47 protein-coding genes (2 of these 47 cut by a window edge) are annotated in these 57,671 nt (G+C 46.7%); 35 read left to right on the top strand and 12 right to left on the bottom strand.

Translation table 11 applies throughout. The features are described from left to right. The 12 genes from ACYQ2M_RS10415 to fliW all read left to right on the top strand — a co-directional run. Nucleotides 1–240: the 3' portion of an EscU/YscU/HrcU family type III secretion system export apparatus switch protein gene (locus tag ACYQ2M_RS10415; protein WP_459916274.1), read on the top strand. 39 nt of this gene lie to the left of the window's left edge; 240 of the gene's 279 nt are visible here — the last part of the coding sequence; the start codon falls outside the window, past its left edge; its stop codon occupies nucleotides 238–240. 678 nt (nucleotides 241–918) lie between these two features. Next, complete coding sequence (flgF, locus tag ACYQ2M_RS10420; RefSeq protein WP_459916275.1) at nucleotides 919–1,611, top strand: flagellar basal-body rod protein FlgF; 693 nt, start codon at nucleotides 919–921, stop codon at nucleotides 1,609–1,611. A gap of 12 nt (nucleotides 1,612–1,623) precedes the next feature. Further along, the gene (flgG, locus tag ACYQ2M_RS10425) at nucleotides 1,624–2,406 is read left to right on the top strand and encodes a flagellar basal-body rod protein FlgG (RefSeq protein WP_459916276.1); all 783 of its coding nucleotides are present in this window, start codon (nucleotides 1,624–1,626) and stop codon (nucleotides 2,404–2,406) included. Between the two features lie 5 nt (nucleotides 2,407–2,411). Then, nucleotides 2,412–3,167, top strand: a complete 756-nt coding sequence (gene flgA, locus ACYQ2M_RS10430) for a flagellar basal body P-ring formation chaperone FlgA (protein WP_459916277.1) — start codon at nucleotides 2,412–2,414, stop codon at nucleotides 3,165–3,167. 16 nt (nucleotides 3,168–3,183) lie between these two features. Continuing rightward, nucleotides 3,184–3,900 (top strand): flagellar basal body L-ring protein FlgH, encoded by a 717-nt coding sequence (locus ACYQ2M_RS10435; RefSeq protein ID WP_459916278.1) that lies wholly within the window; start codon nucleotides 3,184–3,186, stop codon nucleotides 3,898–3,900. Between the two features lie 37 nt (nucleotides 3,901–3,937). Next, the gene (locus ACYQ2M_RS10440; protein ID WP_459916279.1) at nucleotides 3,938–5,050 is read left to right on the top strand and encodes a flagellar basal body P-ring protein FlgI; all 1,113 of its coding nucleotides are present in this window, start codon (nucleotides 3,938–3,940) and stop codon (nucleotides 5,048–5,050) included. Between the two features lie 12 nt (nucleotides 5,051–5,062). Then, complete coding sequence (locus ACYQ2M_RS10445; protein WP_459916280.1) at nucleotides 5,063–5,341, top strand: rod-binding protein; 279 nt, start codon at nucleotides 5,063–5,065, stop codon at nucleotides 5,339–5,341. Nucleotides 5,342–5,523: 182 nt separating this feature from the next. After that, entirely contained in the window at nucleotides 5,524–6,006 is a 483-nt protein-coding gene (gene flgN, locus ACYQ2M_RS10450; RefSeq protein ID WP_459916281.1) for a flagellar export chaperone FlgN, read from the top strand. Between the two features lie 2 nt (nucleotides 6,007–6,008). After that, nucleotides 6,009–7,727, top strand: coding sequence for a flagellar hook-associated protein FlgK (gene flgK, locus ACYQ2M_RS10455; RefSeq protein WP_459916282.1), 1,719 nt, complete (start codon nucleotides 6,009–6,011; stop codon nucleotides 7,725–7,727). A gap of 34 nt (nucleotides 7,728–7,761) precedes the next feature. Continuing rightward, complete coding sequence (gene flgL / locus ACYQ2M_RS10460) at nucleotides 7,762–8,688, top strand: flagellar hook-associated protein FlgL (protein ID WP_459916283.1); 927 nt, start codon at nucleotides 7,762–7,764, stop codon at nucleotides 8,686–8,688. A 108-nt stretch (nucleotides 8,689–8,796) separates the two neighbouring features. Continuing rightward, the gene (csrA, locus tag ACYQ2M_RS10465) at nucleotides 8,797–9,048 is read left to right on the top strand and encodes a carbon storage regulator CsrA (protein WP_459916284.1); all 252 of its coding nucleotides are present in this window, start codon (nucleotides 8,797–8,799) and stop codon (nucleotides 9,046–9,048) included. Further along, a complete protein-coding gene (gene fliW, locus ACYQ2M_RS10470) occupies nucleotides 9,045–9,518 on the top strand; it encodes a flagellar assembly protein FliW (protein WP_459916285.1) in 474 nt (157 codons plus the stop codon). Before csrA ends, fliW begins: the two co-directional genes overlap by 4 nt. A 76-nt stretch (nucleotides 9,519–9,594) precedes the next feature. Here the strand turns inward: fliW and flgM are convergent, their stop codons facing one another. The 4 genes from flgM to ACYQ2M_RS10490 form a co-directional block, all read right to left on the bottom strand. Further along, entirely contained in the window at nucleotides 9,595–9,921 is a 327-nt protein-coding gene (gene flgM, locus ACYQ2M_RS10475) for a flagellar biosynthesis anti-sigma factor FlgM (RefSeq protein ID WP_459916286.1), read from the bottom strand. A gap of 109 nt (nucleotides 9,922–10,030) precedes the next feature. Next, nucleotides 10,031–10,444 carry a DVU0524 family FlgM-associated protein gene (locus ACYQ2M_RS10480; RefSeq protein ID WP_459916287.1) on the bottom strand — a complete coding sequence of 138 codons (414 nt, stop codon included), beginning with the start codon at nucleotides 10,442–10,444 and terminating at the stop codon, nucleotides 10,031–10,033. 235 nt (nucleotides 10,445–10,679) lie between these two features. Continuing rightward, complete coding sequence (locus ACYQ2M_RS10485; protein WP_459916288.1) at nucleotides 10,680–11,597, bottom strand: MBL fold metallo-hydrolase; 918 nt, start codon at nucleotides 11,595–11,597, stop codon at nucleotides 10,680–10,682. A 100-nt stretch (nucleotides 11,598–11,697) separates the two neighbouring features. Beyond that, complete coding sequence (locus ACYQ2M_RS10490; protein ID WP_459916289.1) at nucleotides 11,698–12,600, bottom strand: HDOD domain-containing protein; 903 nt, start codon at nucleotides 12,598–12,600, stop codon at nucleotides 11,698–11,700. Nucleotides 12,601–13,469: 869 nt separating this feature from the next. Between ACYQ2M_RS10490 and ACYQ2M_RS10495 the strand changes: the two genes are divergently transcribed. Then, nucleotides 13,470–14,840, top strand: a complete 1,371-nt coding sequence (locus ACYQ2M_RS10495; RefSeq protein ID WP_459916290.1) for a GGDEF domain-containing protein — start codon at nucleotides 13,470–13,472, stop codon at nucleotides 14,838–14,840. 10 nt (nucleotides 14,841–14,850) lie between these two features. Then, complete coding sequence (locus tag ACYQ2M_RS10500; RefSeq protein WP_459916291.1) at nucleotides 14,851–15,336, top strand: J domain-containing protein; 486 nt, start codon at nucleotides 14,851–14,853, stop codon at nucleotides 15,334–15,336. 134 nt (nucleotides 15,337–15,470) lie between these two features. Here ACYQ2M_RS10500 and ACYQ2M_RS10505 read toward each other — a convergent pair whose 3' ends face one another. Then, entirely contained in the window at nucleotides 15,471–16,130 is a 660-nt protein-coding gene (locus ACYQ2M_RS10505) for a GGDEF domain-containing protein (protein WP_459916292.1), read from the bottom strand. A 490-nt stretch (nucleotides 16,131–16,620) separates the two neighbouring features. On the opposite strand from ACYQ2M_RS10505, the gene ACYQ2M_RS10510 reads away from it, so the two are divergent. The 9 genes from ACYQ2M_RS10510 (at nucleotide 16,621) to ACYQ2M_RS10550 (ending at nucleotide 30,709) form a co-directional block, all read left to right on the top strand. Then, nucleotides 16,621–17,790 carry a YkgJ family cysteine cluster protein gene (locus tag ACYQ2M_RS10510; RefSeq protein ID WP_459916293.1) on the top strand — a complete coding sequence of 390 codons (1,170 nt, stop codon included), beginning with the start codon at nucleotides 16,621–16,623 and terminating at the stop codon, nucleotides 17,788–17,790. 131 nt (nucleotides 17,791–17,921) lie between these two features. Next, complete coding sequence (locus tag ACYQ2M_RS10515; RefSeq protein WP_459916294.1) at nucleotides 17,922–18,245, top strand: carboxymuconolactone decarboxylase family protein; 324 nt, start codon at nucleotides 17,922–17,924, stop codon at nucleotides 18,243–18,245. 50 nt (nucleotides 18,246–18,295) lie between these two features. After that, on the top strand, nucleotides 18,296–19,660 hold the full coding sequence (locus tag ACYQ2M_RS10520) for an aspartate kinase (RefSeq protein ID WP_459916295.1): 1,365 nt from the start codon (nucleotides 18,296–18,298) through the stop codon (nucleotides 19,658–19,660). An 81-nt stretch (nucleotides 19,661–19,741) separates the two neighbouring features. After that, nucleotides 19,742–22,333 (top strand): cache domain-containing protein, encoded by a 2,592-nt coding sequence (locus ACYQ2M_RS10525; protein ID WP_459916296.1) that lies wholly within the window; start codon nucleotides 19,742–19,744, stop codon nucleotides 22,331–22,333. Between the two features lie 42 nt (nucleotides 22,334–22,375). Then, nucleotides 22,376–23,035 (top strand): response regulator, encoded by a 660-nt coding sequence (locus tag ACYQ2M_RS10530; protein ID WP_459916297.1) that lies wholly within the window; start codon nucleotides 22,376–22,378, stop codon nucleotides 23,033–23,035. Between the two features lie 431 nt (nucleotides 23,036–23,466). Then, nucleotides 23,467–25,131 carry a fatty acid--CoA ligase gene (locus tag ACYQ2M_RS10535; RefSeq protein WP_459916298.1) on the top strand — a complete coding sequence of 555 codons (1,665 nt, stop codon included), beginning with the start codon at nucleotides 23,467–23,469 and terminating at the stop codon, nucleotides 25,129–25,131. 713 nt (nucleotides 25,132–25,844) lie between these two features. Then, a complete protein-coding gene (locus tag ACYQ2M_RS10540) occupies nucleotides 25,845–26,555 on the top strand; it encodes a hypothetical protein (RefSeq protein ID WP_459916299.1) in 711 nt (236 codons plus the stop codon). 221 nt (nucleotides 26,556–26,776) lie between these two features. Continuing rightward, nucleotides 26,777–28,606 carry a sigma-54 interaction domain-containing protein gene (locus ACYQ2M_RS10545; RefSeq protein WP_459916300.1) on the top strand — a complete coding sequence of 610 codons (1,830 nt, stop codon included), beginning with the start codon at nucleotides 26,777–26,779 and terminating at the stop codon, nucleotides 28,604–28,606. A gap of 702 nt (nucleotides 28,607–29,308) precedes the next feature. Next, entirely contained in the window at nucleotides 29,309–30,709 is a 1,401-nt protein-coding gene (locus ACYQ2M_RS10550; protein ID WP_459916301.1) for an acetyl-CoA hydrolase/transferase family protein, read from the top strand. A 247-nt stretch (nucleotides 30,710–30,956) separates the two neighbouring features. Here ACYQ2M_RS10550 and ACYQ2M_RS10555 read toward each other — a convergent pair whose 3' ends face one another. The 3 genes from ACYQ2M_RS10555 to ACYQ2M_RS10565 all read right to left on the bottom strand — a co-directional run bounded on the left by ACYQ2M_RS10555 (nucleotide 30,957) and on the right by ACYQ2M_RS10565 (nucleotide 35,455). Then, nucleotides 30,957–32,759: an acyl-CoA dehydrogenase gene (locus ACYQ2M_RS10555; RefSeq protein ID WP_459916302.1), complete on the bottom strand. Its 1,803-nt coding sequence runs from the start codon at nucleotides 32,757–32,759 to the stop codon at nucleotides 30,957–30,959. Nucleotides 32,760–33,147: 388 nt separating this feature from the next. Continuing rightward, complete coding sequence (locus ACYQ2M_RS10560) at nucleotides 33,148–34,398, bottom strand: thiolase family protein (RefSeq protein WP_459916303.1); 1,251 nt, start codon at nucleotides 34,396–34,398, stop codon at nucleotides 33,148–33,150. Between the two features lie 199 nt (nucleotides 34,399–34,597). Beyond that, nucleotides 34,598–35,455, bottom strand: a complete 858-nt coding sequence (locus tag ACYQ2M_RS10565) for a 3-hydroxybutyryl-CoA dehydrogenase (protein ID WP_459916304.1) — start codon at nucleotides 35,453–35,455, stop codon at nucleotides 34,598–34,600. A gap of 223 nt (nucleotides 35,456–35,678) precedes the next feature. Between ACYQ2M_RS10565 and ACYQ2M_RS10570 the strand changes: the two genes are divergently transcribed. Together ACYQ2M_RS10570 and ACYQ2M_RS10575 are read left to right on the top strand one after the other, a co-directional pair. Next, nucleotides 35,679–37,232: a sigma 54-interacting transcriptional regulator gene (locus tag ACYQ2M_RS10570; protein ID WP_459916305.1), complete on the top strand. Its 1,554-nt coding sequence runs from the start codon at nucleotides 35,679–35,681 to the stop codon at nucleotides 37,230–37,232. A gap of 155 nt (nucleotides 37,233–37,387) precedes the next feature. After that, nucleotides 37,388–37,684 carry a hypothetical protein gene (locus tag ACYQ2M_RS10575; protein ID WP_459916306.1) on the top strand — a complete coding sequence of 99 codons (297 nt, stop codon included), beginning with the start codon at nucleotides 37,388–37,390 and terminating at the stop codon, nucleotides 37,682–37,684. On the opposite strand, the gene ACYQ2M_RS10580 is transcribed toward ACYQ2M_RS10575, so the two are convergent. The 3 genes from ACYQ2M_RS10580 to ACYQ2M_RS10590 form a co-directional block, all read right to left on the bottom strand. After that, nucleotides 37,656–38,171: a universal stress protein gene (locus ACYQ2M_RS10580; RefSeq protein WP_459916307.1), complete on the bottom strand. Its 516-nt coding sequence runs from the start codon at nucleotides 38,169–38,171 to the stop codon at nucleotides 37,656–37,658. The genes ACYQ2M_RS10575 and ACYQ2M_RS10580 overlap by 29 nt on opposite strands. Nucleotides 38,172–38,293: 122 nt before the next feature. Further along, on the bottom strand, nucleotides 38,294–39,007 hold the full coding sequence (locus ACYQ2M_RS10585; RefSeq protein ID WP_459916308.1) for a rhomboid family intramembrane serine protease: 714 nt from the start codon (nucleotides 39,005–39,007) through the stop codon (nucleotides 38,294–38,296). A 28-nt stretch (nucleotides 39,008–39,035) separates the two neighbouring features. Further along, nucleotides 39,036–39,566, bottom strand: coding sequence for a hypothetical protein (locus ACYQ2M_RS10590; protein WP_459916309.1), 531 nt, complete (start codon nucleotides 39,564–39,566; stop codon nucleotides 39,036–39,038). A gap of 312 nt (nucleotides 39,567–39,878) precedes the next feature. On the opposite strand from ACYQ2M_RS10590, the gene ACYQ2M_RS10595 reads away from it, so the two are divergent. The 7 genes from ACYQ2M_RS10595 to ACYQ2M_RS10625 all read left to right on the top strand — a co-directional run bounded on the left by ACYQ2M_RS10595 (nucleotide 39,879) and on the right by ACYQ2M_RS10625 (nucleotide 50,231). Then, complete coding sequence (locus tag ACYQ2M_RS10595; RefSeq protein WP_459916310.1) at nucleotides 39,879–40,109, top strand: MoaD/ThiS family protein; 231 nt, start codon at nucleotides 39,879–39,881, stop codon at nucleotides 40,107–40,109. Nucleotides 40,110–40,119: 10 nt separating this feature from the next. Beyond that, nucleotides 40,120–40,818, top strand: coding sequence for a HesA/MoeB/ThiF family protein (locus ACYQ2M_RS10600; protein WP_459916311.1), 699 nt, complete (start codon nucleotides 40,120–40,122; stop codon nucleotides 40,816–40,818). Between the two features lie 275 nt (nucleotides 40,819–41,093). Further along, nucleotides 41,094–41,849 carry an SIR2 family NAD-dependent protein deacylase gene (locus ACYQ2M_RS10605; protein WP_459916312.1) on the top strand — a complete coding sequence of 252 codons (756 nt, stop codon included), beginning with the start codon at nucleotides 41,094–41,096 and terminating at the stop codon, nucleotides 41,847–41,849. Nucleotides 41,850–41,904: 55 nt separating this feature from the next. After that, nucleotides 41,905–42,243: a histidine triad nucleotide-binding protein gene (locus ACYQ2M_RS10610; protein WP_459916313.1), complete on the top strand. Its 339-nt coding sequence runs from the start codon at nucleotides 41,905–41,907 to the stop codon at nucleotides 42,241–42,243. A 100-nt stretch (nucleotides 42,244–42,343) separates the two neighbouring features. After that, complete coding sequence (locus ACYQ2M_RS10615) at nucleotides 42,344–46,654, top strand: amylo-alpha-1,6-glucosidase (protein WP_459916314.1); 4,311 nt, start codon at nucleotides 42,344–42,346, stop codon at nucleotides 46,652–46,654. 72 nt (nucleotides 46,655–46,726) lie between these two features. Then, the gene (locus ACYQ2M_RS10620; protein ID WP_459916315.1) at nucleotides 46,727–48,229 is read left to right on the top strand and encodes a glycogen synthase; all 1,503 of its coding nucleotides are present in this window, start codon (nucleotides 46,727–46,729) and stop codon (nucleotides 48,227–48,229) included. After that, on the top strand, nucleotides 48,195–50,231 hold the full coding sequence (locus ACYQ2M_RS10625; RefSeq protein ID WP_459916316.1) for an alpha amylase C-terminal domain-containing protein: 2,037 nt from the start codon (nucleotides 48,195–48,197) through the stop codon (nucleotides 50,229–50,231). The genes ACYQ2M_RS10620 and ACYQ2M_RS10625 overlap by 35 nt, the downstream gene beginning before the upstream one ends. A gap of 172 nt (nucleotides 50,232–50,403) precedes the next feature. On the opposite strand, the gene ACYQ2M_RS10630 is transcribed toward ACYQ2M_RS10625, so the two are convergent. Beyond that, entirely contained in the window at nucleotides 50,404–50,562 is a 159-nt protein-coding gene (locus tag ACYQ2M_RS10630) for a hypothetical protein (protein WP_459916317.1), read from the bottom strand. A 374-nt stretch (nucleotides 50,563–50,936) separates the two neighbouring features. On the opposite strand from ACYQ2M_RS10630, the gene ACYQ2M_RS10635 reads away from it, so the two are divergent. The 3 genes from ACYQ2M_RS10635 to recC all read left to right on the top strand — a co-directional run. Continuing rightward, nucleotides 50,937–52,079 carry a MalY/PatB family protein gene (locus ACYQ2M_RS10635; RefSeq protein ID WP_459916318.1) on the top strand — a complete coding sequence of 381 codons (1,143 nt, stop codon included), beginning with the start codon at nucleotides 50,937–50,939 and terminating at the stop codon, nucleotides 52,077–52,079. Between the two features lie 434 nt (nucleotides 52,080–52,513). Beyond that, the gene (locus ACYQ2M_RS10640) at nucleotides 52,514–54,859 is read left to right on the top strand and encodes a GAF domain-containing protein (RefSeq protein WP_459916319.1); all 2,346 of its coding nucleotides are present in this window, start codon (nucleotides 52,514–52,516) and stop codon (nucleotides 54,857–54,859) included. 1 nt (nucleotide 54,860) lies between these two features. Beyond that, nucleotides 54,861–57,671, top strand: partial view of an exodeoxyribonuclease V subunit gamma gene (recC, locus tag ACYQ2M_RS10645; RefSeq protein WP_459916320.1) — the 5' portion only. The gene runs 882 nt beyond the window's last position; the window shows 2,811 of its 3,693 coding nt (coding positions 1–2,811); the start codon lies at nucleotides 54,861–54,863; the stop codon falls past the right edge of the window.

Consider the following 57,671-nt stretch of genomic DNA (forward strand, 5'->3'; position numbering starts at 1 on the left):
ACCTATGATGCCGGAAAGGAAAAGGCCCCCAGAGTTGTGGCCACCGGCAGGGGAGACATGGCGGAAAAAATTATCAAGCTTGCCCGGAGGCACAGAATTCATATCCATAACGATCCAGATCTGCTTGAGATGTTATCTCAGTTGGACCTGAACAAGGAAATCCCGCCTTCTCTGTATGAAGTTGTGGCAGAATTGTTGGCATTTATTTATTTGCTGAATTCAGAAGAGTCAAAAAAATGACATGCCTCTCCTTTGAATCCGTCAATATTGCATTTTATGGAAGGCTTGCCCATTATGAGTCCTGTTAGATGTTTTCAATGCCGATATTATTATGTAACATGGGATAAACGCCATCCATATGGCTGTCGTAAGATGGGCTTTAAGAGCCCTCAACTGCCAAGTTTAGTGGTGCGCAGAAGTACCGGAAGAGAATGCCTTTCGTTTACACCCAAGCGTTTTCCCTCTGCTTCATCAAGCCCTACCTGACTTCTCCCCGGATTGGGCAAGGGTGCGATCAAGCGCCATCTCAATTATCAAATCCAACTTGTCTTCCATGTGGGATAAATATTTACCTGGCAATTTTTTCCGCCTGCTCCATCCTCAATATAACGAAAATGCCATAATTCCTGATTCCGAGGGTTGTCCTGTCTGGAATAAAACCATCTGCAGTCCTTTTGTCTTGGTAGTTTTAAAGCGTTGAAATCGCGGGGCAGGTTTCGTTAAACAGGTTGTGTTTCTTACTTTTTTTAAGAAACTTCAGCCTTCTTTAAAAAATGGGCACTAATATTGCATATAAATAAAATGGCTTCCACAGTATAAACGTATGGGAAACAACAAGAGATTTACTGTGAACACATCGCGGGATCAATCACTCAAGGGGAATTTCCATGGGGATGCCGTTTTAATAAGGAGGACGCTTTGATATCAGGATTATTCACCACCATTGACAGCGCTTTGGTTCAAAAAACCAGATTTGATGCAATTTCCAATAACCTTGCCAATGTAAACACCAATGGATTTAAGAAAGATGATGGCTCGTTTCAATCCTCATCCTTTGCCATGAGTTTAGCTCAAAGATCAACCACTGATTTTAGCAGGGGAAATATCGTTCAGACAGGAAATCCACTGGATGTGGCACTGGATGGTTTTGGCTTTTTTAAAATTCAAACAGATAAGGGGGAGCGGTATACCCAAAATGGTGCCTTTACTCTGAACTCCCAGGGATATTTGGTTACAGACAAGGGGGAACGGGTGATGGGTAAAAACGGCCCCCTGGAGCTTAGGGGGGGCGAAGTGCGTATTTCCAGCGAAGGTGAGGTGTCTGTAAATGGCCAGGCGATTGATCAATTGGCGGTGGTGGACTTTAATCGTCTCCAGGATCTTGTAAAAGAAGCTAATTCCACATATTCCAATACCGGAGCCCCTGATAACCTCATTGAGCCTGAAAATATTCAGGTGAAACAGGGGTTTCTGGAAAAGTCCAATGTTAATCCCACCGAAGAAATGGTTAAAATGATGGAAATGTTCAGGATTTATGAATCCACCCAGGGGCTTATTCAGAACATGGGAGAAATGACGGATAAAATGCTCTCTGGATTTGGGCTGGAGTAAGGAGGAAATTGTATGATACGAGGAATGTGGTCCGCAGCAACTGGAATGGCTGCCCAACAGACAACCATTGATGTTATTTCCAATAACCTTGCCAATGTCAATACCACCAGCTTTAAAAAAAGTCGTGCTGAGTTCCAGGATTTGATGTACCAGACCTTGAACCAGGGCGGGGCCGAAACCGCTGGGGGTGATCAGATCCCCACGGGGATTCAGGTGGGCATGGGAACAGAGACCCTAGGGGTTCAAAAAATGTTCATGCAGGGGGATTTTGAACAGACAAAAAACGAGCTGGACATTGCCATTGAAGGCCAGGGATTTTTCAAGGTGATGAGTAATGATCAGGAACGCTATACCAGGGCCGGAAATTTTAAGATGGACAGTGAGGGCAATATTGTCACCCCCAACGGAGACAAACTCCAACCAGAGATGACGGTGCCAGCGGACACCTTATCTGTGACCATTGACAAGTATGGCCAGGTCACCGCCTTTGATCCCACCGGCACCGGGGTGGTTCTGGGTGAAATAGAGATATATGGTTTTGCCAATTCTGCAGGACTGTCAAGCCTGGGGCACAATCTGTACATGAGTACCGATGCATCGGGGGAGGCAATTTTCGCAACACCGGGATCAGAGGGAATGGGGACCATTCTCCAGGGATTTGTTGAAAAATCGAATGTGGATGTTGTGGAGGAGATGGTGAACATGATCATGGCCCAGCGTGCGTATGAGATGAACAGTAAATCTATTCAGACAGCCGACAGCATGCTGCAGGCGGCCAATAACCTTAAAAGGTAAGTGATATGTCTAAAACACACTGCATAAAGAATTTTATGGCGCTGGTGCTGCTTATCTTTTGGGGTGTTCAAGGTGTTAAGGCAGCATCCATCCATAAAACAGATAATAATGAAAACAAATATCAAACAATTGATAGCGCCAGATTTAGAGAAGCCTTTGACCAGTTTGTCTTTCAGCAGTCAGGCCGTGCTCCCACCGATGTTATAATTTCTAAATTCAAGGTACTGCATAATGAGCCGGTGCCCCGGGGAAAAGTCCAGATTCAGATAATTCAGAAGGGACACAATGAACTGGTTGAGTATGTTCGATTAAAAGCGGTGGTCACGGTTAATGGTTCCTTGGAAAACAAAGTGGAGTTGTGTGGATGGCTGGATGTTTTTGAAACGGTTGTGTGTGCATCCAGAAGTCTTAAGCGTGGAACCGTTATCAAGGCAAAAGACATTTATCTGGAGCGAAGAAATATCTCAAGTATGATGGATGATGTGCTGGTTGACATGAGCCAGGTGGTGGGGCTTATGACAAAGCATAATATTAAAGACAATGACACCCTGAAACGATGGGTATTAAAGCAATCCCCCGTTGTCCAGCGGGGTGATATGGTCACCATTCTGGTTCAGTCTGGAGGATTACGGGTGACGGTCCCCGGTAAGGTTCTTGATGACGGGTTTAAGGGGCAGACAGTCAGTGTTCTGAATACCATGAGCAGTAAAAAAATCATTGCACGAGTCATTGATAATTTGATGGTTCAGGTGGACATCTAAAAGGGCAGGGATAAAAATGAATTTTTTAAAGCTGGCCGGATTTCTGTTATTGGGAATACTGGCTTTGACAGGGTGCGCGACGGTGCCGCTTTCGCCCGCAGATGTCACCGAGGTAAAAAAGGTTACGATGCCGGAATTTTCAAAAACGCTTTACGCTCCAAGAGCAGAAGGTTCCCTGTGGTCGGAAGCCACCGGCATTGAACTGTACCTTGACAAAAAGGCAAGAAAGGTGGGGGATATTGTTGTGGTTCGGATTGTGGAAGATCCCGAAGCAAGTCTAAATGCCACCACTAGCACCAGTAAATCCTCCGGCATCAATGCCAAGCTCAAGCTGTTGGGATATATGGAGTCCCTGGCAGCCAAAAATCCGTATTTGCCCCAGAATCCGGGAAGTGATGATCTTATCAATGCCACCCTGGCATCGGACTTTGAAGGTTCCGGTACCAGTGGCCGGGATGGACACATCAAAGCCTATGTTTCTGCAGTGGTGGTACAGGTGCTTCCCAATGGGAACTTGGTCATCAATGGGAAAAGAGAAGTCAAGGTCAACCATGAAGCCCAGTACATTGTGTTCTCTGGACTGGTCAGGCCTGAAGATATCAGCACCAACAACGAGGTTGCCTCAACCTATGTCGCAAATGCCCAGATTTATTATTCCGGAGTAGGTGCCGTTGCCGATAAACAGAAACCCGGATGGCTGGGGAAGGTGGTGGATAATGTTTGGCCCTTTTAGGTATTTGTGGCTTGTGGTGGGTATGATTTTGTTTATAATGCCTTCTTTTGCAATGTCTGCACGGATAAAAGATGTTGTTTCCATCCAGGGAGTTCGATCCAATCAGTTGTTTGGATACGGCCTTGTCATCGGGCTTAATGGAAGCGGGGATAAGAGCGGTACCGAATTTACCCTTCAGGGGCTTGCCAATATGCTTGAACATACGGGTATTCGGGTCAATGCTTCGGACATAAAGGTGAAAAATGTTGCCGCAGTTATTGTCAGTGCCACCCTTCCAGCCTTTGCCAGAATTGGTAAAAAAATTGATGTTACCATCTCTTCCATTGGTGACGCCAAAAGTCTGGTGGGAGGGACCCTTTTGCTCACACCTTTGAAGGGCATTGATAATAAGGTTTATGCATTGGCCCAGGGCCCCCTTTCCGTGGGTGGATATATTGTGGGGGGTGCAGCCGGTGGTGGTGTCCAGAAAAATCATCCTACGGTGGGCAGAATTTCCGGGGGGGCAACCGTGGAAAAGGAAATTCCGCTGTCCCTGTCATCCAGACAATCCCTGGTTATGATTTTAAATGAACCGGATTTTAATACTGCATCAGCCATTTCCCGGGTAATTAATGCCAACTATGGAGAAGGCAGCACCACAGCTATTGATTCCGGTACCCTGGAGTTTAAAGTACCCGAAGCATTTCGCAATCGGGTGGTGGATTTGATTGCCCAAATGGGAACCCTGGAAGTTGCAACGGATGGAACGGCAAAAATTGTTGTCAATGAGCGCACTGGAACTGTGGTGATCGGGGAAAATGTACGGATTTCCAAAGTGGCCGTGGCCCATGGCAACCTGAGTATTCAGATCAAAGAAAGCCAGACAGTGTCTCAACCTGCTCCCTTTGCACCTTCGGGCAGGGGGGCTCCTGCCTCACAGATGGATGGCGGGGTGGTAGTTTCCCCCGGTGGAAGCACTGTGGTGACTCCAGACAGTGATGTAAACGTGACAGAGGAAGACAATAAACTGATGATGGTTCAAGGGGGCAGCACCATTGATGAGTTGGTCAAGGCCCTCAATGCCATCGGGATTACCCCCAGAGACCTGATTACTGTTTTACAGGCCATGAAGGCGGCGGGCGCACTTCAGGCAGAATTGGAAATCATTTAGAGGATCAAAGCCATGATAATAGAAATCCCACAGACAAGCTCAACGCCAATGGCCCCCCAGCAGACCAATGATTCACAACGCCTTAAAAAAGCCTGCAGTGATTTTGAATCTATTTTTATCAATCAGATGCTCAAGGCCTCTGATACCGGCATTTCTGGAGAGGGTGGTTTTTTGAATGGCAATGATGGAAAAATCATTAAATCCATGTTCAATGAGAAACTGGCCGGTACCATGTCATCTGGTGGGGGAATTGGTCTGGGTGAAATACTCTTTGAAAAGTTGAAGGCATAGGGCTTGACCACAAGATCGGTAGCTCTTCACAATTGCAGGTTTAATGGGGGCAGCACCCTCATCCTGAACCCATTTCCATATACAGAAATGAAGACTGGGTAAAATACTGCAGAAATAGATAAAGTTATGTCACGTGACGTCGATAATACATAAAGGGGCAATGGATTTTTATGGAAGAGGCAATGGTTCAATCCATCGAAAAAATGCTTGAAAAGAAAATGTCACTTTACCATGACCTGCATCACTGTTTTAATGAAGAGCGTTGTGCCCTTATCAACGTGGATGTGACGGCTTTATGGAATATCTCAAGTAAAAAAGATGCCTTGTGCCTGGAGATCTCTCACCTGAGACAAAAAATTATCACTGTTGCTGCCCCTTTGATTCATCTTGAACCCTTTGATTTAAAATTATTGTCCAGCATTCTTCCAAGGGAAACTCTCGGGGCCTTTAACAAGACTGTACAACGCATTGACAGTTTAAAAAAAGATATTGAGGGGTTAAGGCGGCATAACATGATTTTTATGAACGATTCCCTTCAATTTCTTGATGACATGATGGCCATCATCTCAAGGGGCGGCAGGAGGTCCAACGCCCCCATGATATACAATCGTCGCTGCAGCATTAATAAGGGAAAATCAACCCATATTTTGAGCCAGGAGGTCTGATCATGTCCGGTCTGGGGTCTATATTTAATATTGCAGGTTCTGCCTTATCCGTTCATAAACACGGTATTGAGGTAACCTCTAATAACATTGCCAATGTTGATACCCCCGGTTACAGTAGACAGACAGCCTTACTTCAGGCATCCAACCCGGAAAAAAGTAATAACCTGATTCTGGGCCGCGGGGTTGAAATTGATGCGGTGACCAGTGCCAGCGATCGTTTTCTTGAAGGGAGGCTGCAGGAGCAGAGCACCTCACTTTCCTTTTATCAGGAACAGGATACATATGTCTCAAACATTGAGCAGATTTTAAGCCCGGATTCCGACGCGGATGTGTCTTCTCTGCTGTCAACTTTCTGGAATTCATGGCAGGAGGTGGCAAACAATCCCTCCGGCACTTCGGAACGTATTGTACTTTCCGATAACAGCGCATTGTTAGCAGAGGCTTTTAATAGACTGGATTCAGAAATGCAGGCTCTGGTGAAGGACGTAAATGACTCCCTTGCGGTGGGGGTTGAAGCGGTCAATGTGCTTTCCCAGGACATTGCCGGACTTAATGAGCAGATCATGGAGGCGGAAGCAGGGGGGAATGCCGCCCATACTCTGAGGGATATGCGCAATTCCAAGGTGAGTGAGCTGTCTGAATACATGAACATTTCCTCCTTTGAAACCCAGGAGGGCAATCTTACCGTAATGGCTGGTAACGGCATTGATATTGTGCGGGACAACAGCAGTTTTGACATGGAAATCAGCGATGGTAAGGTGTTGGTTTCGGGCGCCGGAGGCAATAAGTGGGACATCACTCAAAGCACAGACAGTGGAAAAATCGGTGGATGGCTGGATATCCGGGATAATGTGGTACCTGATTATCAAAAGGATATTGATGCCGTGTCCAACGCATTTATCTGGCAGGTGAACAGCCAGCACAGCCAGGGTACCGGACTGCAAAATTTTGAGGCGGTGTCCGGCTCCTATCCGGCCTCGGATGTAAACGTAGCTATGGGGTCTTCCGATTTAACCTATCATGACAAGATTGTTAGCGGAGAAGTTAAGCTGTGGGTGGATGATGGTAACGGTACTGTTTTATCCCACCCAATCAATATTGATCCCAGTACCGACTCGCTGACTGACCTTGCTAACAAGATTGATTCTCTGGAAGGCATTTCCGCGCAAGTAAGCGATGGTGCCCCCTTTGAAATCAGCGCAGACAGCGGGTATTCTTTCGCGTTTTCCGATGATACAAGCAATGTACTGGCTGCCCTTGGAATAAATACTTTTTTTACTGGAAATGCTGCCGGAAACATGGGGGTTAATGACACCGTGACATCCGGAGGAGACTTTATTGCGGCAGGTCTCCTTGATGGAACGGGTACTCGGGTAGTGGGAGATAATTCTAATGCCGTGGCCATTGCGGATCTGCAGTTTACCTCCATGACCATAGGAGATGCCGATGGTGGCACGGTGGGAGTTCTTGAAACCACAGCCGAAACTTTTTACCATACACTGCTGGGATCTGTGGCTACCCTTGCGTCGGGCATCAACATGAACAAAGACACCAGTGAAGCAATGGTCCAGCAATTGACGGACATGCGGGATAGTTTTTCAGGCGTTTCCCTGGATGAAGAAATGATAAATCTGATGACATCCCAGAGTGCCTATGCGGCTGCTGCCAAATTGATTACCACCGCAGATGAGATGCTGGATACTTTGCTTAATATGAAATAGGACTTTTACCTGGCTGTGAGATCAGGATATCTGAATGTATCCGGAAGAAAAAACCGGAAAAATTTTTCTGGAAATCAAGGAGTCTCCTATGAGAATTGCCAATACTATGGTGTATAATATGGTCCGATCCAACCTGGGAAATATCACCAGCGATTTGAACGATGCCACGGAAACGGCCATCACCGGTAAGCGGATTCTGAAGCTTTCCGATGATCCCATAGGGCTTACCAAGTCCCTGGGTATCCGATCCAGCCTTGATGGATTTGAACAGGTGGAAAGGGGCATTTCCCTTGGCAATACATGGTTGACCGCCTCTGAAAACACCCTGACCCAGACCCAGAACTTGGTTACTGACACAAAAACCCTGGCCATACAGATGGCCAATGCCCCCATAAGCCATGCTGAACGACAATCGGCTGCCGGGATTGTTCAAAATACCATGGAAGAAATTATCTCACTTGCCAATATAAAAGTAGATGATAGATATCTTTTTTCCGGTTCCCAGACCAACGTCCCGGCATTTACCTTGGATGAGGAGAACACGGCAAACTACAATGGAGACAGCAACCCTTTTTCCATAAAAATTGGAGACAGCACTGTGACCATTGGCAATGATGGTGAGGAGTTATTCGGAAATTTGTTTGATACCCTTAAGGATTTTAAAGCAGCCCTGGAAGGTGATGACCTTACCGGTATAAACACGGCCATGACTGCGCTTGAGGAGGATTTTAACCGACTGAATACGGCCATCAGCACAGTGGGAACAAAAATGAACCGCATGGACATAAAATCAGCCATTTATCAGGACCTGACCCTCAGTGAGACGGAACGTTTATCCGGCATTGAAAATGTCGATATTACTGAGGCCATAACCAATCTTCAACAAAAGCAGTTGGTTTACCAGGCAGCTCTTGCATCATCTTCAAAGGTGATGGAACTGAGTCTGTTGGATTACCTGTAGGCATTGCTCATAACAATGGTCAGTGGTCATAATTGGTGGACCAATGGAGTCATTGTGTTATGATTAAATCTAAGAATTGACTGAAACCTTAAAGGCCAGGGATGTGCCATGCTTATACTGACACGGAAGTCAGGAGAACAGATTGCCATTGGCGATGATATTGTGATTACCTTCCTTGAAATCAAGGGAACGCAGATTAAAGTGGGAATTGAAGCCCCTCGGGATGTCACCATTCATCGTCAGGAAGTATATGAGCGGGTGAGGGAAGAAAATATGGCCGCGGCAGCCATGACTGCCGAATCGCTTTCCCTTGCATCTGAATTTTACACCCGGATTACCAGTACAAAGGAAGAAAAGTGAAGATTCAAACCACAAGATTTGGTCAGATAACCCTGAGCGATGAGCAGGTAATAGACATGCCCCATGGTATGCTGGGTTTTTCCGAACACAGGCGGTATGTAATTATACAAAACAAAAAAGATTCCCCTTTTTTCTGGTATCAATGCCTTGATGATCCGGATCTGGCCTTTGTCATCACCCGACCCTACCTCTTTATGCCGGATTATAATCCACATGTCAAAGAGGGGCTTGCCCATATGGCTTGGCAAATGGATGATGCGCAAATTTTGAAATCACTGGAAATATATGTGGTGGTGAATATTCCGAGGGGAGCTCCTGGAAAAATGACAGGAAATTTCATGGGGCCTTTGGTTGTAAATCCCCTGTGCCAGCAGGCGGTGCAGGTGGTCCTTTCAGAAGGGGGCTATTCCCACAGGACCCGTTTGTTTGTTCAAGACACTGAAAAAATACAAAAGGAAGCGGTGGTGTGAGGTAATGGAGTTTTGATTTGGGCAGGCTGTTCAGCCGGGGCTGGCTGTAAACCTGAAACCAGGCCCCACATGAATATCAAAAGCTCATTAAATCATTTGTAAAGTGATCCACCATTTTGTCGGCAATGGCCTGGGGGTTCAATCCATATTGCCCTGCTGCAATTTTTTCTTTAAGGGCCAGAACCTTGTCCTGTCTGATATCCGGGGTATCTGCAATGGCGGTTTTCATGAGCGATGCCTCCTTGGAGGCTTGGGACAAATTAACAATGGCATCCTGTGTGGCGCCTTGTTTATCCGGGGAGGCGGACTCGGAAGGTTGTTCACCGGTTCCCACGGCAGTTTTTCCAGCCTTTGGAGATATTTTTTCAAGATCGTAGTTTGTGTAGGTATTGTCAATTTTCATATAAAAATGCTCCAGATACGTGGTCAATACTGTAATTAAGGATGAGGCATACCAACTGGTTCTTCCTCACTGGATTCTTAATAATCCGCTGCTCTGAAATCACAAATTTCTAAATCATGTTTTGGCTGACGGTGTTTTTAATATGTCCTTTCAATTGTTCCAACAGCTCACCAGAGGTTTCTTCAGAAATTTCAAGGGTTGTGGTACCTGTATCGTCTATGGCTTTAAATTCGAACTCATTCCCATTTTTTCTGGACAGGATCAAGGGGTGGCCATATTCGTCTTGGAGTTTTTCAAAAGCTTGTTTTTCATCATGGCTCTGTGGGCCGTTTTTGGCAATCTGGTCCAGCATGTCAGTGGAGACTTTTTCAATTACCGCGTCTCTCTTATTTCCGGCAGAAATGCTTACCATATCCGGGGTGCGCTGGTTTCCTGGTCTGGTTTGACTTGAAATACGTCCTTGACGAAGCTGGTTGCCATAAACCCTCAAGACGTTGTTTATCTGGTATGTGGAAATAACCATAGTCCTACCCCAATTTTTGTTCGCCAGCTCTGGCAGAAAGATAATATCTGTTAAGAGCAGCAATCAACGGTCTTTATCTCATTTACTCGATCAACCCAGGTTGCCAGGGTATTAGCGGTAAAAAACAGGGCCATCCTGTTTGAGCTGAAAAAGTCATTCGATTTATATCTCGACACACCAGGCAAAAAACTTGAGAAAAAAATATTTTTTTTGGGGGGAAGGGATGCCAACGGCATTATAACGAGATTTCCATTCCTTCTCTGGCAAAAAACACCCCAAGTCTTCCATTGGCAGTGTTTTTACAAAATTGCTCACTTAAAGCATCAATTTCTTTATCTGTGCGCATGGGGTCATGGTGAAACAGAGCCAATTGTTTTGCATTGGCCTTTTGGGCAGTTTCAATGGCATATTCGGCTGAACTGTGTCCCCAGCCGATTTTTGAGGAAGTATATTCCTGACTGGTATACTGTGCATCATGGATAAGGAGATCTGCATCCTGGTAAAAGGCTTCCAGTCGCCGATTTTCCTGTTGAGCGACTTCTTCTCCTTCCGCGGCCATATTTGCATCATAGGATTCGTCTTCCGGATCATTGCAGAAAATATTTCTGAAGGGTTCCGTGTCATATGCCGTGCAGAGTACTTTGTCATGATATTCAAAACGATAACCCAGGCAAAGCAGGGGGTGATTCAGATATTGCACCTTTAAAATGGCCCCGTTCCCCAGGTCATAGCGCCCTTCCTGGAGTTCAAAATATTTTATTTCTGCCGCCAGTTCCGTCTGGCGGACTGGAAAATATTCGTAGGTAAGCTGGCCGCCCACAACATTTTCAAGCGGAGTGGTACCACAGGATACCGGCCCATAAACCTTTACTGTTGTACCGGGTATGTAAAGCGGAGTAAAAAAGGGAAACCCCATGATATGATCCCAATGTGTGTGGGAAAGAAAAATTTCAAGATTCAGGGGGCCTTCTGACAAAACCCGGGTCATTAATGAATTCCCAAGTTCTCTTATACCTGATCCAGCATCCAAAATAATCAAACGATCTGGATTTTTAAATGAAATTTCAATACAGGCAGTGTTGCCGCCATATTTAATGGTATCGGGTCCTGGACATGGTATAGAGCCACGAACTCCCCAAAATTTAATTTTCATTGTATTGCCTTAAATTTTATATTTTGTGTTGGTCATACGGTTTTCTGTGTGACAAGCAGGGCTTTCATCGACAATGCGACACCGTTGGCCACGATCCCCCTTAAGCTAAATTTAAAAAGCTTTTAGCATTTTTGATTTCCTTTGAAATGATGCCATGAAATTCTGTGAGTTTTTGAAAATGGATACCTGTATGCGTTAGAAGCATCTTAAATTCAGGGGAGAGTTCTTCCTGTGGAACTTCCATTTTTCCGGACGGGTTCTGTGCGTCACATAAATTTGAATAAACGTCCGCCAGTTCAATTATTAATCCTAATTGACTGTTATTTCTTTTTTTTTTGATTCTGGTGAGATGGTGAAACGTCAGTCCATCTCTTATGGCATCTCCCAGTTGCCATTTCTCGGCAATCATTTTTCCGGCACCGCAATGGGTAAATCCCAACAATGCATTTTCAATGATGCATATATCCATGCGCCGGGCTTTTGAAATTTTCAGTGCCTGGGCGTAATGTTGAGAAAATTGATGACTCAAGGGGATTTTGCCAAGGTCGTGCATTAAGCCTGCCAGAAAAAATAATTCCTGTTCCATCGCAGGAACAGCCATTTCTCTGGCGATCAATTTTGCCGAGACACCCACCTGAATGGAGTGGTTCCAGAAAGCATCCATATCCAGACCATCCCCGCCGGGACTGCTGTTAATGCATTTTACAATGGCGGAGCTTAATACAATATTTTTGATGGTATTGATGCCAAGAATGATGATGGCCCGGGTTAGGGATGTCACTTTATTACGCCGTGCATAATATGCTGAATTAATGAGTTGCAGAACCTTTCCCGTGAGGACGGGGTCAAGTGAGATCACGCGGTTCAAGTCATTGGGGGAGGGCATGGTGGTGTTGCATACCTGCATTACTTTGGCGGCGGTGGTGGAAAGACTGGGCATGTTTGAAATATATGTATGGATTTTTTGTTGGGTATCAGCTTTATTTATTTGTGGTATATCCATCGCTTCTTCAGTCTTGTTTTGGGGAGGTGGTTATAATATTTGGCCAGTCATTATAATAGGGGTGAGCCTGGCTTGATCACAACATGGTCCACCCGTCACATTTGGTGGACCAAGGGGTTCAGGCTTGTGCGATTGAGGGCTGATGTGTTTATCAAAATTCATGCTTTTAACAGCCACCTGTTATCTAAAAGTTCTGTTTAATAAGAGTGCCAATAAGCCAATCTTGATCCAACTCCAGAGTGGCCGATCTTGTGATCAAACCCGACTTGTGTGGTCAAACTTTATTTATTGAAAGCCGATTTTCCAGGGATACTGCAGGCAAAGTAAGCCCTATTCCCTTTTTCGACAAGCCTTCGGAAACCACCATGAGCATTTATTGTAATGCAAGGTGTATGAATGTATAAATATTCTATTATTTTTTCACCTTATTACATGTTGTTAATTTTGTTGTTTAATGCCATTTTTTTCTAAAACCATTTACTATAACCCGTGTGTAATGTAAGGTCAAGGCAGCATCTTTAAAGCAGTTTGTTCAGATTTGAGCACTTGTTTTAATGGCCAGCTGTTTAAAAAAAACAGCTGGCCATAACGTCGGTCGTCCGTCGCAATTTGGTGGACCAACGGGCTCAAGCGTGTGTGATTAAAGGCTAAAACTTCTATCTGGTTTTATATTCATATCAGCTATTTGTGTGTTTGAAGGCAGATTTAAATAAAAGTGTCAACAAGGCGAAACCTGACCCCATGCCGGAATGGCCGATCTTGTGATGAAGCCCCCAAAATATGATGAATTCCGAAACATGATGTCTGGACTTCTGATTGAAATGATTTTGATTTTGTCATTCAGTTAGTTCAGCATGGGTAAGAATAAAATGAGTGAAAAAAATTATACTCAAGCGGATGTAGAGATCCTTCTGAAAAACTTGTTTGAAGAAAAACAGTGTCTGATCAGAGTAATAAGTACCTATGGTATGCTTGCAGAATCCTTTCCTGAGTATGCAAATGAAATAAACAATATAAAACCTCTGCTTAGGCAGGAATCTCCTCTGCCTCTGAAGTCTATTGAAAAATCAATTAAACTTCTGCGTAAAGAGATTTTAGCAAGAGAGCTTGCGGGTACCACGCGGTTGTCCCTTGGAGACATCCAGGCGGAAACGGATGCTTTAACAACGCAGATTACAGAGATTCTACGTATGCTCAGGCGTGTTATTTATTTCTTTCTGGAAGATTTTTATCCATTGGAGGAAACCCTTGAAAAAAAGGCATCCACCATCCACATTGATGTTAACGCAGGTGTTGCCATGGATACTGTTGGACAACAGGTTCAAGCCTTTACCGAATACAGCGTGGCATTGAAACAAAAAATTTTCAGTGATTTCATGGCAGTCAATGAAACTTTTTTAGATTTATTGAAACAGGTTAAAATGATCGAAAAAATCACCCAGGATGAATTTAATACAGATATCCGGGCGAAAGCGTTTCAGAATTTTGAAGACACCATCGGTCAAGAAATGGGGGCCATCACCCAGGCCTTTGAGTTTAAGCAGAATATCCATGACCTTAAGACGGCAGTGTTTAAGAAACTGGGAAATATTAAAAAAATTATTGCCCGGAAAAAGCAGGTGGAGCTTGATCAACTTGAACAGGCCAATAAAAAAATCAATCAATTAAAGAAAAAAGTGGCTGATGTGCAAGCCGATGCCAGAAAAATGTTTGCCAAGGCGGAAAGCTTTCAGCAGGCGGCTTTATTTGACGGCCTGACCGAAGTGTACAACCGCAAATCATTTGAGATGCAATTGAATAAATCCATTGCCCGGATATCTGAAGTCGGGGAATGTCTGGCACTGATCATGATTGATGTCAATCGTTTTAAGTGGATTAATGATACCTTTGGCCACGTGGCTGGCGATAAAGTTCTTAAAGCCATAGCCAATAATTTGAAAGCTAATTTTCGAAAATCGGATTTTATTGCCCGTTATGGTGGCGATGAGTTTGTTGTGCTGGTGGATGGCCTGGATGCTGACGATGTTCAGGAGGGTATTCAAAGGTTTAAAGCGCGTTTAAAGGCCATAAAATTTATTTCTCATACCCGTAAAACCAATATCAAGGTAGAAATTAGCGCAGGCCTTGCCATGGCAAAGCCGGGGGATTCCGGGGCAGCGCTTGTGCACCGGGCCGACCAGGCCATGTATGAAGATAAGAAAAATAACGCCTCCTTCTCTCTGGATACGGCAGAGGAATAGGTGACGGTGTATGAACAGGGAAAAAGCATTTGGGTTGCTTGGCGTTGTACCGGGGGATTCCCTGGAAATGGTGAAGGCAAAATACAGAAGCAAGGCAAAACAATGCCATCCGGACCGCTTTGCCCATGATCCGTCTTTGATGAAAGCGGCCGAAGTTGAGATGACACGGATTAACCTTGCCTATAACCTTGTATGTACCCAGTTGAAGTCTGTCGAGTCGTCTTCTTATGGCCTTGATGGTGATACTGCAAAGGGAACTGACCTTATCCCATGGTTATTTCTACTCAATTGGAGTCTGGACATTGCAAAGCCTCTGATTAAGAAGGCCAGGGGTTTTCTAAGTTTTCAGCAGGGACATCAACGCCGGACCGGAGATCCTGGTAAACCTATTCGGGAAGAGTGTCCAGGCGCGCGGGTCATAAAAAAAAGTTTTGACGACATTCTGCAACAAAAGGTGGCAGACATGAAAAACAGCCGGCATCATGAAAAACAATAATTCGGTACTCGGCTGTTTTTTAATTCACCGTTTTCCAGGGGCAGCATTCATAGAATTCAGAACCCCGGGCTTGATAAATTATAAATCAATAAAATTTGACGTCCTTAAACCTTGACTTCTGGGAAAAACAGGGTTTATGAAAAAAGAGCTATTCGTTCTTCCATGCTGATCTGTCTGGATTCCGTGGTCAGAGCTTTCCTGTTATAGCAGATACGGTTACGGCCTGTCTTTTTTGCCTGGTACATCCAGGCATCAGAACGTTCTATAAATTGGTTCACGGTATCATAATGAAAGCCTTTGTATGATTCCACCCCAAAACTTGCCGTAAGTGTGACCGATTCGTTTTTGAGTATCAAGGGGGTAGTTGCCAGCGCCTTTCTAAGTCTTTCTGCCATTTTTACCGCATTTGCAAGACCTTCGTTGGGCAGGACAAACACAAATTCTTCACCACCATACCGACAGGGGAAATCCATTCTTCTAATATTTCTTTTAAATATTGTGCTGGCCCAGCGAAGGGCGGTGTTGCCGCATTCATGACCGAACTGATCGTTGATTCGTTTGAAAAAATCAATGTCTGCCATGATGATACTGGTGGGAAGGCCGGAACGTCTTGTTCGCTCCATTTCACAATCAAGTGTATTCAGAAGAAAGGCGTAGTTGTAATAACCCGTCAGTTCATCTCTTATGGATAATTTTTTGAGCCGCTCGCATTCTTTCTTCAAGCGAATATAGTCGTCATAGAATTGACACTGCTTTATATCCATCGGGCATGTTAACAATTCTTCCAGTTCCACCTTATCCTCCTGAGGGATGATGCTAAAAGATTAGGTAAATATACGGCAGGTACCCCAAAGTGGCCCATGTTATGAACAAGCCCGGCCCAGCATTTACATTATCAACCCGAATATCTACAAGATTAGCAAATAGGACTCAATGATCAAAATTCAAAATATTTGTTTTGATACTATAGATATACGGCTTTGTCAAAAAGAACCAAGGGATTTGCCCATCCCCAGGTTGTTATAACTGGTGGATCAACGGGATCAAGGCTGCATTATTGTGTTTTTTGCTCTTTACAATAAACAATTATTTGATAAGTTAGGCTCAATCGGGCTTGAGCACAGAAACAATGCAGGCCAGGCACCGTTGCAATCCCGACGGTCAAGGATTACCAGCGCTGTGATCAAAACCAATAAATTTACAACCTGTATGCTCTGATGTCTCCACAAATTCCTGTGGTCTCCTCTCTGCCATACCCGTATGTTTTACCAAGGAGAGAACTATATGGAAATGGACCATGCAGAAGTAAAACGCGCCTTGAGCGACCTTTTTTCAGATATTCTGATACCCTTTTTTAATGCAGATCTAACCGTTGAAGGGTGCCGGTTGTCGCTGGAGAAAATAACCACACTGTCTGAAAGTATTGTTTCCAGAGTCCACGCAGAACAGTCAGGTGTGCCGGTGGCCTGCAGTTCCGGTTGCAGCTATTGCTGTCACGCCCAGGTAAAACTAACGCCGCTGGAGGCCCTGGTTTTATTTTATTGGATGAAAGAAACATTTACCAGCGGTCAGCAGATGACTTTACAAGAACGTATCACCAACAACCGGCAACTCACCGAAGATGTTGACCTTGAACATCGCGTGATCGTTAAAGACCGGACTCCCTGCATTTTCCTGGAAAAGGGCGTGTGCAGCATATATCCGGTACGTCCGTTCATCTGCAGGGCCTGGACATCCTACGATGGTATGATATGCAAACAGGCATTTACATCCGGGGATGCCACCGCTGAAATTGATTCTTCGGGCTCCAGCAATTTTGTTTATTCCCTGGCAAGGCAGAGCATTGAAAAAATATGTGAAATGCATGGAAAGGCCTGGATGCCACTGGAGTTACCCCGGGCCATGGCTTATTGTTTTACGCAAAATGATTTGTTTAACCGATGGACTCAGGGAACGGCCTTTTTTGATATGAGCTTACCGGCGGTCCTTGTTCCTGAAATATATGGATCTTCATTCATGGAAATCCATGTACCGGCCTTTTTCCGACGATTTTCCCTTTCCTATAAAAAAGATGGGGAATGCATAGAGTATTTTCTCTACAGCAAAGAAAAAAAACATGATATTTCAACGTCTCTGATCGTGTCCCATGATGTCTTTTCCAAAGCCATAAATGTTTCCAAGTTTTATCCGGAAATTTACAAGGAAGCACTTCCAAGGTACATGTCTGCGGCGTGCTTTTTTATGATGATGCACCATGCGGCGGCTTTGTTCGACATTCATTGTGACTGCAGGATCTGCCTTGAAACCAGATCCCATGTGTTTGAATCCTTCTATGAGCGGCTCAAGGATTTTGATTTTGTTATTCACCAGCACCGCATCTCAGATAATTGTAATGTAAGGGGATGTTATCATGATTTTCCCGTGGAAACTGCTATGATTACCCTGGCTGCGTAATAATGGACACAAAATGGGTTTGTAATATTTTTGCTGAAGATTAAATCAACGGAATCACCCCTTTTATGGGCTTATAACGGGTGGCAAATGTTGTGAGCAAGCCCTATTATTTTTAAAAACAGGAGATTAAAATGAGAATGTTGGCAGAATTTTTTCCCGAGTTTGCTGAAAAACTTGATGAAATGGATGCACTTTATGAGAATAAACGAACCATTGATGAAAAGACTTTTCAATTTATTTGTTTTGCCTTGTCCATCAAGGGAAGATCCAAACCCTGTGTGCTGAAACATTTCAAGGGTGCCCTGGAGGCAGGGGCGACAGTTAAGGAACTTTCTTATATTATGGCGCTTGTGATGCGGGAAGCCGCCGGGGCAGATGATTGCTGGACCCACGATGTTCTGGGAGATTGGAAAGAAATACTGGCAGGTAATATCTCGTGTGACTGTCAGAAATAACGAGTGTTTTCATGTACGAGTTGGGGTTTTGAAAGGCATAAAAAAAGTCAATGAAGGTTATAAAAATTGGTGGTGGGTGTTTAAAAGGAGAGGTGGTTGTTCGCAGTATTGTGGATTTGATTGCAAAACGGGGCAGGGGAGATGTGTTTGTTTTGTCTGCTCTTTCCGGTGTTACAGACCGGCTGATCAACGGTATTGATCTGGCATTGAAAGATGAAGCCCTTATCGGTGCTGTCATTGAAGGTATTCGGGAAGAGCATCTCAAGATTGCCAGGGGTCTGATGCCGGGCAATGCCGATTACGAGGCCTTGGAGCAGGAGCTGGCTCCCCATTTTTTAAAAATTGAACGGTATTATTTCGGGATTAACTTCACCCGGGAAGCCACCCCCCGGATGCGGGATATCATCATCAGCTATGGCGAACGCCTGTCGGTCCTGCTGATATCCCGGGTACTGAAAAGCAGGGGTGAAGACGCTTTTTGCATCATGCCCCGGGACGCTGGCATCATCACCGACGGGCGATTTGCCGATGCAACGGCAAACATGGAAAAAACCACTGAAAATGTTAAACACAATGTATTGCCCCGTTTAACCAGGGAAACCATTGTGTTTATTCCCGGTTTTTTCGGCATCAGTGAATCCGACGAAGTCACCACCTTTGGCCGGGGGGGCAGTGACTATTCAGCCGCTGTGGTGGCAGCTGCTTTAAAGGCAGATCTACTTGAAATCTGGAAGGACACCGAAGGGTTTATGACAGCAGACCCCCGGGTAATTCCCGAGGCTAAACTTATTTCGGTGCTCAGCTACGAAGAGGCCTCGGAGCTTGCCTATTCCGGCGCATCCATTCTTCACCCCAGAACCGTGGAGCCGGTGCGCAAATCCGGTATCAATATTGCCATTAAAAACACGCTGAACCCCGATGGCCCCGGCAGCCTGATCACCGAGCAGGCCGTATCTGCAAAAAATGTCATCAAAAGTGTTTCCCACTCCATGGATATTGCCGTGTTAAAAGTATACGCTTCGGGGGTGGGACTGCGTCAGGGAATTCTGGCTCACATTGCCGGGTTGCTTTCCCAGGCAGGTATTAATATCAAGTCTGTGGTCACCTCTCAGACATGTATCAGCCTGCTGTTGTCCCGGAAAGATATTGGCCGGGCCCATACGGTTTTAAATGAAATGAAACCCCGGCTTTTCCGGGAAGCCGAGCAGATTACGGATACGGCTCTTATCAGTGTGGTGGGCGATGGGCTGCATAATCATCGGGGCATTGCCGCTAGGTGTTTCACTGCGGTTTCCGATGTGGATGTCAACATTGAAATGATTTCCTTTGGCCCTTCCAGGGCAGCACTTTATTTCCTTGTCCATGAAACGGATCTTGAAAAGACCATGACAGCCCTGCATTCACAGTTTGTTTAATATCGGATGTAGCGTTGGGCTTGGTCACACATCGACTGTTGTGATCAAGCTCAGAATCACATGAAACTCAAGATATTAAAAATGGTCAAATTAATACGATTTTTAACAAACCTGAAGATTAGAACAAAACTGTTGGGCGGTTATACCTTGGTCGCCGTACTGGCCATTTTGCTGGGCGGAGCCGTCATTTACCAGCAGGTTCGCAGTACCATTGAAGCCAATATTGAAAGTGAGCTGACCAATGCCACAGCTGCCATTCAAAATATGGTTCGAACGGCAGCTGCCACTTCCATTAAAAATCACCTCAGGGCCATTGCAGATAAAAATAAGGAGATCGTAAAGAACATTCATGGTGATTTTCTCAAGGGCTTGATGACGGAAAATGAGGCCAAACTTCTGTGCCGGAAAATTCTTTTCAGTCAGACCATTGGTAGAACTGGATATATTTTTTGCGTTAGCTCCACTGGGATCGCCATAGAACACCCCAATACCGGAGTGGCCGGAAAAAAGTTTTTAAACCGGAAATTTGTCAAGAAAATGATACAAATGAAAACCGGGTATCTTGAGTATGACTGGAAGAATCCTGAAGAGGACGCATTAAAGCCCAAAGCCATGTACATCTCCTACTTTGAACCATGGGATTGGATTATTGCCGCCTCCACCTATAGAGAAGAATTTGCAGAACTTATTAATATCTCTGATTTCAGGGAAAGTATCCTGAGCCTGACCTTTGGAAAGAGCGGTTATACCTATATAAATGACAGCCGTGGCAATCTTATTGTGCATCCGTTTATGACCGGTAATTTTTTTGATGCAAAGGACAGGGACGGTGTTTATTTTGTTCGCAATATATGTCGTTTGAAAAACGGAAAAGCCGTTTACACCTGGAAAAATCCGGGAGAGAGCATTGAGCGGAGAAAAATGGTCATTTTTAAATATATTCCTAAATATGACTGGATTGTGGCGTCCACCACATACCTGGATGAGATTTTTGCCCCATTAAAGACTGTTCGAGATATTATTTTCACCATTGTCTTTTTGATTTGTGTTCTGGTCTTTTGTACATCTCTGTGGATAAACACCACCGTTATCCGGCCGTTGCAGATCCTTATGAACCAATTTGCCATGGGCGCATCCGGAGATTTCAATATTCGCATGCCTGTGAAGTCCACCGATGAAATCGGACAGCTGGCAGATTATTTTAATAAATTTATGGATACCTTGAACAGCTATGCCACCAATTTACGCTTGGAAATGAACCAGCACAAAATGACAGCCCAGGCCCTTCGGTCCAGCGAGGAAAAATATCGAACCATTCTGGAACGCATGGAAGAAGGATATTTTGAAGTGGATCTGTACGGAACTTTCAGCTTTTGCAACCATTCCATGGGTAAAATTCTGGGGAAAAAAGAAATAGATGTGGTGGGTAGCAGAATATGTAGCTACATGAAGCCTGAAAATTACGAAGCGTTGGACAAAATCTTTACCAAGGTAAAGTTGTCCAATCGGGCAAAGCAATTGCCGGATCTTGAATTAATTAAAGCCGACGGCACCATTTGTACGGTTGAAGCTTCAGTGTCTCTGAGGAGCTCTTCAGAGAATACCGCCAAGGGATTCAGTGGCGTTCTTCGGGATGTCAGTGAGCGAAAAAGAAATGAAAAGGCCCTTCGCCTGTCGGAAGAAATGTTTTCAAAAGCTTTTAGAAGCAGTCCTTCAGGCATGTTTATCGCCGCATTAAAAGACAGCCGAATTATCAATGTCAATGACCGTTTTTTGGCAGTTACCGGCTACAGCCTGTTTGACGTTATCGGTAAAGAGCTGTCGGCCATTCATTTTTTCTTCCATCCCGGGGATTGGAAAAAAATGAGAATATCCCTGACGGAAAAAATTCTTCTTAATAATCGGGAAATCACATTTCTTACTGCCACCGGAGAAAAGCGAACCGGAATGATCTCCATGGAACAGATAACCTTGTGGGGAGAATCCTGCATTCTTGGCGCAATTGAGGATATGACCGACGCCAGGCGACTGGAACGGGAAATTATCATCATCAGTGAAAGGGAACGTCAGAAACTTGCAATGGAACTGCATGATGATCTTTGCCCCCAGCTTATCGGTATCGAGGTGATGACCAAAATGTTGCAACAGCGTCTACATGGAAAAAAAGGCAATGTCTCCTTAGACGCTGAAGCGCAGCGTACAGGCAAAATTCGTGACCTGATTCTGGATGCCATTGAGAAAACCCGCCGTCTGTCAAAGGGGCTGTTTCCTGTGAACCTTACAGAGCTGGGATTTGATGCTTCCCTTGAAGAGTTGGCCACATATATCAGAGAGGTGTTTAACCTTTCCTGTATTCTCTCCTGTGATGTCATTTCACCATTTGATGATACAACGATGGCCACCCATGCTTATTATATTGTCCATGAAGCAGTACACAACGCTGTAAAACATGCCCGGGCCAAAAATATATATATTTCCTTGACGAATCAAGATGAAACCGCCAGATTAGCGGTTAAGGATGACGGCATCGGATTCCGGACCTCTGCTTTGTTCCGCGGCATGGGCATGCAAATAATGAGATATCGAGCCGGAAGGATTGGTGCGGTACTTGATGTTAAAGCAGCTCCGGGTGGTGGTACCATTGTTTTGCTTACCCTGGAGAGAAACCCATAAACTTCGAATTAAACTTTCAAGCCATTCAGGATTACATCAAACATGATTCGCATACTTATTGTTGAAGATCACCCTATTTTTCGCATGGGAATGGAGGAAATGATCAACCAGGAATGTGATATGACGATATGCGGGCATGCTGAAGATGTGCCAGGGGCCGGAAAACTCATTGAACATGAAAGGCCGGACCTTGTTATTGTGGATCTTTCTTTAAAAGAGAGTAATGGTTTGGATCTTGTCAAGGAGATTCATGCCCACCATAAGCCCATGGTATCTCTGGTGCTTTCCATGCACGACGAAGCCATGCATGCCGAAAGGTGCATCATGGCGGGGGCCAAGGGCTATATAATGAAACAGGAAGCTTCTGAATCCGTGGTCACCGCGATTCGTCGTATTATGGACGGTCATATTCATGTCAGTCCCGCTATCATGAGTCAGATTCTTCACACCTTTCAAAAACAGCCCACTCTGGTCCACGAGTCCCGCTTGAAACACATTACGGACAGGGAACTTGAAATTTTCCAACTCATTGGTGCGGGACGCTCCTCCAAGGAAATTGCATCTCAGCTCAATATCAGTATCAAGACCATCGGCACCTACCGGGAACGGATCAAGGAAAAATTGAATTTAAAAAACGCCACTGAATTGGTTCGATATGCTGTGATCTGGGTGGAAACCGGTATTTTCAAAGGAGACATTTAAGGTTCAATGTAAGTATTTGTATTACTCATGTAAATGTTTGGCCAGTGCCCCATTCTATGATCAACCCTGTTTTCCCACCCAACTTCGGACGCTGTTTCGTTAGCCCCCTCCTAAATAAATACATTCTGAAAGTTTAATTGTCTCTGTAGGGAAATTCCCTACATGATTTTACGTTTTTCGCTTACGCGATTATGGTTTTTACACCGATTTTTTTCTCCTTAAACATCCCCTATTATGGCAGGCAGGTTCAAAATCATTGTCGAGCTTGGTTTTACTCGATGATCAAGTTTTTGGGACTGATCTTTTTCCCATATCTATCTACATAAAAAATTAATCATCGAGTTCCATTGTCTGGAGAAAAGATAGTATTCCGGAATTTTCAAATTTAACAAACGGTCAAATGACCCAAGCGAAAAATGGACAAAGGAGATATGATGACAACAAAACTCATTACCCCCACCCAGAGCGCCTACACCTATCCACTTCTGATTAAGCATCTTTTAAACACGCCCTTGATTTACGCTCCGGAGCAGGAAATTGTGTACCGAGACTGCTTGCGCTATGATTATAAGACATTTGGAAAACGGGTAAAACAGCTTGCATCCATGCTAAAAGAACAGGGGGTCAAGCCAGGAGATACCGTTGCAGTCATGGACTGGGATTCCCACCGTTATCTGGAGTGTTTTTTCGCCGTACCCATGATGGGGGCTGTGCTCCACACTGTGAATATCCGCTTAACATCAGAGCAGCTTATTTATACAATTAACCATGCCGAAGATGACATCATTCTTATTAATGAAGAATTCTTGCCCCTCCTGGAATCTGTAAAGGACAGGTTTGAGACGGTGAAACAGGTTATTTTATTGTCTGACAAAGGTCAAATCCCTGCGTCTTCCATTGAATTCAGCGGTGAATACGAAGCTTTGATATCCTCAGCACTTCCTGAGTATGTTTTCCCTGATTTTGACGAAAACACCATGGCCACAACTTTTTATACCACCGGCACCACCGGCCTTCCCAAAGGGGTTTTCTTCAGTCATCGCCAGATCGTGCTTCATACTTACGGCGTTATGGCTGGCCTCACCGCCTATGCCTCCCAGGCCAATATTTCTTCGGCGGATGTCTACATGCCAATGACTCCCATGTTCCATGTCCATGCCTGGGGCATGCCTTATCTTATGACACTGCTGGGAGCAAAACAAGTTTATCCGGGTCGCTATGAACCTGAAATGTTACTAAAACTCATAGTCGGGGAGCGAGTAACCTATTCCCATTGTGTACCCACCATCATGAACATGCTCATTACAAGCCCATCCATTAACGATATGGATCTCAGGGGCTGGAAGGTCATCATCGGAGGATCAGCCCTTTCCAAGGGGCTTTGCAAGGAGGCCCTTGGCCATGGGATTAACCTTTTTACCGGATACGGGATGTCTGAAACCTGCCCAATACTGACGCTGGCCAATCTTAAACCCCATATGCTGGACTGGGGAGAGGATGAGCAGGTGGAGATTCGTTGTAAAACCGGTCTTCCCGTACCCGAGGTTCAACTGGAAATCGTGGACGTGGAAGGTAATCCTGTTGCCCATGATGGACAGACAGCCGGTGAGGTGGTTGCGCGGACACCCTGGCTCAGTCAGGGGTATGTCAAATCCGATGAAAAGAGCGAGGAGCTCTGGAAAAACGGCTGGCTTCACACCGGAGACATCGGCGTTATTGATCAGGAGGGATATCTGAAAATAACGGATCGACTGAAAGATGTGATCAAAACCGGTGGAGAATGGATTTCGTCTCTGGAGCTGGAAGATATTATCAGCCAGCATGAAGCGGTTAACGAGGTTGCCGTGGTTGGCATTACGGATGAAAAATGGGGGGAGCGCCCCATGGCAATGGTGGTATTGAAAGAAGCCTTCAAAGGCAAGGTCTCTGAGTCTGATATCCAGGCGTTCTGCATGACTTTTGTGGAAAAGGGGCAGATTCCAAAATACGGGGTCCCCAATAAAATCATATTAGACGCAATTATCCCCAAAACGTCGGTGGGTAAAATCAGCAAAAAGGATATCAGGGAGGATTACGATCAAAAAGCGAGCCTCTGATCCATGAACTCGATGATCAAGTTTTTTATGTTGACAGGGAAGGGGTTAGAAAAAATTTGATCATCAAGATGAACAATTTAAGGGAGGTAATAATGGAAAGAACAGGTAGCATTCAATCTGAAAGTGGTACAATAAATCAAGCTGTTGAAAAAACAGCATCAACAGCGCCCGGAGAGATGGTTGCCAGATGGGGCCAGCCGTTCACCGGCATTATTTCACTGGTAGTCTTTACATTGATAGCCTGGGTGCTTTGGTATCTTTTGAGTGATCCCAGGGGACCTGTGGGTTTGTTTCCGTACCCATTTATTATGTATCTGGCAATGATGATCCTTGTGGGTGCGTATCAGCATATTTTGTTGGGGGACTGGCCTTTTGAGAAGGTTCCTCAACCCGCCCGGGGGATCATTGAAACCATTGTGAATTTAGGAATTGTCTGGTTTATTATCCATATCGTTTTTTACAAAATTTTAGGATTGGGCTTTAATTTTTTGAGTCAGGATAATTTGAATTCCCTGGCTGCGGCAGGTCAAGCCGGAACATTAAATCTGGCCACCATGCAGGCCAAACATTTTGCTGAAAGTGCCGTGGTCTGTTTTGTTTTAATCGGTTTTTACAGTTATCCATTTGTTACCATTCTTTTTGGTAAATGGCCCGTTCGACCCAGTGATCTTCCCCAGCCCCAGGCAGGTCTGCTTGAAATTGGATGGTGCTCTTTGTGGACTGTGTTTTTTTATGCAATTTTGATTGTTCCTTTCTGGGGGGGTGTTTATGAAGTGGCCCTGGGGAATGCTTTTGGCTTGAATACACCATGGTGGGGGGAGGTTGCGGGATTTAGCCACCTCCATTGGATTTTTGGTTGGTGGGAGTGGATGATTATTATATTGTTTATGACCGTCAACGTATGGCGGATGAAACCATGGAGCCTTATTGTTTTGCCCCAACCCTGGAAAGGTTTGCTCTCCTTTGTTCTTAATGTAGCCGGGGCATACGTTCTTGCATTGATCTGTATAAAAATTGCACCATTATGGCTTCCCCATGATCTGCTTCATCATCTTCAGGCGGCGAAACCAAATGATGCGGAATTGCTTCGATTCCTTTGGTATCATTCAGCGGAAATCGCAGGATTTACATTGCTTCCATTTTTGATATGGCATCATTATTTTGATGACATGGTTCCTGTCAAGGATAAAGATTCCTGGATGGCCTTTGGTTTTAGAACCTTTGGTGTTATGATTCTTTGTGGCATCAATTACGGTATTTTTTACTACGCAGGCTGGGGAGAGTGGGGCCTTGGTAATCCACATTGGGACCATAAGTTTGTCCATGGTGAATCTCTGATATGGAACTTTTGGTGGATCATTCCACTATTATGGAATGAATGGTTTTTTCACAAATGGCCTTTTTATGTTCATGAAGATCACTAATCCTGTTCCTTTGTGAGGTCCTCGTACGGTTTTGTTAAGGTTGGGCCAAGCTGGGCTATATTCTCTTATCAGGCTGGGTTGATAAAGATCGTGCACAGGTTCCGCTTCATGCGATTTGTCTGTTCACGACCTTGAATCGATTGAGATTTCCAAGTCGAAAGCCAATCAATTGTCCCCTGGATCAGAGATCCAGGGGTTTATTTTCTAATAAAAAAGATACAATGAAAAAAAAAGATTGTTTTACCCAATTTCAAAAAATTCCGGATGGCAGAGGCAACACGCCTCTTCGTGCTGAAGATGATGAGGCTTTTTACAGACTTGTTTTTGAAAAGTCCACTGCACCAACCATTGTGGTTGAGAAAAATTATATAATATCAAGAATTAACGAACGTTTTGTTAACTTGCTGGGATATTCAAAGGAGGATGTTGAAGGAAAGCTTAAATGGACCTCAATGGTTGCAGCAAAAGATCTTGAACGAATGAAGGCGTATCACCGTTTACGACGGATTGATCCAGACCTGGCACCCAAAGAATATGAGACCCATTTTCTAGGAAATACAGGTGCAATATTTGATATTCATATCAAGATGGATATGATTCCGGGAACCACAACGAGCGTTGCCACACTGACCGACATTACAGCAAAGAAAAAAGCAGAAAAGAGCCTGGTTGAAAGAGAGGGCGAACTGCTTGCAATTCTTGATTATTTTCCTGGGCTTATCTACACCACTCTGGTGGATTATAGGATTGAATTTTTAAATCGAATGTTGTCTGAGAAGACTGGAAAAATTCTTGGAAAAGATAGTAAATGTTATACTGTTCTATATGGATTCGATTTTCCCTGCCCGTGGTGTGACCATGAAAAAGTGTTTAGAGGTGAGACCGTCAGAAAAGAATTCCATTGTCGAAAGGATGATACATGGTATGACATGCTTTCCACCCCCATTCTTGATGCAAAGGGACGCGTGAGAAAAAGACAGACCATACTTATAGACATTACAGATAAAAAGAAAGAATCCGAAAAATTAAAAACATCTGCAGACCAGCTGAAAGAAGAAAATGTTCGTTTAAAATTGACAATGCAAGAAAGGTACAAATTCGGTGATATCGTAGGTAAAAGTTCTAAAATGCAGAAGGTTTACGAATTGATCATGCGCGCTGCAACTTCAGATTCCGGTGTTATCATTTACGGAGAATCCGGCACGGGAAAAGAGCTGGTAGCAAAAGAAATTCATCGCCTCAGCAAAAGGAAAAACCACTCTTTTGTGCCGATTAACTGTGGAGCCATTCCGGAGAATTTGATGGAAAGCGAATTTTTCGGCTATAACAAAGGGGCATTTACAGGCGCATCATCGGATAAAAAAGGGTATTTGGAACTCGCAGAGGGGGGGACTCTTTTTCTTGATGAGATAGGGGAAATTAGTTTGGGCATGCAGGTTAAATTGCTGCGGGCCATAGAGGGAGGAGGGGTTATGGCACTTGGTGGCAGAAAGTTGATAAAACCTGATATAAAAATTATAGCTGCCACCAACCAAGACCTTGTGAAGATGATAGAGCAGGGAAAAATGCGTGATGATTTTTTTTACCGAATACACGTGATTCCCATCCACTTGCCTCCTTTAAGGGAAAGAAAATCAGATATTCCGCTTCTTTTAGAGCATTTTATGAAACTAAAAAACAATAGTTCTGATTTTCCTGTAATTGATAGTGTCGCCAATGATGCATTTTTGAAATACCACTGGCCCGGCAATGTCAGAGAACTCCAGAATTCATTAAGCCGTTACCTGACCCTTGGCTCCCTTGACTTTATTCATGATTTTCCTTCCTCCGGATTATCCATGCCTTCGGATTCCAAAAAACTGTTTCCTGAGGGGTCATTTAAACTCAAAGATGCCATGGGTGAAATTGAAAAAACTTTGATAAAAAAAGTACTTCTGGAAAAAAACTGGCATCGTGGTAAAACGGCAGAAGCGCTTGGTATAAATCGTAGAACCCTTGAGCGAAAAGTTGCACAATACAAAATAAATAACTCCGGTGTATCAGCCACTTGATGATCCAATTTTTTATGGCAGATGTTGTATTCCATGGCTTTTCGTCAAAAGCATTGTGCTTGTGCGTTGTCATACCTGCTTTATCGGCATTATTGCTGTCGTATTGAGTTCGCACCGGATTGGGTCTATAACGTCAAGTACATAAGTCTGACGTCGGTTGCCCCATGTGCTGGCGAAAAAAACGGTTCATCCTACCTCATGTGATGCGACAATTATGTCGCATATTGGTTTAAAAGTGTCGTAATTAGGCCAAGTGCTTGAAAATAAACTGTATTGACATATAAAATATTAGAAATACGACAACTCTGTCGTATTGTTTTTTATTTCAATTCTCTGCAAAGCCCCTCTCTATTTTTCCATAGTTGATGAAATTATATCTCATTCTCCCATTTTATGGTCGTCTTCTTTGGTATTGCGATTTATTTAGATTAAGTTGATGATATTGGCACTTATATTGCAAAAATTAAGGATTAATAATTTACTGCTTGGCATTTTTATGTTCCATGTTACGCTTTCACAAACAGAATGCGCCTTTATTCGTTGGGGTTTAAAAAACACTCAACTTTAGATGTTGATTGGTTTGTGATGGTGGAAAGACTTGCATTATTTCGGTTTTCACCCTTTCAAATAAGTGAAAACAGGAAAATAAAAGATGCCCAGGTTACCGGAAATCGTTTAAATCAGATAAGGGAGAAGAAGATTTTGAATTGTGTCGGACTTTATAAAGAGAAACTCACCACCGCAGCAAAAGCCGTACAGATTATCAAATCGGGAGACTGGGTCGACTATGGTCATTTTATATGTGCACCCATTGAGCTGGACAAAGCGCTCGCCAAAAGGGTGGGGGAATTGTCGGACGTAAAGGTTCGAGCCGTTGGGTTCCCGGGGATTTCACAGGTTGGTGCTGTTGATCCTACAAGGACTGGCTTTGTATATAATAACTGGCATTTTACAGGCGGTGACCGTGTACTCCATGACAAAGGGCTGTGTAATTACATACCACTGCTTTACCATGAGGGGCCAGGTTACTATGACCGGGGAAGTTCAGATATTGATGTATATATCGTTCGCACCACACCTATGGATAAAGACGGTATGTTTAACTTTGGAATTTCCAATTCATTCCAAAGATCCCAGATTGAGAGGGCGAAAAAAGTTATCGTTGAGGTAAATAATAAGGTCCCTTATTGTTTTGGCGGTTACAATGAAACGATTCACATCTCAGAAGTCAAATATGTGGTGGAAACTGATAATTCAGAGATTTTCTGCCTTCCTGAACCAGCCATCGGCGAGGTGGATCAGAATATCGCAGAACGTGTGGTGGCTGAGATTGAAAACGGTTCATGTCTTCAGCTTGGAATTGGCGCCATGCCCAATGCCATTGGAAAGATGATTGCATCCTCCGGTTTGAAGGATCTTGGTGTCCATACTGAAATGCTCTGTGATTCCTTTGTGGATATGTACGAAGCCGGATGTATTTCAGGGCGCAACAAGACTGGAAATTTAGGTAAGATGGTGTACACATTTGCCTTGGGCTCCCAGAAACTTTATGATTTTATAGATAAAAATTCTGTCTGCAGCAGTTTTCCTGTGGATTACACCAACGATTTTCAACGAATTGCCGCAAACGACAAAGCCATTTCCGTAAATAATGCAGTTGAAGTGGATCTATACGGCCAAGTTTCGTCTGAATCATTTGGTTTCAGACAGATTTCCGGTACCGGAGGACAGTTTGACTATAATTACGGTTCCTACCATTCAAAAGAAGGAAAATCTTTTATCTGTCTCTCTTCGACAAAGAAAGATAAGGCGGGTAACATCAAGTCAAGGATTCAGCCTTTTCTTGAAAACGGGACCATCGTGACCCTTCCCAGAACTATAACCCAGTATGTGGTGACGGAATATGGTATGGCAAACCTCAAAGGGAAATCAACATGGGAGAGAGCTGAGGCTTTGATCGGAATTGCACATCCTGATTTCAGGGAAGAATTATGTCAAAAAGCCCAAAAGATGAATATATGGAACACTTCAATGTCGGTCCCGTCGTGTATAATGTCACAGCAAAATAACCGGATGAAGGCAGAAGAAGTTAGAATGGTCTGACTCAATATAACTGCCATGGGCAGACCTCCTCTTGCTCTCTGTCCACAACGAAGCATAAAAAAATATTAGAGTTGACTACTCTTTTTTATAAAAATTTAAGCGACGTATTCCCATTTTCTTGTTGGGCATATTAATCAATGGTTTGTCTATGGGGAGGGGAGAGGCATGAATTCATGCCCTCCCCAAAAAAACGTATGAGTCACATGTTTAGCTGTTGGCTATCTGGCTCTTCAACCCAGGTAAATTCTTATTTACCGCCAAAGGCTGCATCTTCCATCTCTACGGCAACGGCATCGCCTTTTAGAATGGCATCAAGTCGCCCCTTGGTGATGGGCAAAATGGTATTGATAAAGAACCGGGCAGTTTGAACCTGTCCCTGGTAAAAAGCCGTGTCTTTTTTCTTTTTTCCAATCTGGGGCGCTGCCAGACTGGCTCGCCACAACAGCATCCATGCCATGACCAGGTCTCCGGTCATCTCCATAAAAGGATGTGAAAAGGCAAATGCCTCCAAAACCTTGGCCGATTGGCTCAGTTTTGCAAGATGCTGAGTGGCTTCCGTATATTCTGCAAAAAATGTTTCCACGCTTTCGGTAAGTTCTTTAATCTCTTCCACCGGCTTGGCCAGGGTGATCACCTTCTGAATTTGATCCAGAAAATATTTAAAAGGTTCACCTTTGTACATGCTCAACTTGCGTCCCATTAGATCCATGGACTGAATGCCGTTGGTCCCTTCATAAAGCATGAAGATTCGGGAATCACGCAACAACTGGGCCACGGGGAACTCCTCTATAAACCCGTAACCGCCATAAATCTGTATGCCGTGGTTGCACACCTCAAATGCCTTGTCCGTGATGTAGCCTTTGATAATGGGCGTCAGCACTTCGAGCAGGGTGGAAATTTGCTTTTTTTCCACCTCATCGGATGCAATGGCAATACGGTCATGGCACAACCCTCCATAATAAATCAGGCTCCGCATACCCTCCACCCAGGCCTTCATCATGAGCAGCTGTCTTTTGACATCGGGGTGATTTATGATGGCCACGGCCTTTGAACCCACAGGATCGGTAAGGCCCTTGCTCTGCATCCGTTCCCTGGCATAATTGACCGCATAGATATAGGCGGCAGAGGCATTGGCAAATCCCTGGAGCCCCACCATCTGGCGGGCCTCATTCATCATCAGAAACATGGCGGCCATGCCCTTGTTTTTTTCTCCCAAAAGAGTTGCACGACATTGACCTTTACCCCCCAGTTCCAGGGAACAGGTGGCAGACCCATGAAGCCCCATCTTCTCTTCAATTCCGGTGCAGACAACATTATTAAACTCTCCCAATGTTCCATCGTTATTCACCCGGTATTTGGGTGCCAGGAAAAGAGATATGCCTTTGATGCCCGCCGGCGCATCTTCCAGTCTTGCCAGCACCGGATGGATAATGTTTTCCGTCAGGTCCTGCTCACCGCCGGAGATAAAAATCTTGTTGCCCTCCAAAGCGTATGTGCCATCGCCATTATCCTTTGCAATGGTGGAAACAGCTGCCAGATCAGATCCGGCATCGGGCTCGGTGAGAAGCATGGTCCCGGCCCATTTTCCGGAGAGCATGTTTTTCAGATAAATTTCCTTTTGCTTGTTTGTTCCAAATGTTTCAACGAGTTTGGCGGCACCATGGGTTAACAGGTTGTAGATCATAAAGGAGTTGCAGGCACCGTAAAAATATTCGTTGGCAGCCATGGCCACGCTTTTGGGCATGCCCTGTCCTCCCCATTGGGGATCATCGGTCATGGCCAGCCATTCCCCTTCGTTGTATGTTTCCATGACTTTATGAAAATCTTCGGGGACTTTTACCTCACCATTCTTAAATTCACATCCTATATCACTGGGTTTCTGCAGGGGCAGCATCTCTTTAACCGCCAGGGTTCTGGCTTCGGAAATGATGAGATCAATGGTCTTTTTACCAAATTCGCTGAATTTTTCCGCCTTGGTTAAATTTTCCACCTGTAGTTGTTCATGTAGGACAAAATCAATATCTCTGCGATCTGAAATTAATTGCGCCATTCAAATATCTCCTTTTTGTCTATCCGTTATTGTACCGATTGTTTGTTAGGCATAAATGTTCTCTCTTATAACCGTCACGAGCGAACCGGAATTTGGGATCTGGGTTTACCCAAAACCAATCATGCAAGTAATGTTAGATTTTTAGGCATCCTTCATATCATAACAAAAGTAGTTTACACTTTTTGGGGACGAACACCGCAAGATGACCATTTACCCCATGAAAGGGTAAAGCGGGAATGAAGGATGCCGATTTTCATCATTGATTTTCGTGTTATTTTGGCAAGAGAATCAGAAAGCCTTTTGGGTTCTGGCTTGTCCAAGTTAGGTATCTCTACATTTTGCGTTAAAAATAGAGGCGTTTATGCCGGGGATTTCGGAATAATTGATACTAAAGCATTTCAAGGGCACAGGCCAGCGACACACCTCCCCCGCCGCACAAGGTGGCAAGGCCCAATGTATTGCCCCGTTTTTTCATGGCGTGGATCAAGGTGACCATAATCCTTGACCCTGTAGAACCGATGGGATGCCCAAGACCGATGCCGGAACCGTTGATATTGGTTATTTCACGATTCAGTCCCAGTTCTTTTTCGCACCCGAGATATTGTGCGGCAAAAGCTTCATTGACCTCTGCCAGTTCAAAATCTTTTATGGACAGCCCGCTTTTGTCCATCAGCTGCTTCACGGCAGGCACTGGTGAAAGACCCATGATGGTGGGGTGACAGGCGCCCATACCCGTGGCTTTGATTCTCGCTATGGGTGTCAACCCCAGTTCTTTTGCCTTGTTCGATGACATGATGATCATGCCGGAAGACCCGTCGTTGAGACCGCTGGCATTTCCTGCGGTTATCTTTCCTGTTTTAGGAACAAATGCCGGCGGCAGGCTTGACAATTTTTCCATTGTTATGCCGGGTCTGAAATGTTCGTCCTTATCAAAAATAAGGGGTGCTTTTTTTCTCTGGGGTACCTCAATGGGTACGATTTCCTCTTTAAAGGAGCCGTCATTTGTTGCCCGTTCACTGTTGTTATGGCTTCGCAGGGCAATTTCATCCATCTCTTCCCTTGAAATCCCCAGATGTTGAGCTACAAATTCTGCTGTGTGTCCCATTATATAGGGTTTTCCCATAAAATAGCTTGCCGGTGCCTCATTGGTATTCAACGGCGTGTCCCCACCCATGGGAAGAAGGTGAGATCCGCAGTGCAGGGCATGTATCATGCTGTCCACAAACTGCTGGTCCTGGAGACGGCAGCCCCATCTTGCATTGGGAACCGCATAGGGTACTCCGGACATATGCTCCACACCCCCTGCAAGAATAACCTCTGCCATGCCGGCCTGGATCATGGCCGCCCCAGAAAGTGCCGCTTCCATTCCTGATATACAGACCCGGTTCACGGTAACTGCCGGAACCGTATTCGGAATTCCGGCCATGAGCGCAGCGACCCTGGCTACATTAAGGGTATCATGGTGTTCCAGGCAGCAGCCATATCGCACATCATCAATAATATTGGGCTCTATCCCGGCCCTTTTCACGGCTTCTTTCATGGTGACGGCAGCAATGGCGGCACCGTTCATATCTTTTAGGGTTCCACCAAAGGAGCCAATGGCAGTCCTACAGGCAGAAACAATCACAATATCTTTCATTTTTTATTCTTACTCCATCGTTATTTATGTTAATTCTTGGTTCGAATTTATTCGGATCAGCACTACATATGCCATCCCACGAAAGTGAAGATCAGCGCATGCCGTATGGACAAGCGGATGTCTTTATTTGGGCTTGGTCATGACATCGGGCATTTTAGAAAGATCAATGGCCCATGGTGTGATCAAGTCCCAAACGTATTTATCTTGTGTAGTCGTAAAACCCCTTGCCGCTTTTTCTGCCGAGATGACCTGCACGTACCATTTTTCTGAGCAGGGTGGCAGGCCGATACTTGTCTTCTCCCAGCTCTTTATGAAAACCTTCCAGGACCATGAGCATGGTGTCCAGTCCAATCATGTCTGCCAGGGCAAGGGGGCCTATGGGATGGTTGGCACCCAGGGTCATTCCCCGGTCAATGTCCTCGGCGGAAGCCACGCCTTCTGCAAGCACAAAAATAGCTTCATTTATCATGGGGCACAGTATCCTGTTCACCGCAAAGCCAGGTGCTTCCTTGACTTCTATGGGGGTCTTTTTAATGGTGTTGACAAAAGCCGTGGCAATCTCAAGGGTTTCATCCGAGGTGGTATATCCTTTGATCAGTTCCACCAGTTTCATCACGGGTACCGGGTTGAAAAAATGCATACCGATAACCTTGTCAGGTTTTGTGGTAACACTTGCCATTTCAGTGATGGATAGGCCGGATGTGTTGGATGCAAAGATAGTTTCTCTTTTACAGATGTTGTCCAGCTCTTGATAAACCTGTTTTTTAACATCCATGATTTCAATGATGGCTTCAATGACCATGTCAGCATCCTGGGCGGCCTCTTTTAAATCCGTGGTGCCTTTGATTCGGCCCATTATCTCGGTGGCCATGCTTTCTTCCATTTTTCCTTTGGATACGGAGCGGTCAAGGTTGCCTTTTATTGTTGCCAGTCCATTTTCCACAAAACGATCTTCCATATCCCGGATTGTGACATCAAACCCTGCCTGGGCTGCTGTCTGGGCAATACCTGCGCCCATAATACCAGCACCTAACACCGTAACTTTGTTGATTTCCATTGCATTTTCCCTTTTTATCGAGTTGTTTGTCATACAGGCCACTTGGTTAGTCCGATATGACAAAGCATAAAATGTGCCATATCAAAATTAGCTGTTAATAAAGGAGGATGTATTGGGGTTAGACACAAAACTATACCATGGAAAAGAAAATTCTGTTCTATTTGCCATATTGGATATAAACTGCTAAATAGAACAGAAAATTTTTAAATTTGAGGAGTCCTCCATGCCGGTTGATGAAAAAGAATTCTTCAGTGAAGCGACATTAAAAATTTGTGGAAGCCTTGAGATTGAAAGGGCGTTGCATCAATGTCTGTTGTATATTCGAAGGTTTATGCCGGTGGGGCACATGAGTTTTCATGTATATCACCAGAGAGCCGGAATTGTGGAGACAGTTGCCCATGCAACACCAACAGAATATGATGCGACCTCAGTCAAAAATGTATTAACAAAAAAAGGCCGGAAACAGGTTGAGGATCAGCGCTCCGTTCGGATCAAGGTCATAGATCGACTCGGCGATGATCCTGTCACAGGGCCTGTGGCTGAAGCCTTTGGTGCTTCTGATTTATCTGGGCTGGTCATGGATCTTGTGTTGGAAAAGACCATGCTGGGAGTACTTTCGGTATTTAACAATGGAAAACAAAAATTTACCAGGGAACATGTTCATCTCTTCAGTCTTTTGAGTAAACCTTGTGCCATTGCTTTGACCAACAGCTTGCGCTTTCGGGAATTGCAAAATTTCAAGGAAGTTCTCATAGATGACAATAGATATTTCCAGGATGAACTCAACAAATTCTCCGGTGAAAAGGTTATTGGTGCCCAAAGTGGATTGAAGAAGGTCATGCAATTGGTTCAAAAGGTCGCCCCCCTGGAAAGTCCGGTATTGCTGCTGGGGGAAACCGGCACGGGCAAAGAGGTCATTGCAAATACCATTCATAACCTGTCACATAGAAAAAACAGACCTTTCATACCGGTAAATTGTGGTGCCATTCCGGCTTCCCTTCTGGACAGTGAGCTGTTTGGATATGAAAAAGGGGCATTTACCGGTGCGGTGTCCCAGAAACGAGGACGTATTGAACGTGCCAATGGCGGTACTCTGTTTTTAGATGAGATTGGAGAATTATCACCCGAGGCCCAGGTACGGCTTTTGCGGGTATTGCAGGAAAAGGAAATTGACAGACTGGGGGGCACCGAGACCGTCCGGGTAAATATAAGAATCATTGCGGCCACCCATCAGAATCTTGAAAAAATGATGGCGAAATATCAATTCAGAGCGGATCTGTTTTTCAGGCTCAGAGTCTTTCCCATCATCCTTCCCCCTTTAAAGGATAGAAAAGAGGATATACCTGATCTTATTCAGCATTTTATTATGAAAAAATCCAAAGAAATGAAACGGACTGTTACTCCGAACCCTGCACCTGGTGCCATTCAGCGCTTGATGGACTATCACTGGCCGGGGAATATCCGGGAACTTGAAAATGCTGTGGAACGTTCCTTGATTCTGGACAGGGAAAACTTGCTTTTTTTTAAAGGTATCGGTGAGAATCAGGCAGATTTGTTGTACGGAACCGCTTCTTCGACCATCACGGACATGGATCAACTCCCTGATCTTAATCAGGTCATATCCGGGCATATTCAAAGGATTATGGGCCTTTGCAAGGGTCGGGTGGAGGGAGAAAAAGGGGCGGCCAGGCTATTGAATATTCATCCCTCAACCTTGAGAAAAAAAATGAAAAAGCTCAATATCCCCTTTGGACGGAGTTCAAAAGGTGTGCTATAGACATTGTAAATTTGATCATAATTATTGATGTCAGTTGAATTATGTGTTTGAAAAAGCAGAATAAGTTATAAATTTATTGTTATTCTGGTTTTGCAATTGAGTTATTTTTGTGTTTTCTCATCAGAATGAGAAATTTAAAAAACAGGATGTTTGCATTGGAAAAAATTGAAATTAAACTGGATCTCAGGCATCACTGCATTGAAACGGAGATAAAAAAACAATATAACCGGCGGGTGTCCATGGGCCTTAAACAGGGACTTACAGATAAGCTGGCGGCGGAGATTCAGAGCTTAAAGACAGCCCTGGAAAAATTTGATTTTTCAAAACTCAGGTCGCACCACCGGCAGCTTGCCGGTGGTGCCGATCAGTGTGCTGTTCTCAGGACAGGGCCTGATGGGACACCGGACATCGAATTGCCGCCGGTTACTCGTCCGCAGGTGGGATCATCATGACCGGAATCCGGGATCGTTTCAGGATACTTTTGGCGCGATGACCCATGGATTTCGCATCGGAGAACATGGTTTTGTTGGAGCCGATTACGATGAGATTACAACCTTCTTCCTCTGCGGTTTCCAGAATGGTGTCCACCACATGGCCATCCTTGACAAGGATATTTTCCACCACATAGCGGCATTCTTCGTTCTGTGCGGTGTCGGAAAATGTACCAAGGGCCTGATGGATGGTTGCAAGTTCACTTTTTTTGCCGATGAGGGTGGCTCTGGCATCATGTTCATGCTTGCTGTGAAGCATTTCCCATTGTTCTTTGCCGAGCAGTCCCTTTAGTCTGGAATCCAGAGATTCAGAAACTGTTTCCATGACATGCAGAAGTGTGATACCCCCTTCATATCGGGCTGCCAGGTTTGCCGCATAGGCAAAGGCGTGTCTGCAATTGTTGGACAAATCTGTCGCAAATAAAATTTTCTTAAAATCTCCCTTCATTTTTTCTCCTTATTTTATGGTGTGCTTGGGTACTATTGTATTTCATCGGTAATATGTATTGTATCTGGCATTTGTCAATGTCCGCATGGCTAAAAGAGTATAAAAAGCAGTAAAGGCCTTCTCTATAACAGGTAGAGTGCAGTCACAACTGTCCAGATCAGAAAAAGTGCGGTGATGGCCATGGCCCCCACGGAAATCATAACATGCCATCCGGTTTCCCGTCGGATCTCATGGTATCCCAGCAACCATCCAAGTACTGCGCCGGCAACAAGTCCCCCACCGTGTCCCCAGTTATTGATGCTTGGGATGGCAAGACCTATGACAATAAGGCTTAATACCCAGCCCATGGTCTGCTTGTAAACCGCCTGGCCAAATGGGCCACCTCTGGATTTTCCAAAGTACAAGGTGGCCCCGATGAGGCCGCATATAGATGCCGAGGCCCCAATGGTCACACTGACTCCGGCAACATAGGAGATATAAAATCCGGCAATGCCGCTTATGGTATAGATGATAAACATCCGGTGAACCCCATAGGCACCCATGACCAGATGGCCGATTTGAACCAGGGCTGTCATGTTGAAGATGATGTGCAAGAGACTTCCATGGAGCCAGTTTGCCGTTATCAATGACCACCATTGCTGGTAATGATCAACAGGTACAGTACCGGTGGCTCCCATGTAAATAAGGGTGTTGGTGGAGGGGGATAACGCAGTGAAAGGATTTATGGAAAAATCAGTATTTTTGCCACTTACAACCAGGCACACCAGAAACATGAATCCATTCACACCGATGATACCCCGTAGCAGTTGCCGGGGGGTAGGTATGGTAAAAGTCATAAAACCCTCCAGGGGAGCAGATGTCCCATCAGGACATCTCTACCTGAGATGGCTGGATGTCCACGGCATTGAGGTATTCTTTTATCCCCCCAAGGGTCATGGTAAACAGCTTGGTTCCGGTGAGGATCACCGCAGCATCGTCATGGCACTGGCAGGCATCGGCAAAGGCCGGCCCCATGATAAAGGAGGGGTCGGTTCCCTCAATTGCATTTTGTTTCATTATGGCAACATAGGTGTCCATACGTTTTTTCAGAATGGAAAAGTAATCCACTACCTGCCCGGTGGTGGTTTCCGTGAGCTGGGAAATATTCCTGGAAATTTCTTTTATATTATCCCAGAATCGCTGGTTAATTTCCTTTTTGATGGGCGCGTTTTCCATATAAAAAGAGATGGCCCAGCCCACACTTAATATCTTTAAAATCTGAAGTTCATATTCCACGCAGGTCCGATTCACGGTGTCATCTGCGGGCATGGCCCGGAGAAGCATTTTTAAGTCATCCCGGTTGATGGCAAAGGTTGCCAGATTTTCTGCAAATTGATCCATCGTAATTGGTTCCATGGTGGCCTGCCCCATTATTCCCTCTTTTTTTCCTGTTGCATACAATTCAATAAGCGTGTCATAATATCTGTCATGGTAATTATCTGCATATAGACGGCATTCCATGGCCTTGATAAAGAAACTGATTTTGCGTCTATATCATCTATAAATGATAAAGTAAACGTCTGGACCGGTGTCGGGGCTTTTTAAGCATACGTGTCGAGAGCAAAGGACAGACCCATCCAGCCTGACAGATGTTGTGATCAATCCCTGAGTGTTAAACGGATTTATCACCTCTGACAGTGGGAAGCGCATCGACGGAAAGAGAGAAATATGATAAATATTAACTTGAATTTTTTTGCCACCCTTAGATCTTTTCTGCCCGATTCCCCCCAAAATATGGAAATTCCGGAGGGTACCTGTGTCAAAGATCTGGTGGCAGAGTTTGGTATTCCGGAAACCGATGTGAAACTTATTTTCATCAATGGTACAAGACAGTTGCCTTCCTATGAATTGAAACATAATGACCGGGTGGGTATCTTCCCGCCGGTGGGGGGGGGATGAGAATGTCGAAATGGATATGAAAACAAGATATGCAAGAAATTTTCAAACCATCAGCCTGTCTGAGCAGGCGCTTCTGGCAGACACCAGGGTGTGTATTGTGGGGCTGGGTGGCCTGGGTGGCGGTGTTGTGGAAATCCTTGCCCGCATTGGCATTGGCACCCTTGATCTGGTGGATGGCGACGTCTTTGATGAAACCAATCTAAACAGGCAGTTGTTGTCCACGGAAAAAGGCATTGGCACTTCAAAGGCCCGGACGGCCCGGGAACGGGTGGCGGCCATCAACAAAACAGTGAAGGTACACGCATTCCATGGGTTCTTGAACCGGGAAAATTCTCGCGAAATCATGGGTAGCGCCCATGTGGTGGTGGATTGTCTGGACTCCATTGGGGATCGGTTTTTACTGCAAGATCTGGCAAGGTCCCGGGGTATCCCACTGGTATCTGGTGCCATTGCAGGTATTTCCGGCCAGGTAACTGTGATTTACCCTGAAGATCCGGGGTTTCAACTGATCTATGGCGATCCCCGGGGTCACCAGGCGGATGGCATTGAAAAACAACTGGGCAATCTGCCCCATTGTGCTTTGCTGGTGGCATCCCTTCAGTGTTCTGAGGTAATCAAGGTGGTGCTGGGTAAGGGGGAGGTTTTAAGAAACCGATTGCTCATCTGTGATCTCATGACCAATACCTTTGAGGTGATGCAGCTGATATAATCCACATGTTTTGGCGGACACAACGAAGAATGAAAATGGTATTATGACGTCCCCGACGGGCGATCGAATCGGCCCGGGCCCGTCGGCAGCCCTTTTGCCCTGCCGGTCTTAAGCCCAGGAGTTGCGGACAGGTTTGTACTCAAACAGCCTGCGCTTTTTAACGCCCGGCAGGCCAAAAAGACTGATCGCCTTTGGGGCCGATGGCCCGTCGGGGGCTCTGCTGTCGACAATTTGAGCCAGAATCTTCAGGCATCCTTTAGCTATGGTTAATAAAAATGAAAATTAGTGACAAAAAACGATATGAACAGGCGGCAAAAATAATAACCGGGGCAAGGCGTGCAATGGCCTTCACCGGTGCCGGCATTTCTGTGGAAAGTGGTATCCCTCCCTTCCGGGGGAAAAACGGGTTATGGAACAAGTATGACCCGGCCACCTTTGACATCTCTTATTTCCATGAAAATCCTGGCCATTGCTGGGAGGTGATGCGGGATATTTTCTATGAGTTGTTTGGTAGGGTAAAGCCCAATGCAGCCCATTATATCCTGGCGGAAATGGAGGCGCAAAAACACATTCACGGGGTGATCACCCAGAACGTGGACAGCCTTCACCAGGATGCCGGAAGTCAAACCATCCATGAATTTCATGGTGCCTTGAGGAAATTGATCTGTCTTGGATGTGGCCGCACCATCAAGGTGGAAAGGGTGGATCTGTCCATTTTGCCACCCAGGTGTGAAAAGTGCCGGGGGATCTTAAAACCCAACGCCGTTTTTTTCGGGGAGTCTATTCCTGCTCACGCCCACCAGTACTCCTTTGCCGAAGCAGACAGGGCAGATGTCTTTATCATAGTCGGCACCACTGGAAGGGTGGCACCCGCCAACATGATCCCACGGCTTGCCCGGGAAAATGGAGCAAAAATAATTGAAATCAACACAGAACCATCGGATTACACTGATTTTATCACCCATATTTTTCTCCAAGGTAAGGCCACAGAAGTTTTGGAACAATTGATGGAAACCATTGAGGGTTCCTGACTTGGATATAAGAACCCAGAAATTATAAACCCATTCTTCACAAAAGGAGATGAAAATGGCAGAGGATTGCCTGTTTTGTAAAATTGTCAAAGGTGAAATTCCATCGGAATTTATTTATGAAGATGAAATGTGTGTGGTATTCCGGGATATCAACCCCCATGCCCCGGTGCATCTGCTCATTGTGCCGAAACGGCACATCAGAAGTATCAATGATCTCACCGAAGCCGATGCAGAAACTGTTTCAAAAATGCATATGGTTGCCAAAGATATGGCCAAAAAAGAAGGGGTGGATCAGTCGGGATATAAGCTTTTATTTAATGTTGAAAAGGGCGGTGGACAGGTGATTTTTCATCTTCATCTCCATCTTTTGGGTGGTTGGAAAAAAGAAGATTAATGATTATGATGATCCCGTTTTTCTTTGATGTGGGACCCATACAGGGATAAAAAACGGGAGCATTTTCCCGCAGCAAATCGTTTCCTTCAATGGGGGTGTTATGGTTGTTCAGTATCCCGAGCCCGGCAGGGCGCTTGTCATGTTCTGTGGGGACAGTATCACCTTCAGCCTTGATATTTTTTCAGATACACCAGGACAGGCCTTTCTCCGTACCGATCTGGGGCGGGCCGAGGTTACCCGCCAGGAAATCATAGACCGGGTGGACAAGGGCGATATAAAACTTAATGGGGCCTGGCATGATATAAGGATGATAGGCCAGACTTCTTCCCGATTTTCCATCACCCTTCCCCTGTACGAACTGGGGCATTTCCGGGCCAAGTGTTTTTTCATGGCTGAGGACAAGGAAGTCCCTGTGTGGCCCCAGGGGGATAACACGATCATTAACGTTGAAAGCGCCGGTTCCTGTTGTGCCAACATCGTTTATAATGCCTTTGTCCGGCAGTTTGGCGTTGCAAAATGGCCCCGGAACCCAATGGTACCCCAGGAGCAGGAGGTGATCCAGAGCCTTGAAGCCAAAGGGTATACCGTAATTCCGGAATCGGGGAAATTCCGGGATCTTATTAAAGAGATTGATTTTGTTTTTGGCGAGCTGGGCTGCCGGGTGCTGCAGCTTTTGCCTGTGCATCCCACCCCCACCACCTACGCCCGCATGGGCCGGTACGGCAGTCCCTATGCGGCCCTTAATTTTACAGATGTGGACCCGGCCCAGGTGGAATTTGACCCCTTGGCCACTCCCCTGGAGCAGTTCATGGAACTTGCAGATGCCGTGCATTTCCATTGCGGATACCTGATTTTAGACATCGCCATCAACCACACCGGCTGGGCTGCCAGCATCCATGAGCACCATCCGGAATGGCTGGTGAGGGGGGAGGATGGAAAAATTGAAGTCCCCGGTGCCTGGGGGGTGAAGTGGGAAGATCTCACCAAGCTTGATTATTCCCGGGTGGAGCTGTGGCAGTACATGGCGGATATTTTTCTGTGCTGGTGCAGAAGGCGGGTGGATGGGTTTCGGTGCGATGCCGGTTATATGATTCCATTGCCTGCCTGGGAATATATTGTGGCAAGGGTGCGAAAAGAGTATCCGGATACGGTGTTTTTCCTGGAAGGGCTGGGTGGCGGCATCCATGCCACCTGTGATCTTTTAAACACGGCCAATTTCAACTGGGCCTATTCCGAGCTGTTCCAGAATTACAAGCAAAAAGAGATAGAAGATTATCTGCCCCAGGCCCTGGAAATTTCAGAGAAATATGGGCTGATGATTCATTTTGCAGAAACCCACGATAATCCCCGTCTGGCGGCTGTATCACAGGTGTATGCACGCATGCGAACGGCCATTTCCGCCCTGTTTTCCGTGTGCGGCGGATTTGGCTTCAGTGCCGGGGTGGAGTGGTTTGCCACGGAAAAAATTGACGTGCACGAAGCCACATCCCTGAACTGGGGTGCCGAGGAAAATCAGATTGATCATATCCGTCAACTCAATTTTATTTTGAGGAATCATATCACCTTTGGCCAGGATACCCGGCTTGCCTTTGTTCACCAGGCCACGAAAAACGGCTTGGCCCTGGCCAGAATTCATGAGCCCTCCCAAAGTCGTCTGCTCATTGCAGCAAACCTGGATTGTGAAAAAAGTCAAACGGTCTTATGGTCATCTGATAACTGGGATATGGCCGGTACAAGGGCCATGGATCTTATTACGGAAACCTGGATGGATATCCATCTCTCTGATACGCTTCAGTCCATTGTAATGGCACCTGGCCAGGTAATGGCCCTTTGTCCCGAAAAAGAAAACAATGATTCCTGGATTAAAGAAAGTCCCCCCATGTGTCGAATGCCCCGGCGGGTACTGGATCAGAAACTGAAAGCCCGGGCCATGAAGCTGTTTAAAGTGTTTCAGGGGTTTAAAGATCTGGGGGATTTTGATGTAAATGCCGGGGCAGCACAGCTTATTCATGATCCCGTCGCCTTTTGCCGTTCCCTGAACGGTGGAGGAAAGGAAAGCCGTGCGGTGATATGGCACTGGGAGGTGGATATCCGCCGCACGGTTATGGTGCCTCCGGGGTATTGCCTGCTGGTGATGGCCCATAAAAATTTCCGGGCGGATATCAGGAGAACCGACGGCGACTTCGTTGAAACCCTGGGATATGAAGAGGCCCTTCCCATGGAATCTGGAATGTTTTTTGCCATCTTCTCCCCTCTGGAAACCCAGTCCTTTCATCAGCAGTTCACCTTCCGCATCAGGGTATTTGAAAACGGCAATACCAGAGAACAGTCATCTTCCCTTTTATATCTGGCACAACCCCGGACCCTTACCTTTCAGCCCCATTTTTCCCGGCAGAAAATTATGGCCGATCCCTCTCTGAAATTTCTGGATGTCAACGGCCGGGGGGCAATGTTGCGTGCATCGGCCTGGTGGGGACGTCTGGAAAGCCGGTATGATGGCCTGTTGTGTGCCAATCTGAATCCACAATTTCCGGAAAATCGATGGATGCTTCTTTCCCGATATCGCATCTGGGCGGTGTATCAGGGATATTCCCGGGAGTTGACCCTGGATTGCCTGGAAACTTTTTCCTGTACCCATGATGGGGGTGGCGGGCGATGGCGGTTTAATGTGCCCACCTGTGAGGGACGACATTTCATAATAGAATTGATGCTATGGATGCCCCCTGGGTACAATCAGGTGGTTTTAAAAATGACCCGGATGGCAGCCAGGGATCATGCCCTGTTTCTGGAAGATCATATCCCTGTGACCCTTATTATGCGTCCTGACATTGAAGATCGTTCCTTCCATGATACGGTGAAGGCCTGGACAGGTCCCGAAGATGCCTGGGAATCGGCCCTGGTTCCCCGAAATAACGGGATTCGTTTTGAGCCGGCGCCGGGCCAGCGGGGGCTGGATCTTCACATGGAGGGCGCAGAGTTTGTTCTTGAACCCGAATGGACCTACATGGTGTACCACTCCCTTGAAGAAGAGAGGGGTCTTGATTCCCATTCAGATCTTTTCAGCCCCGGTTATTTCAAAGTTTCCATGTTGGGCAGGGCCGTTTTCACGGTTAAAGCCAATGCCGACATCTTCACCACCAGGTTCCAAGAGCAGCACATGGAACCCCCGCAATTTTCCCCCTCCTCGGCATCTTACCATTTCATGGAAACGGTGGCTAGAAACCTGGATGCTTATCTGGTGCTCCGGGGCCGGGATAAAAGTGTTATTGCCGGATACCCCTGGTTTCTGGACTGGGGAAGAGATAGTCTGATTTTTTGCCGGGCATTGGTTGAAGGGGGTCGGTTTGAAGATGCAAAGGCCATTTTACGCCTGTTTGGTCAGTATGAACAGGCTGGCACCCTGCCCAACATGATCTGCGGCAGGAATGCCGAAAACAGAGAAACCTCCGATGCCCCCCTGTGGTTTTTTGCCGCCTGCAGTGAGCTTGTGGAAAAAGACGGTGAAGCCTTTCTTGATGAAGCTCTGGCCGGGCGGTCGGTACGGCAGATTCTGATCTCCATGGCCAAATCCCTTGTGAAGGGAACGGACACGGGTGTGGTCATGGACCCTGATACGGCTCTTATTTTCAGTCCTTCCCATTTTACCTGGATGGACACCAATTTTCCGGCGGGCACACCGCGTAAGGGATATCCCGTGGAGATCCAGGCTCTATGGTATCATGCCCTTTGTTTTCTGGCCCGCATTGATACTGCCCCTGGAGAATCTGCCTGGTCGAGTCTGGCTGCCCGGGTCCAGGCAAGTATAACACAGTATTATTTTCTGGAAGACCGGGGGTATTTTGCCGATTGTCTGTATGCGGATTCCGGTGTGGGAGCAGCCCAGGCAAGGGTGGATGACGCCCTTCGTCCCAATCAGCTGTTTTTATTGACCTTGGATGTGGTTAAAGACCCGGCCCTTGCCATGCCCTGTCTGGATGCCTGTATGACCCTGCTGGTTCCCGGTGCCATCCGAACGCTTGCCGATGCCCCGGTGTCATTTCCCCTTCCCATTGTATCCAACGGCAATGTTATAAACGATCCCCATCACCCTTACGCCGGTGAGTACAAAGGCGATGAAGACAGCAAGCGAAAACCCGCCTATCATAACGGGACGGCCTGGACATGGCCCTTTCCGGTGTTCTGTGAAGCCTGGGCAGGAGTTTATGATGATCCCGGGGGAACACAAACGGCCCTGGCCCTTCTGGGAAGCGCTTCGGAGTTAATGAAAAAGGGGTGTGTGGGCCATATTCCTGAAATTTTGGACGGCAATTCCCCCCATCATCCACGGGGTTGTGATGCCCAGGCCTGGGGAAGCAGCGAACTGTACCGGGTCTGGATAAAACTTGACAAAAATGAGATCACAGGAATATAAATTGTTTTAATAAACGCCACATGGCAGGCGTAAAATTGTCATTTTAAGCTGTTTTTTTAAAGGCAGGTAAAAATGAAAAAATCAAAACCCCGTGTTCTTATTGTAACTCCCGAGGTGACGTACCTTCCCGAGGGCATGGGGAATATGTCCAATTTTTGTGCCAAGGCAGGGGGGCTTGCCGATGTATCCGCCGCCCTTATCAGTTCTCTTTTTGATCTGGGGGGGGATGTGCATGTGGCCCTGCCTGATTATCGGTCCTTGTTTGACGGGTATCTGCCCAAGCTGTTTCATAAGGAATTAAAACGCATCAAACAGCGCATCGAAGATGAGCGGATTCATCTGGCAGAGGATCGGGTATTTTATTATCTCACCCATGTCTATTCCGGATACTATGAAACCAACCTCAAGGTCTCCCTGGCCTTCCAGCGGGAGGTGATGAATTACATCATTCCCCGGGTGAACCCCGACATTATTCATTGCAACGACTGGATGACCGGTCTGATCCCCGCCATGGCAAGGCAGATGGGTATTCCCTGTCTGTTCACCATCCATAACATTCACACCGTAACGGCCACCCTGGAGCAGATTGAAGACCGGGGTATTGATGCAGCTGCCTTCTGGCATCATTTATATTACAGGAATCCCCCGGATTGTTACGAGGAGAGCCGGGGGCACAATCCGGTGGATTTTCTCACCTCCGGTATATTTGCGGCCCACCATGTCAACACGGTGAGTCCCACCTTTTTAACCGAGATTATAAATGGCCAGCACCCCTTTGTGGAACCCTGTATTCGCCAGGAGCTTGCCAACAAGTGGCATGCCGGTTGTGCCGACGGGGTTTTAAACGCCCCGGACCCCGAGTTTAATCCGGCCATAGATGAAATGGTGGTCTACAACTACGGCCCGAAAAACCACCGGCATAAAAAGCTGGAAAACAAACGTCATCTCCAGGACATGCTGAACCTGGAGCCCGATGATAATGCACCTCTTTTTTTCTGGCCTTCTCGCCTGGACCCGGTTCAGAAGGGATGTCAGCTCATGGCAGATACGCTTTTTGAGGTGGTTTCTGCCTACTGGGATACCAATATTCAGCTGGTGTTTGTGGCCAACGGTCCCTTTCAGAAATATTTCACCGAAATTGTGGATTTTCATGGCCTCCACCGGCGGATATCGGTGAACGATTTTACCGAAGCCCTTTCCCACCAGGCCTTTGCCGCGGCGGATTTCCTTTTGATGCCGTCTTCCTTTGAACCCTGTGGACTTCCCCAGATGACCGGGTGTATTTATGGCACCCTGCCCATTGTGTTTGACACCGGCGGTCTCCACGACACGGTTCGGCATATAGATCCATATAATAACACCGGCAACGGATTTGTTTTCGGTGTGCATGATCCGGGCGGTTTTCGCTGGGCGGTGGACCAGGCCATGGCCTTTCACCGCCTTGATCCTGAGTTAAAAGAACAGCAGATTTCCCGGATAATGACCCAGAGCGTTCTTGAATTCAGCCACACGGCCTGTGCCGCCAAATACATTGAAATCTATGAAAAAATGCTCAGAAGGCCCTTCATTGTCTGATCTCGGACTTTTCAACGACCCCGGTCTTGTGCCCCATCAAAGGGTGATTCACCATCGCCTGGAGCGGGTGACGGCCATGGAAAAAGCCCTTATATCACCTGACGTTGCTACTCTTTATGAGGTGGCAGGCTATCATGAAAAATTCGGCCTGCATTTGTCTGGGAATAAATGGTACTTCCGGGAATGGGCACCCAATGCAACGGTGGTGTACATCATTGGGGATATGACTGACTGGCAGACAATGGAGTCGTTCCGCCTGAAACCTTCACAGGATCCGGGCATCTGGGAGGGATGGTTTGATGCAAATACCTTCTGTCATGGTCAGCATTACCGGCTCCGGGTGGTGTGGCCGGGGGGGGAGGGTGATCGCATCCCCACGGCGGCTGTGCGGGTGGTTCAAGATAGCCACACCCTTATTTTTAATGCCCAGGTGTGGTGTCCACCGGTGCCTTATTCATGGAAAAATTCCCGCCTTACCCCCGCAGACGAACCCCTTCTTATCTACGAAGCCCATGTGGGCATGGCCCAGGAAGAAGGCAAGGTGGGCTCCTACCAGGCCTTTGAACAGCATGTCCTGCCCCGGGTGGCCCATGCCGGATATAATACACTGCAGCTCATGGCCATCCAGGAACATCCCTATTATGGCTCCTTTGGCTACCATGTATCCAGTTTTTTTGCCCCATCCTCCCGGTTCGGCACTCCGGAAGAGTTAAAGCAGCTGGTGGATACGGCCCACAAAATGGGTATCCGGGTCATCATGGATCTGGTGCATTCCCATGCCGTTAGAAATGAAGTGGAGGGTCTGGGCTGCTTTGACGGTACCCGGCATCAGTTTTTCCATGGGGGGAAGCGAGGGCTTCATTCGCTGTGGGATTCCTATTGCTTTAATTATGGCAAACCCCAGGTGCTTGAATTTCTGCTGTCCAATTGCCGGTACTGGCTGGAAGAATTTAAAATGGACGGGTTCCGTTTTGACGGTATCACCTCCATGCTGTTCATGGACCATGGCATCGGTAAAGCTTTTACAAGCTACGATGACTATTACCGGGAAGGGGAGGTGGATGAAGACGCCCTTGCCTATCTTTTTCTTGCCAATAAGCTCATCCATGATATTTCCCCGGAGGCGGTAACCATTGCCGAGGAAGTCAGTGGTTACCCGGGCATTGCCGCGTCTTTATCCCTCGGGGGCACTGGGTTTGATTACCGGTTTGCCATGGGGGTCCCCGATTACTGGATTCGGCTATTAAAGGAAGTAAAGGATGAGGACTGGCCCTTAGGCTCACTGTGGTATGAACTCAATGCCCGCCGAAAGGACGAAAAAAGCATCAGCTATGCCGAATCCCATGACCAGGCCCTGGTGGGGGATCAGACCCTTTTCATGCGTCTCATGGGAGAACACATTTACCATGGCATGGGGGGATCCACGCCGGATATTCAAACTTTCCGGGCCCTGGCCCTGCACCGGATGATTCGCTTGATCACCCTGGCAACAGCCGGGGATGGTTATCTTAATTTTATGGGCAATGAATTCGGGCATCCTGAATGGATTGATTTCCCCGGAGCACATAATAACTGGTCCTATCATTATGCCAGACGTCAATGGTCACTCAGGGACAATCCGGATCTTTATTTTTCCCGGTTGGCAAATTTTGACCGGGCCATGATAAACGGTTTAAAATCCTTTAACATCCCCCGGGGGGGTAGGGCTGAATTTTGTCATATTCATGAAGATGACAAGGTCATAGCCTTTTTCCGGGAAAAACTTTTATTTGTGTTTAATTTCCATGTCGGTCGTTCACACAATGATTATCAACTTACGGTTTCCCCGGGAAGATATGACATGGTTCTTAATACAGATGAAAAAGCCTTTGGCGGATCGGGCAGGTTGGTTTCGGGCCAGGCTCATTTTACCCAGCCTTCATCAATTGAGGGCACTTTTGCCCATCTGCTGCAGCTATATCTTCCCAGCCGCACGGCGCTTGTCCTTTTGATGGTAAATTGACTGTTGCATTGGGGTTGGTCATTACATCGGCTATTCATTATAATTCGGTGGGCCAAAAGGCAAACTGTTTCATCTGCGTGCCTGATAACTGATATTGGAATCCAGCACCCTTCTGACGATTTGCAAAAGTTTCTGACGGGTTACCGGTTTGTCCAGAAGTGCCGTCATGTGCTTAAGACGATGGTTGTCCCGGGAAATACGTGAGCTGAATTCCGTGGCAATGATGACGGCAAGATCCGTTCACCCAGGTGATGACCCGGTTCACCACCATGCCGACGCCGGTGGGGATTGCTTTAAAAATACTGCGAAGTTCAGCCTCCCGTTTTTCCATGTTTTGCCAGCTTTCAAGCAGCTGCTATTCCATGGTCCTACGCGCCAGAGATTGCTCGGCCAGATCTCCCATGAATCGTGCCAGCCACCCCCCACGAGAATGCTGCCGTCAAAGGCATCTATAACACAAACTTAACCCCTTGACAGCAATATTTTAAGGCACAGCCAGGGAGCAATGTCGTCCGGGGATGCAATTTTTAGGCATTACATTTTGTTTTTAAAGTAACGGTTTGGCCCGTTGCAGAAAGGAGGATAAATGTGTTACAGGAGTGTGGCGGTAAATTGATTCTGAAAGGCCATGATCACATCATGCTTCATATGAAGATAAGGGCTTGGTCACTGCATAAAAGAAGATATTAAAAAGGAATTTTTTCGATGTTTAATTTTGATGAAATAATTGATCGCCGGGGAACCGGCGGTGAAAAGTGGGACAAATACCAGGGGCAGGATGTCATTCCCATGTGGGTGGCAGACATGGATTTTAGGGTACCACCGGCGGTGACAAAGGCTCTGCAAGAGCGTGTAGATCATGGTATTTATGGATATCCCGGGCGGGATCATGCCCTGGAAACCGTAGTGGTCCAGCGTCTGAAACGATGCTTTGGATGGGAGATCAGCAAAGACTGGATTGTGTGGCTGCCGGGGCTTGTCAGCGGTATCAATGCCATGTGCCATGCCTTCAGTGAACCCGGGGATGATATCATGACCACCATTCCAGTGTACCCGCCTTTTCTGGCAGCCCCGGGCAATTCCGGTAAAAACTGCATCAAGGTTTCCATGGTGCTGGAAAAAGACAGATATGTGCTTGATTTTAAGGCCATGGAGCAGGCAATCACCGACAAAACCCGTATTTTTATCCTCTGCAGTCCCTATAACCCCTGCGGAACTGTGTTTACAAAAGAGGAGCTTGCCCGTCTGGTAAGCATCTGCCATGCCCATGATATATTGCTGCTTTCCGATGAAATCCATGCGGATTTTATACTGGATAAAGATGTACGTCATTGCCCCACATGGATGTGCGACCCCAAAGCCCCGGACCAGACCATCACCCTCATGGCCCCAAGCAAGACCTTTAATATCCCGGGCTTGAGCTGCTCCTTTGCCGTGATTTCCAATGATACCTTGCGCGAAAAGTTCCAGAATTTCAGCCGGGGGCTTTTACCCCATGTGAACTGCATGGGACTTCTGGCTGCCCGGGCCGCCTTTGAATCCGGAGACGAATGGCTGGCCCAGCTGATTCAATACCTGAAAATAAACCGTGATTATGTGTATCAACGCATAAACAAAATGCCGGGACTTTCCATGAAACCGGTGGCATCCACCTATCTTGCATGGATTGACGCAAGGGGTCTTAACCTGGAAAATCCGGCCCGGTATTTTGAATCCATGGGTGTGGGGCTCAATGATGGGGCAACCTTTGATGCAAATGGATATGTCCGACTAAACTTCGGCTGTCCCATGGCCACCCTGAAACAGGGACTTGATCGCATGGAGAAGGCCGTTGACAAAATAGCTTAAATGCCGATTATATCTATATAACCCGCATGTCCTGTCGGACACAACGAAGATAGGGTCGTAGACGCGGAGCCAAATGACATTATGCCGCCTCTCCCCCGACGGGCAATGGGCCCGGACCGGAACTGTAGACAGCTCGATTGTCTGGTTCCTATTGCCCATCGGGGGAAGGGCTCAGCTGAGGTAAACTTGAAGGCTACCTTTTCATATAACCGTCACGGACGGACCTCTTTTGGTCATCTCGGTTCGTCCACAACAAAACATGAAAGAATGTAAGATATGCCTGCCCTTTCTTATATGAAAAATGATGTAATGGCAGTCAATGTTTGGACAGTGCTCGATATTCGCCTGTTTAGAGCAGCAGACCAAAGCCGGTGAAGATGGGGTGTTGAACTAATATTTACTGATGGTATGATGCCTCAAAATAAGGGGAAATCATGATGTTGGAAGACGTAAAATCACAAATCAGCCTTCAGCCGCTCATGGCATTTTGGGAAAACAATCTGGTGAAAAATTGCTCCCACATGGCGGACATGTATGAACGGATCAAGGAGAAAATGGATCAGGTCCCTGATTTTGAGGGAAATGCCCATGATTCAGAATTTTTGAAAGCACACCAAGACATTATCACCCCCCTTATGACAGCGGTTTTTGCCCCGGCCTCCTTTAAAAAAGCAATTGCCGGAGCCCTTTCACCCTGCACCTTTGACCCGTTTTACTTTTCCCCGGGATTTGAGCGCCTGTTTATCCGAAAGAATCGGTTTCTTTCAGGAAGATCCGGGGAGGAGCACCCCGGATTTGTCTCTCAAAGTCACCGTCTTCGGATTTTTCTTCTTATCCTAGATAGAATTTATGATTTAAAACTTAACCCGGAGATGGCAGCGGTACGTATTGTCAGCCATGAAAAAACCGGTCTGGACCGTTATTATCGCATTGAATTGGATTTTCAGTTTGTGGATGTCAAACCCCTTGAGACCCCACCGAAATTGACCCAGGCCCAACGGGATGAAATCCGTGACAACATGATGGATATTGCATTCCTGGAAAAACATATTGATCCCAAAGCCTTTTTATTGTCAGGGTTTACCATTGCAAGGGCTTTGGATGTAACGCGACCTGCCATTGTCTCCTCCCTTGAAAGTCAGCTCATTGACCAGGGATCTATTTTTTCACCAGAGGGCATCCGAAAACTGGAGTTGAGCCTTAAAATCCTTTTTGAAAAACCACAGTTGCGCATAGGGATCGGTGCCATCCACAATGATCGGGTGATGAAAATCAAGAGTGACTGCCATGAAACCATTAATTGTCTTTTTGCCAACTCCGATCACCTTTCCCTGGAAGCACTTAAAGGGTCTGTGTGGATGGAAGCGGCACACCAGACATCGGTGCTGCGGGTGCCGGATCTTTCCCTTCGCCCCGATCCTGTGCCTGTGGAGGCCATGGCCATAGCCGCCGGTGTACGCTCCATGCTTTTAACCCCCTTGCTGTTCCAGGGAGAAACCATTGGGGTCCTTGAAATATTCACCCCCGATGCCAATGATCTCAATGCTGTGGATGCCCAGCTGCTGCAGCAGGTCACCCCCATTTTTTCCGTGGCCCTGAAACGGGGGGTGGATGAGATGAACAAAACCGTTCAGACCCTTATAAAGGAAAAATGCACGGCGGTGCATCCGTCGGTGGAGTGGCGCTTTGAAAAGGCGGCCATCAATCATATGGAGCGCTTGAGAAAGGGAGAGCCATCGGAGATGGAACCCATTGTTTTTAAAGATGTCATTCCCTTTTATGGCCAGGTGGATATTAAAAACTCTTCCCTTGCCCGGAACCGCGCCATTGAGCTGGATTTGAAAAAACAGCTGAATCTGGCTCACCAAGTGATGAGCCTGGGTGCACAACATCGCTCCTGGCCCCTATTAAAGGCCTATCAACATGGCCTTGAAATCAGGATCAAGACACTGACATCCTCGGGGATTCAGTCCGGTGATGAATCGGCCATGTTTGCTTTTTTGACACATAAGGTGACACCAGTGTTTGAGGAGTTGATGAACGTCAATGCCGATATTCACAGTGCCATTCAGGCGTACAGACAGGCCCTTGATCTAGCCACCGGCACTGTTTATGAAAAACGAAAGGCCTATGAAAACAGCGTTGCCATGATCAATGAGGGCCTGTCCCGGTACCTGGAGCAGGTAGACCAGGAAATACAATCCTCCTTTCCCCATTATTTTGAAAAACACCAGACCGACGGCGTGGATTATATGATGTACCTCGGGGCATCCATGATGAAAAATCAGCGACTTGCCTCCTTTCATGTTAAAAATATGACCCTGTGGCAACTCCAGGTGGCCTGGGGCCTTGTCCGGGAACTGGAAGCAATTAAACCAGACTTGCCCCTTCCCCTGGATGCTGGGCATCTGATTCTGGTGAATCACACGCCTTTATCCATTCGGTTTCGATTTGATGAAAAACGATTTGATGTTGACGGTGCATATGATGTCCGCCAGGAGATCATTAAATCCCGCATTGACAAAGCAGTGGTCAAGGGAACTGGGCAGCGCCTTACCCAACCAGGTAAAATTGCAGTGGTGTATTCAAATTCTTTGGAGGGAAGACAACTTCGCCAGCACATTGAATATCTGGTGAGCCGAAAAAAATTTAATGATGATATGGAGATCCTGGAGCTGGAAGATCTTCCCGATGTCAGAGGGCTTAAGGCATTGCGGGTACCCGTGAGTCTTGCGCATAACCGTAAGGATAATGTGATTCCCATGAAAATGAGCAATTGACATGACAGAACCTTTTCAACCCGGCCTTTCCATCATCCATGCCAACCATGTGGAGGATCTGCGTGATGTGGTTGTGGAGTGGATTGGACGATATCCCGTGGCTCCCCTGGAAAAAGAGTGCTTCATCGTCCAGAGCAACGGAATGGCCCAGTGGCTGAAGCTCTCCCTGGCATCGGATGACGGCTGCGGCATTGGAGCCGGGCTTGAGTTTCTGCTCCCCGGGCGATTCATGTGGCAGGCCTACCGGGCCGTTTTGGGAGATGTTCCCCCAGCCTCCCCCTTTGACCGGGAACGATTGATCTGGCGGCTCATGCGCCTTTTGACTCAGCTGGGGGATGAGCCGGTTTTTTCTGTTCTTAGGCGATTTCTTGCCAATGATGAAGATTCCCGGAAGCGCCATCAGCTGGCCTTACACCTGTCAGCGCTTTTTGATCAATACCAGGTATACCGGGCAGACTGGCTTACCGCCTGGCAGGCCGGGGGGGATGGCATTGTCACCGGCAGTGGCGCCTGGGCGGAACTGCCAGGAGAACAGCTCTGGCAGCCAGCGTTGTGGCGGCGGGTCCATGAAGATATTGCCCCGGAGTTAAGGTTCTCCGGCCGGGCAGACCTCCATGGCCGTTTTTTAACGGCGGCCAGAAATTCCCAGAGGCCTTTTTCCGGGTTACCCCGGCGGGTGATTGTGTTTGGCATCTGTTCTCTGCCAGCCCAGGTGCTGGAAGCCCTGGATGTTTTATCTGCCCATTGCCAGATACTTTTATTTGTGCACAACCCCTGCCGACATTACTGGGCCGATATCATTGAGGACCGGGAGCTGTTTAAAATTGAACAGGCCCGTCATGGCAGAGCCGGAACCTTGCCCGGGGATTTGGACCCCGATCTCCTTCACCAGCAGGTGAACCCTCTGCTTGCCACCTGGGGAAAGCAGGGCCGGGACTATATCGGGCTTTTGTACCGCTACGATGAGCCCGAAACCTACCAGGACCGGTTTTCCCAGATTGATCTGTTCCGGGATATCATTGCCCCCGAAAGTCAGGACAATGGGGATAATGTATGCGTGGATCCCCCGGATGATCCGGAAAATCAGGGAAGTCATTATCATCGCCATAATACGGCTTTTGATGCCCGAAGAACCCTGCTCATGCAGGTGCAGCAGAACATTCTGGATCTGACCGCCCTGCCTGCTGTATCTGGTGACAGGCAGATCCTTTTCCCTTTGGATCGTTCCATTCAGTTTCATCTGGCCCACAGCCGCCAGCGGGAGGTGGAGATCCTCCAGGATCAACTGCTCAATTTTTTTGAAGAAATTCCTGATCTCTGCCCCCGGGACGTTATTGTCATGACACCGGACATTGACAACTATGCCTGCCATATCCAGGCGGTGTTCGGTAATGTCACCCTGACAGATGAACGATATATCCCCTTTTCCATTGCCGATGGCCCGGACAACGCGTATCGCCCTCTGTTAAAGGCCCTGGAAACCCTGTTGAATCTGCCCCAGATCCGCATGACCACCGCAGATATCATGGCCCTGGTGGAGGTGCCGGCCCTGGGGCGCCGCTTTGGTATCAAACCCCTGGATCTGCCGTTGTTGAAACTGTGGATGGAGGGGGCCGGTATCTGCTGGGGGCTTAACAGCGCCCACCGCAGGGCTTTTGACCTGCCGCCGGATTTGGAACATAATACCTGGGATTTTGGCCTTCGCCGGATGATGCTGGGCTATGCCGTGGGGGATGGGTTTGCCTGGAACGGCATTGAACCCTATGACGAGATCGGCGGCCTCAGTGCGGCGTTGGTGGGGGGATTGACGGATTTCATGAACGCTCTTGAAACGCTGTGGCAAACCATCATAACACCGGCATCTCCGGAAATATGGTGCCAACGCATCCGGCAACTGATCAATGACTTTTTCATGCCCGGAGACAGCAATGAGCGCCTGTTTTTATCCCATGTGAATGATGTTCTGGTGGCCTGGGAAACGGCCTGTGGCAGTGGGGATTTTCATTCAGACCTGGAGCTTGCCGTGGTGCGGGACCATGTCATGGCGGCCATGACCGATTCCAGTACCTCCCAGCGGTTCCTGGCTGGGATGGTGAATTTCTGTACCATGATGCCCATGCGGGCCATTCCCTTTAAGGTGGTGTGCCTTCTGGGCATGAACGACGGAGAGTACCCCCGCAGCCGGGTGGCCCTGGATTTTGATCTCATGGCTCTGAAAGGCTTTTACCGGCCTGGGGATCGTTCCCGCCGGGAGGATGATCGATATCTGTTTTTGGAGGCGTTGCTGTCGGCCCGCAATTGTCTGTATATTAGTTACATAGGCCATGATGTGGTTGATAACAGTTTAAAGGCCCCGTCGGTGCTGGTGGCCCAGCTCCGGGATTATGTGTCTGCAGGGTGGCGGTTTTGTTTACCGGAGGATGCCTGCCGTACCCTGACATTGGAGCATCCGTTACAGCCCTTCAGTAAACAATATTTTGACGCCCAAAAAAACAACCCCCTTTTTACCTATGCCCGGGAATGGCGGGAAATCTTTGAAGACCAGGAACGGTCAACGCCCCAGGGCAGTGGCGCGTCCGACACCGCTTTCATCACCTTGGATGAAAAATTTTTCGGGGATGACGTTCCTCTTTTGTCCCTTCCCGTGCCCCAGGATAACCTGGACCTGAGGCCCTTGATCCAGTTCATGAAAAATCCCCTGACCTTTTTTTTCCAGCAGCGTTTATCGGTTTATTTTGATGCCATGGAAGACTCCCAGACTGGGGATGAGCCCTTTGTCCTGGAGGGAATAACGCCCTATATACTTAAAAAG

It is taken from the genome of Desulfocicer niacini, assembly GCF_054657595.1.

Coding starts and splice junctions, on each gene's coding strand:
- flgG (WP_459916276.1), top strand. CDS start 1,624: ATGATACGAGGAATGTGGTCCGCAGCAACTGGAATGGCTGCCCAACAG.
- flgA (WP_459916277.1), top strand. CDS start 2,412: ATGTCTAAAACACACTGCATAAAGAATTTTATGGCGCTGGTGCTGCTT.
- ACYQ2M_RS10435 (WP_459916278.1), top strand. CDS start 3,184: ATGAATTTTTTAAAGCTGGCCGGATTTCTGTTATTGGGAATACTGGCT.
- ACYQ2M_RS10440 (WP_459916279.1), top strand. CDS start 3,938: ATGCCTTCTTTTGCAATGTCTGCACGGATAAAAGATGTTGTTTCCATC.
- ACYQ2M_RS10445 (WP_459916280.1), top strand. CDS start 5,063: ATGATAATAGAAATCCCACAGACAAGCTCAACGCCAATGGCCCCCCAG.
- flgN (WP_459916281.1), top strand. CDS start 5,524: ATGGTTCAATCCATCGAAAAAATGCTTGAAAAGAAAATGTCACTTTAC.
- flgK (WP_459916282.1), top strand. CDS start 6,009: ATGTCCGGTCTGGGGTCTATATTTAATATTGCAGGTTCTGCCTTATCC.
- flgL (WP_459916283.1), top strand. CDS start 7,762: ATGTATCCGGAAGAAAAAACCGGAAAAATTTTTCTGGAAATCAAGGAG.
- csrA (WP_459916284.1), top strand. CDS start 8,797: ATGCTTATACTGACACGGAAGTCAGGAGAACAGATTGCCATTGGCGAT.
- flgM (WP_459916286.1), bottom strand. CDS start 9,921: ATGAAAATTGACAATACCTACACAAACTACGATCTTGAAAAAATATCT.
- ACYQ2M_RS10480 (WP_459916287.1), bottom strand. CDS start 10,444: ATGGTTATTTCCACATACCAGATAAACAACGTCTTGAGGGTTTATGGC.
- ACYQ2M_RS10485 (WP_459916288.1), bottom strand. CDS start 11,597: ATGAAAATTAAATTTTGGGGAGTTCGTGGCTCTATACCATGTCCAGGA.
- ACYQ2M_RS10490 (WP_459916289.1), bottom strand. CDS start 12,600: ATGGATATACCACAAATAAATAAAGCTGATACCCAACAAAAAATCCAT.
- ACYQ2M_RS10495 (WP_459916290.1), top strand. CDS start 13,470: ATGAGTGAAAAAAATTATACTCAAGCGGATGTAGAGATCCTTCTGAAA.
- ACYQ2M_RS10500 (WP_459916291.1), top strand. CDS start 14,851: ATGAACAGGGAAAAAGCATTTGGGTTGCTTGGCGTTGTACCGGGGGAT.
- ACYQ2M_RS10510 (WP_459916293.1), top strand. CDS start 16,621: ATGGAAATGGACCATGCAGAAGTAAAACGCGCCTTGAGCGACCTTTTT.
- ACYQ2M_RS10515 (WP_459916294.1), top strand. CDS start 17,922: ATGAGAATGTTGGCAGAATTTTTTCCCGAGTTTGCTGAAAAACTTGAT.
- ACYQ2M_RS10520 (WP_459916295.1), top strand. CDS start 18,296: ATGAAGGTTATAAAAATTGGTGGTGGGTGTTTAAAAGGAGAGGTGGTT.
- ACYQ2M_RS10525 (WP_459916296.1), top strand. CDS start 19,742: ATGGTCAAATTAATACGATTTTTAACAAACCTGAAGATTAGAACAAAA.
- ACYQ2M_RS10530 (WP_459916297.1), top strand. CDS start 22,376: ATGATTCGCATACTTATTGTTGAAGATCACCCTATTTTTCGCATGGGA.
- ACYQ2M_RS10535 (WP_459916298.1), top strand. CDS start 23,467: ATGATGACAACAAAACTCATTACCCCCACCCAGAGCGCCTACACCTAT.
- ACYQ2M_RS10545 (WP_459916300.1), top strand. CDS start 26,777: ATGAAAAAAAAAGATTGTTTTACCCAATTTCAAAAAATTCCGGATGGC.
- ACYQ2M_RS10555 (WP_459916302.1), bottom strand. CDS start 32,759: ATGGCGCAATTAATTTCAGATCGCAGAGATATTGATTTTGTCCTACAT.
- ACYQ2M_RS10560 (WP_459916303.1), bottom strand. CDS start 34,398: ATGAAAGATATTGTGATTGTTTCTGCCTGTAGGACTGCCATTGGCTCC.
- ACYQ2M_RS10565 (WP_459916304.1), bottom strand. CDS start 35,455: ATGGAAATCAACAAAGTTACGGTGTTAGGTGCTGGTATTATGGGCGCA.
- ACYQ2M_RS10570 (WP_459916305.1), top strand. CDS start 35,679: ATGCCGGTTGATGAAAAAGAATTCTTCAGTGAAGCGACATTAAAAATT.
- ACYQ2M_RS10580 (WP_459916307.1), bottom strand. CDS start 38,171: ATGAAGGGAGATTTTAAGAAAATTTTATTTGCGACAGATTTGTCCAAC.
- ACYQ2M_RS10585 (WP_459916308.1), bottom strand. CDS start 39,007: ATGACTTTTACCATACCTACCCCCCGGCAACTGCTACGGGGTATCATC.
- ACYQ2M_RS10590 (WP_459916309.1), bottom strand. CDS start 39,566: ATGGAACCAATTACGATGGATCAATTTGCAGAAAATCTGGCAACCTTT.
- ACYQ2M_RS10595 (WP_459916310.1), top strand. CDS start 39,879: ATGATAAATATTAACTTGAATTTTTTTGCCACCCTTAGATCTTTTCTG.
- ACYQ2M_RS10600 (WP_459916311.1), top strand. CDS start 40,120: ATGGATATGAAAACAAGATATGCAAGAAATTTTCAAACCATCAGCCTG.
- ACYQ2M_RS10605 (WP_459916312.1), top strand. CDS start 41,094: ATGAAAATTAGTGACAAAAAACGATATGAACAGGCGGCAAAAATAATA.
- ACYQ2M_RS10610 (WP_459916313.1), top strand. CDS start 41,905: ATGGCAGAGGATTGCCTGTTTTGTAAAATTGTCAAAGGTGAAATTCCA.
- ACYQ2M_RS10615 (WP_459916314.1), top strand. CDS start 42,344: ATGGTTGTTCAGTATCCCGAGCCCGGCAGGGCGCTTGTCATGTTCTGT.
- ACYQ2M_RS10620 (WP_459916315.1), top strand. CDS start 46,727: ATGAAAAAATCAAAACCCCGTGTTCTTATTGTAACTCCCGAGGTGACG.
- ACYQ2M_RS10625 (WP_459916316.1), top strand. CDS start 48,195: ATGAAAAAATGCTCAGAAGGCCCTTCATTGTCTGATCTCGGACTTTTC.
- ACYQ2M_RS10630 (WP_459916317.1), bottom strand. CDS start 50,562: ATGGAAAAACGGGAGGCTGAACTTCGCAGTATTTTTAAAGCAATCCCC.
- ACYQ2M_RS10635 (WP_459916318.1), top strand. CDS start 50,937: ATGTTTAATTTTGATGAAATAATTGATCGCCGGGGAACCGGCGGTGAA.
- ACYQ2M_RS10640 (WP_459916319.1), top strand. CDS start 52,514: ATGATGTTGGAAGACGTAAAATCACAAATCAGCCTTCAGCCGCTCATG.